Source organism: Rhodanobacter lindaniclasticus, from assembly GCF_004799035.1.
GTDB classification, from domain to species: Bacteria; Pseudomonadota; Gammaproteobacteria; order Xanthomonadales; family Rhodanobacteraceae; genus Rhodanobacter; species Rhodanobacter lindaniclasticus.
Genome location: NZ_MWIO01000017.1, coordinates 1 through 57671 on the forward strand (window position 1 = coordinate 1; position 57671 = coordinate 57671).

General features: G+C 69.1%; 49 protein-coding genes (1 of these 49 running past the window's edge). 35 read left to right on the plus strand and 14 right to left on the minus strand.

The window, feature by feature from the left end; genetic code table 11:
* Positions 1–48: 48 nt before the first annotated feature.
* Together B1991_RS06070 and B1991_RS06075 are read right to left on the minus strand one after the other, a co-directional pair.
* Positions 49–648 carry an OmpA family protein gene (locus tag B1991_RS06070; protein ID WP_136257827.1) on the minus strand — a complete coding sequence of 200 codons (600 nt, stop codon included), beginning with the start codon at positions 646–648 and terminating at the stop codon, positions 49–51.
* Positions 649–867: 219 nt separating this feature from the next.
* Positions 868–1878, minus strand: coding sequence for an Lnb N-terminal periplasmic domain-containing protein (locus tag B1991_RS06075; protein ID WP_136257828.1), 1011 nt, complete (start codon positions 1876–1878; stop codon positions 868–870).
* A gap of 123 nt (positions 1879–2001) precedes the next feature.
* On the opposite strand from B1991_RS06075, the gene B1991_RS06080 reads away from it, so the two are divergent.
* Entirely contained in the window at positions 2002–2247 is a 246-nt protein-coding gene (locus tag B1991_RS06080) for a hypothetical protein (protein WP_136257829.1), read from the plus strand.
* A gap of 152 nt (positions 2248–2399) precedes the next feature.
* On the opposite strand, the gene B1991_RS06085 is transcribed toward B1991_RS06080, so the two are convergent.
* Both B1991_RS06085 and B1991_RS06090 read right to left on the minus strand, forming a co-directional pair.
* Positions 2400–4190 (minus strand): acyl-CoA dehydrogenase C-terminal domain-containing protein, encoded by a 1791-nt coding sequence (locus B1991_RS06085; RefSeq protein WP_136257830.1) that lies wholly within the window; start codon positions 4188–4190, stop codon positions 2400–2402.
* Between the two features lie 22 nt (positions 4191–4212).
* The gene (locus B1991_RS06090; RefSeq protein ID WP_136257831.1) at positions 4213–4704 is read right to left on the minus strand and encodes a hypothetical protein; all 492 of its coding nucleotides are present in this window, start codon (positions 4702–4704) and stop codon (positions 4213–4215) included.
* Positions 4705–4886: 182 nt separating this feature from the next.
* On the opposite strand from B1991_RS06090, the gene B1991_RS06095 reads away from it, so the two are divergent.
* The 9 genes from B1991_RS06095 to B1991_RS06135 all read left to right on the plus strand — a co-directional run bounded on the left by B1991_RS06095 (position 4887) and on the right by B1991_RS06135 (position 12992).
* Positions 4887–5354: an SET domain-containing protein gene (locus tag B1991_RS06095; protein WP_136257832.1), complete on the plus strand. Its 468-nt coding sequence runs from the start codon at positions 4887–4889 to the stop codon at positions 5352–5354.
* 81 nt (positions 5355–5435) lie between these two features.
* The gene (locus tag B1991_RS06100; RefSeq protein ID WP_136257833.1) at positions 5436–5954 is read left to right on the plus strand and encodes an RDD family protein; all 519 of its coding nucleotides are present in this window, start codon (positions 5436–5438) and stop codon (positions 5952–5954) included.
* The gene (locus B1991_RS06105; protein ID WP_136257834.1) at positions 5955–6635 is read left to right on the plus strand and encodes an RDD family protein; all 681 of its coding nucleotides are present in this window, start codon (positions 5955–5957) and stop codon (positions 6633–6635) included.
* The gene (locus tag B1991_RS06110) at positions 6632–7609 is read left to right on the plus strand and encodes a stage II sporulation protein M (protein ID WP_136257835.1); all 978 of its coding nucleotides are present in this window, start codon (positions 6632–6634) and stop codon (positions 7607–7609) included. The genes B1991_RS06105 and B1991_RS06110 overlap by 4 nt, the downstream gene beginning before the upstream one ends.
* On the plus strand, positions 7599–9131 hold the full coding sequence (locus tag B1991_RS06115) for a DUF4129 domain-containing protein (RefSeq protein ID WP_136257836.1): 1533 nt from the start codon (positions 7599–7601) through the stop codon (positions 9129–9131). Before B1991_RS06110 ends, B1991_RS06115 begins: the two co-directional genes overlap by 11 nt.
* Positions 9128–10243: a hypothetical protein gene (locus tag B1991_RS06120; protein WP_136257837.1), complete on the plus strand. Its 1116-nt coding sequence runs from the start codon at positions 9128–9130 to the stop codon at positions 10241–10243. Before B1991_RS06115 ends, B1991_RS06120 begins: the two co-directional genes overlap by 4 nt.
* Positions 10240–11238 carry an AAA family ATPase gene (locus B1991_RS06125; RefSeq protein ID WP_136257838.1) on the plus strand — a complete coding sequence of 333 codons (999 nt, stop codon included), beginning with the start codon at positions 10240–10242 and terminating at the stop codon, positions 11236–11238. The genes B1991_RS06120 and B1991_RS06125 overlap by 4 nt, the downstream gene beginning before the upstream one ends.
* Positions 11238–12545: a DUF58 domain-containing protein gene (locus tag B1991_RS06130; RefSeq protein WP_136257901.1), complete on the plus strand. Its 1308-nt coding sequence runs from the start codon at positions 11238–11240 to the stop codon at positions 12543–12545. Before B1991_RS06125 ends, B1991_RS06130 begins: the two co-directional genes overlap by 1 nt.
* A gap of 69 nt (positions 12546–12614) precedes the next feature.
* A complete protein-coding gene (locus tag B1991_RS06135; RefSeq protein WP_136257839.1) occupies positions 12615–12992 on the plus strand; it encodes a hypothetical protein in 378 nt (125 codons plus the stop codon).
* Positions 12993–13016: 24 nt separating this feature from the next.
* On the opposite strand, the gene fusA is transcribed toward B1991_RS06135, so the two are convergent.
* On the minus strand, positions 13017–15056 hold the full coding sequence (gene fusA, locus B1991_RS06140) for an elongation factor G (RefSeq protein ID WP_136257840.1): 2040 nt from the start codon (positions 15054–15056) through the stop codon (positions 13017–13019).
* A gap of 402 nt (positions 15057–15458) precedes the next feature.
* On the opposite strand from fusA, the gene B1991_RS06145 reads away from it, so the two are divergent.
* Positions 15459–16340, plus strand: a complete 882-nt coding sequence (locus B1991_RS06145; protein WP_136257841.1) for a hypothetical protein — start codon at positions 15459–15461, stop codon at positions 16338–16340.
* A gap of 22 nt (positions 16341–16362) precedes the next feature.
* Positions 16363–18210 carry a hypothetical protein gene (locus tag B1991_RS06150; RefSeq protein WP_246031073.1) on the plus strand — a complete coding sequence of 616 codons (1848 nt, stop codon included), beginning with the start codon at positions 16363–16365 and terminating at the stop codon, positions 18208–18210.
* 130 nt (positions 18211–18340) lie between these two features.
* Here B1991_RS06150 and B1991_RS06155 read toward each other — a convergent pair whose 3' ends face one another.
* Positions 18341–19804, minus strand: coding sequence for an Era-like GTP-binding protein (locus B1991_RS06155; RefSeq protein ID WP_136257842.1), 1464 nt, complete (start codon positions 19802–19804; stop codon positions 18341–18343).
* A 124-nt stretch (positions 19805–19928) separates the two neighbouring features.
* Between B1991_RS06155 and B1991_RS06160 the strand changes: the two genes are divergently transcribed.
* The 4 genes from B1991_RS06160 (at position 19929) to B1991_RS06170 (ending at position 28631) form a co-directional block, all read left to right on the plus strand.
* Positions 19929–20477 carry a YdeI/OmpD-associated family protein gene (locus tag B1991_RS06160; RefSeq protein ID WP_136257843.1) on the plus strand — a complete coding sequence of 183 codons (549 nt, stop codon included), beginning with the start codon at positions 19929–19931 and terminating at the stop codon, positions 20475–20477.
* Between the two features lie 449 nt (positions 20478–20926).
* Entirely contained in the window at positions 20927–21052 is a 126-nt protein-coding gene (locus tag B1991_RS19070; protein WP_281280528.1) for a hypothetical protein, read from the plus strand.
* A 331-nt stretch (positions 21053–21383) separates the two neighbouring features.
* Entirely contained in the window at positions 21384–24947 is a 3564-nt protein-coding gene (locus B1991_RS06165; RefSeq protein WP_136257903.1) for a hybrid sensor histidine kinase/response regulator, read from the plus strand.
* Positions 24948–25082: 135 nt separating this feature from the next.
* Positions 25083–28631, plus strand: a complete 3549-nt coding sequence (locus B1991_RS06170; RefSeq protein WP_136257844.1) for a hybrid sensor histidine kinase/response regulator — start codon at positions 25083–25085, stop codon at positions 28629–28631.
* A gap of 57 nt (positions 28632–28688) precedes the next feature.
* Here B1991_RS06170 and B1991_RS06175 read toward each other — a convergent pair whose 3' ends face one another.
* Positions 28689–29111, minus strand: a complete 423-nt coding sequence (locus B1991_RS06175) for a DNA polymerase III subunit chi (RefSeq protein WP_136257845.1) — start codon at positions 29109–29111, stop codon at positions 28689–28691.
* Between the two features lie 93 nt (positions 29112–29204).
* On the minus strand, positions 29205–30695 hold the full coding sequence (locus tag B1991_RS06180) for a leucyl aminopeptidase (RefSeq protein ID WP_136257846.1): 1491 nt from the start codon (positions 30693–30695) through the stop codon (positions 29205–29207).
* Between the two features lie 104 nt (positions 30696–30799).
* Here B1991_RS06180 and lptF point away from each other — a divergent pair, with 104 nt between their 5' ends.
* From lptF to B1991_RS06215, 7 genes are all read left to right on the plus strand, one after another.
* Entirely contained in the window at positions 30800–31909 is a 1110-nt protein-coding gene (lptF, locus tag B1991_RS06185; RefSeq protein ID WP_136257847.1) for an LPS export ABC transporter permease LptF, read from the plus strand.
* A complete protein-coding gene (lptG, locus tag B1991_RS06190; protein WP_136257848.1) occupies positions 31909–33009 on the plus strand; it encodes an LPS export ABC transporter permease LptG in 1101 nt (366 codons plus the stop codon). Before lptF ends, lptG begins: the two co-directional genes overlap by 1 nt.
* A 66-nt stretch (positions 33010–33075) precedes the next feature.
* A complete protein-coding gene (gene ltaE, locus B1991_RS06195) occupies positions 33076–34098 on the plus strand; it encodes a low-specificity L-threonine aldolase (protein WP_136257849.1) in 1023 nt (340 codons plus the stop codon).
* A gap of 93 nt (positions 34099–34191) precedes the next feature.
* Positions 34192–36006 carry a DNA helicase RecQ gene (gene recQ / locus B1991_RS06200; protein WP_136257850.1) on the plus strand — a complete coding sequence of 605 codons (1815 nt, stop codon included), beginning with the start codon at positions 34192–34194 and terminating at the stop codon, positions 36004–36006.
* A 261-nt stretch (positions 36007–36267) separates the two neighbouring features.
* Complete coding sequence (locus tag B1991_RS06205) at positions 36268–37689, plus strand: sugar porter family MFS transporter (RefSeq protein WP_136257851.1); 1422 nt, start codon at positions 36268–36270, stop codon at positions 37687–37689.
* Positions 37690–37878: 189 nt separating this feature from the next.
* Positions 37879–38901, plus strand: a complete 1023-nt coding sequence (locus B1991_RS06210) for a LacI family DNA-binding transcriptional regulator (RefSeq protein WP_136257852.1) — start codon at positions 37879–37881, stop codon at positions 38899–38901.
* 132 nt (positions 38902–39033) lie between these two features.
* Positions 39034–39468 carry a hypothetical protein gene (locus tag B1991_RS06215; protein WP_136257853.1) on the plus strand — a complete coding sequence of 145 codons (435 nt, stop codon included), beginning with the start codon at positions 39034–39036 and terminating at the stop codon, positions 39466–39468.
* 69 nt (positions 39469–39537) lie between these two features.
* Here the strand turns inward: B1991_RS06215 and B1991_RS06220 are convergent, their stop codons facing one another.
* A complete protein-coding gene (locus B1991_RS06220; RefSeq protein WP_136257854.1) occupies positions 39538–39918 on the minus strand; it encodes a VOC family protein in 381 nt (126 codons plus the stop codon).
* Positions 39919–40051: 133 nt separating this feature from the next.
* Here B1991_RS06220 and B1991_RS06225 point away from each other — a divergent pair, with 133 nt between their 5' ends.
* From B1991_RS06225 to B1991_RS06250, 6 genes are all read left to right on the plus strand, one after another.
* Positions 40052–40570, plus strand: a complete 519-nt coding sequence (locus B1991_RS06225; protein WP_136257855.1) for an adenine phosphoribosyltransferase — start codon at positions 40052–40054, stop codon at positions 40568–40570.
* A gap of 112 nt (positions 40571–40682) precedes the next feature.
* On the plus strand, positions 40683–41453 hold the full coding sequence (locus B1991_RS06230) for a DsbC family protein (RefSeq protein WP_136257856.1): 771 nt from the start codon (positions 40683–40685) through the stop codon (positions 41451–41453).
* Between the two features lie 78 nt (positions 41454–41531).
* On the plus strand, positions 41532–45398 hold the full coding sequence (gene purL, locus B1991_RS06235; protein ID WP_136257857.1) for a phosphoribosylformylglycinamidine synthase: 3867 nt from the start codon (positions 41532–41534) through the stop codon (positions 45396–45398).
* 29 nt (positions 45399–45427) lie between these two features.
* On the plus strand, positions 45428–46192 hold the full coding sequence (locus B1991_RS06240) for a hypothetical protein (protein WP_136257858.1): 765 nt from the start codon (positions 45428–45430) through the stop codon (positions 46190–46192).
* 145 nt (positions 46193–46337) lie between these two features.
* Entirely contained in the window at positions 46338–47222 is an 885-nt protein-coding gene (locus B1991_RS06245; RefSeq protein WP_136257859.1) for a glycosyltransferase family 2 protein, read from the plus strand.
* A 79-nt stretch (positions 47223–47301) separates the two neighbouring features.
* Entirely contained in the window at positions 47302–48195 is an 894-nt protein-coding gene (locus B1991_RS06250; RefSeq protein ID WP_136257860.1) for a DMT family transporter, read from the plus strand.
* On the opposite strand, the gene B1991_RS06255 is transcribed toward B1991_RS06250, so the two are convergent.
* Entirely contained in the window at positions 48183–48671 is a 489-nt protein-coding gene (locus B1991_RS06255; RefSeq protein ID WP_425466652.1) for a DUF2127 domain-containing protein, read from the minus strand. The two genes, B1991_RS06250 and B1991_RS06255, sit on opposite strands and share 13 nt — an antisense overlap.
* 491 nt (positions 48672–49162) lie before the next feature.
* Between B1991_RS06255 and B1991_RS06260 the strand changes: the two genes are divergently transcribed.
* Positions 49163–50431: a hypothetical protein gene (locus B1991_RS06260; RefSeq protein WP_136257861.1), complete on the plus strand. Its 1269-nt coding sequence runs from the start codon at positions 49163–49165 to the stop codon at positions 50429–50431.
* A gap of 126 nt (positions 50432–50557) precedes the next feature.
* Complete coding sequence (locus B1991_RS06265; protein WP_136257862.1) at positions 50558–51355, plus strand: class I SAM-dependent methyltransferase; 798 nt, start codon at positions 50558–50560, stop codon at positions 51353–51355.
* A 27-nt stretch (positions 51356–51382) separates the two neighbouring features.
* Here B1991_RS06265 and B1991_RS06270 read toward each other — a convergent pair whose 3' ends face one another.
* A complete protein-coding gene (locus B1991_RS06270; RefSeq protein WP_136257863.1) occupies positions 51383–51577 on the minus strand; it encodes a YbdD/YjiX family protein in 195 nt (64 codons plus the stop codon).
* Between the two features lies 1 nt (position 51578).
* Complete coding sequence (locus B1991_RS06275; protein WP_136257864.1) at positions 51579–53651, minus strand: carbon starvation CstA family protein; 2073 nt, start codon at positions 53649–53651, stop codon at positions 51579–51581.
* A gap of 171 nt (positions 53652–53822) precedes the next feature.
* On the opposite strand from B1991_RS06275, the gene B1991_RS06280 reads away from it, so the two are divergent.
* The 3 genes from B1991_RS06280 (at position 53823) to B1991_RS06290 (ending at position 55725) form a co-directional block, all read left to right on the plus strand.
* Positions 53823–54605, plus strand: a complete 783-nt coding sequence (locus B1991_RS06280; protein WP_136257865.1) for a DUF4197 domain-containing protein — start codon at positions 53823–53825, stop codon at positions 54603–54605.
* Positions 54606–54685: 80 nt separating this feature from the next.
* Positions 54686–55222 carry a peptide deformylase gene (gene def / locus B1991_RS06285; protein ID WP_136257866.1) on the plus strand — a complete coding sequence of 179 codons (537 nt, stop codon included), beginning with the start codon at positions 54686–54688 and terminating at the stop codon, positions 55220–55222.
* 134 nt (positions 55223–55356) lie between these two features.
* A complete protein-coding gene (locus B1991_RS06290) occupies positions 55357–55725 on the plus strand; it encodes a hypothetical protein (RefSeq protein WP_136257867.1) in 369 nt (122 codons plus the stop codon).
* A gap of 28 nt (positions 55726–55753) precedes the next feature.
* Here the strand turns inward: B1991_RS06290 and ftrA are convergent, their stop codons facing one another.
* Entirely contained in the window at positions 55754–56743 is a 990-nt protein-coding gene (gene ftrA / locus B1991_RS06295; protein ID WP_136257868.1) for a transcriptional regulator FtrA, read from the minus strand.
* A gap of 87 nt (positions 56744–56830) precedes the next feature.
* Here ftrA and B1991_RS06300 point away from each other — a divergent pair, with 87 nt between their 5' ends.
* A complete protein-coding gene (locus B1991_RS06300; protein WP_136257869.1) occupies positions 56831–57238 on the plus strand; it encodes a rhodanese-like domain-containing protein in 408 nt (135 codons plus the stop codon).
* A 34-nt stretch (positions 57239–57272) separates the two neighbouring features.
* Here B1991_RS06300 and B1991_RS06305 read toward each other — a convergent pair whose 3' ends face one another.
* Positions 57273–57671, minus strand: partial view of an MFS transporter gene (locus tag B1991_RS06305; RefSeq protein WP_136257870.1) — the final stretch only. 840 nt of this gene lie beyond the right edge of the window; 399 of the gene's 1239 nt are visible here — the last part of the coding sequence; its start codon lies off the right edge, out of view — the gene reads right to left on this strand; its stop codon occupies positions 57273–57275.

The following is a 57671-nucleotide window of genomic DNA, read 5'->3' on the forward strand; positions in this document are numbered from 1 at the left end:
CCGCCTTCGCGGGAATGGCGAGGCAGCGACGGCCGCCCGGGGTGCCGCTTACGGTGCAGTCGTGGCGACTGCGCCGGCGCCGGTGGCGTCGACGGTGAGCGAGACGCGGCGGTTGTCGCGGCCCTGGTCGCGCGTGGCGCCCTTGGCGACCTGGCGGTTGCTGTCCTCGCCGTAGCTGACCGCACGTACCTGGTCGGCGGACAAGCCGCTGCTGACCAGGAAATCGCGCACTGCCTCGGCACGCTGCATGCCCAGCTTCTTGTTGTAGGCACGCGAGCCGGCCGGGTCGGCGAAGCCTTCCACCGTGATCAGCACGCCGGGGTGGTACTTGCCGATGGTCGCGGCAAAGTCCTGCAGCGCGGGCTTGTCCTGCTCGTCCAGGGTGGCGCTGTTGAACGCGAAGTGCGCCACCGTGTCGATGCTGACGCGGCCCTGCATGGCGGTGATCTGGCTGTCGTACTTGGCGAACTGCGATTGCATCTGCTGCTTGATCGCGTCGATCTGCTGCTGCTGGTCGGTCTGCTTCTGCTGCAGCTGCTGGATGGCCGTGTTGAAATCGGATTGCTTGACGTACTGCGAGCAGCCAGTCAGGCCGATGGTGAGCAATCCCGCCGTCAATGCGGCCGCGCGAGTGATCCTCGTGTTCATCCGGGTCTCCTGGTTTTGCGGGGTGGGGTGCATGCAGGCGCTGATGACAGCGGCGCGCCTGCAGGGCGAACGAAACGGTGCCGCCACTGCTGTCCTCCCGGAACCTAACCCATCGAGGCGGCAAGGGTACGTAAATGCGGCACATTCCGCATCGCGCCGTTCAGGTCGGGTTGCATTGCGCGGCTCGCGCGAGATCGTGATGCGAACGGCTCGCGCGCATCAGTCGTGTGCGGCGACGGCGCGCACCGCGCGCGAGAAATCGGCGCCGGCCGGTGCGGCACGGGCGCGTTCGCTGATGCGTGCGCGCTCGCGCAGTGTTCCGATCGGCACGCGGCGATCGAGGGTGCCGATGCCTTGCAGATACTCCGGCAGATAGCCGGTCAGCAGCAGGCGCATGTCCCACGGCAGGCCCGGATCGATCTGCCGCGCCATGCGATAGACGAGGGTGGTGCAGTTGGAGGTGAAGGTGTTGTAGAACGCCGGCCGTGCGGCCAGCCGGTTGGCCGCGTGCACGTAGGAGAGCAGCAGCACGCGCAGCGTGGCCTGTCCGATCTGCAGCGGATACAGATAGACGTCCTCGTCGCGCACGTTGGTGCGCACACGGATGATGTCGTCCTCCTCGGCGCCGACCAGGATCGTCTCGAACTGCTTGAAGAAGCCGCCCATCGAGGAATACTCCTGGTCGCGGCTCTTGCGCACCTCCACCGAGAACACCAGGTGGCGGCCGTCCTCGAAACCGAACGAGATCATGGCGTGGGCGATCGCCCGGCTGCCCCAGTGCGACAGCACCGCATCGGCGCTGGCCAGTTGCGCCAGGTCGTATTCGTGGCGCTCCCAGCGGATGTCGTAATCGTTGTCGCTGCGCCAGGCGAAGTGGCGCACGTTGTCGAGCACCACGCGATCTCCGTGCACGCTGCCGGTCAGCATGCGGGCAACGTCGTCGCGCCAGTCGCGCGCGCCGGAGGGCTTGATGGCGACCCACCACAGCAGGACGATCGCGTACAGCGCGGCATAGACGCCCAGTGGCAGCCAGCTGCGCCCGCCGATCGCGCAGGCGCACAGCATGCCGGTCGCGATCACCCAGAGCGCGCTGCCCAGCGCGCGCACGAGGTGGCCGCCGGGCAGCCGATACCACAGCGCCAGCGCGGCCCACGCGCCGGAACAGAACACGATCGGCGTCATCGCGGCCACGAAGGTCACGCGGCCGATCATGCCGAGCTTGTCCGTCATCCCGCCGATGCTGCCGCGATCCATCCGCCCAGCGTGCCGATTCCGCGGTCGGAAAACAACGCGCGGCCCGAAACCGGCGCCGGGCGGGCGGCGAGTTGGCAAGCCTGTTGCATCACCTCGGGCATGAACGACATCGCCTATGACATTTCCCATCTGCTCGACGTCGAACGCCAACAGGCCGATGTGCCTGCGCCGCGGGTCGTGCGGGCCGTCCCCACCGTCCCGGCACGGGTCGCCCGCTCCGGCGTGGCCGAGGCGCAAGAGGCGCTGGCCCGTGAACTGATCCAGTGCGCGCCGATCCACGACGCCATGGTCCAGCAATACCTGCGCATGAGCGGCGAAACCTTTCGCGAGGGCCGTGCCGGTTGAGCATCCGCCCGGCCGCCGTTGCCACTTTTGAGCAAAAGCTGACCCGGCGGGACATGTGACGTGCCGCACATGGCCGCACTTCGGTCCATGACTGCCCTGCATACGAAAGAGCCCGGCATCGCCGGGCTCTTTCGTGCGGGGGTACCTGCGGCTCAGTCGATCGCCGGCACGCTGGCCACACCAGCCTCGATTGCCGCCTGGTGGGCCAGTGTGCGGGGCAGCAGGCGGCTGAAGTAGAACGCCGCGGTGTCGCGCTTGGCCTGCTTGAACGCAGCCGACTGCGTGCCGTTCTCTGCCGCCAGCACGCTGCGCGCCCACAGGTAGGCCAGGGTCACATAGCCGGAGTAGTACAGGTAATCGGTGGCCGCCGCGCCCAGTTCCTCGGGATTGCCCTGGATGCGCTGGGCCAGCGCCACGGTGAGATCGCTCCAGTTTCGCGTGGCCACGGCGAGCGGGCCGATGAACGCCTTCAGCGATGCGGTGTCGGCGTGCTGCTGGCAGAACGCGCTGATCTCCTCCAGGAAATGCTTGAAGCCCACACCCTGCAACTGGAGGATCTTGCGGCCTAGCAGGTCGGCGGCCTGGATGCCGGTGGTGCCTTCGTACAAGGTGATGATGCGCGCGTCGCGGACGAACTGTTCCATGCCGTTTTCGGCGATGTAGCCGTGACCACCGTAGATCTGCAGCGCTTCCTTGGTGCACTCCTGCGCCAGCTCGGTGGTCATGCCCTTGGCGATCGGGATCAGGAAGGCGACCAGTTCGCCGGCCTTCTGGCGCGCCGCCTCGTCCGTGGCGCGATGCTCGATGTCGGTCTGCAGCGCGGTGCACAGCACCAGAGCGCGCGAACCTTCGACGAAGGCGCGCTGGGTCAGCAGCATGCGCCGCACGTCCGGCTGCACCAGCAGGTTGTCGGCCGGCTTGTCGGGGAACTTCGGACCGGACAGCGAGCGTGACTGCAACCGCTCGCGCGCGTAGTTGAGGCTGTTCTGCAACGCGCGCTCGGCCAGCGCCAGGCCCTGCACGCCGACCGACAGCCTCGCCGCATTCATCATGGTGAACATCGCGGCCAGGCCCTTGTGCGGCTTGCCGATCAGGTAGCCCTCGGCGCCGTCGAAGTTCATCACGCAGGTGGAGCAGGCGTGGATGCCCATCTTGTGCTCGATCGCTCCGGCGGCGACGCTGTTACGCTCGCCCGGCTTGCCGTCGGCGTCGAGCTTGAACTTCGGCACGATGAACATCGAGATGCCGCGGCTGCCTTCCGGCGCGTCGGGCAGGCGCGCCAGCACCAGGTGCACGATGTTCTCGGTGAGGTCGTGCTCGCCGGCGCTGATGAAGATCTTGGTGCCGCTGATCTTCCAGGTCGGACGGCCGTTGGCGTCGGCCTCGCCCGGTACCGCGCGCGTCTTCAGCAGACCCAGGTCCGAGCCTGCCTGCGGTTCGGTCAGGCACATGGTGCCGGTCCAGCGGCCGGCCACGATCGGCTTCATGTACAGCTCGCGCTGCCATTCCTCGCCATGCTGTTCCATCGCGTGGGTGGCGCCCTCGGATAGCAATGGGTACAGGCTCCAGGCCAGGTTGCCGGACTGGAAGATCTCGGTGGTGGCGGTGCCGAGTACGCCGGGCAGGGCCTGGCCGCCGTACTGCTCGGGGTTGGTCAGCCCGGTCCAGCCGCCTTCGGCGAACTGCCGGAACGCCTCCTTGAACGAGGCCGGCGTGGTGACCTTGCCGGTGGCCTTGTCGAACTGGCAGCCCTCGGCGTCCGCCGGCGCATTGGTCGGCGCCAGCAGCTGCTCGCTCAGGCGGCCGGCTTCTTCGAGCACGGCGTCGAGCAGGTCGCGGCCGTGTGCCTCGCCGCCTTGCAGCGAGGTGAGTACCGGCTCGGCGCCCAGCACATCGAACAGGGCGAAGCGCAGGTCGTCGAGGGGGGCCTTGTAAGCGGTCATGGGAACTCCTGAGGTAGGCGGTTTAGCGGAAGGTATGCGCGATGCCGGGCACGGCCGAGATCCAGTCCTTGCCGCTGAAGTCGAAGGCGCGCGCCTTGCTCTCCTGCTCGGGCTTGGCGGTCGCGCTGCCGCTGATCGAATAGGCCAGCGACGCGGCGCTGCCCTTGTCGGCGATGGCCTGCAGGGCGCGGGTCATGGCGTCGGTGGGCCATACCTTGAGCCGGACCACGTCGCCGGCGAGCTGCGGGATGTCCAGTTCGAACGTGCCGTGCAGCCGCACCGGCGCCAGCGCGGCGATCTGCAACTGGCCGTCCAGTGACCGGAAGTCCATCCCGGCATAGCTGTTGTTCTGGATGCGCAAGGTCAATTCCCACTGTCCGTCGGGCAGCACCTGCAACTGCTGGATGCTCACCGTGGGCGGGAACACGCTCTTCTTCGCCGGGCCGCAGGCGGCCAGGCCCAAGGCCAGCAGGGCGAGCAAAAGCGGGGCAACGACCCAACGCAACGGACGCATCGCGGTTCTCCAAACGATCGTTTGAATCCTGACTCTAACCGCGATCGGGGTGTCGGCGCCAGTCGACCGCGCAGGTTGCGGTCGCGGCCCGCACCGGGGGGATCGCGTGGCGCGCCGAGGTTTCGCGGTGGCGCGCAAACAGGCATTATCGACGGCTTGCCTACCAGTCCGGGTCCTGCCGCATGTCACGACGTTTTGTTGCCCGCCGCTCTCCCATCCACGGCAACGGCGTGTTTGCCACCGCCCCGATCGCCCGCGGCGAGGAGATCATCGAATACAAGGGCAAGCTGCTGACGCCGGACGAGGCCGATGCGCTGTACGGCGATGGCGGCGAAACCGGGCACACCTTTTTGTTCACCCTCAACGAGCAGTACGTGATCGACGCCAACCAGCGCGGCAATACCGCGCGCTGGATCAACCACAGCTGCGCGCCGAACTGCCGCGCCGTGGTCGAGGAAAGCGCCAGCGGCGACCCGCGCCGCGACAAGGTGAAGATCGAGGCGATCCGCAACATCAAGCCCGGCGACGAGCTCACCTACGACTACGGCATCGTGCTCGAGGTGCCGCACACCGCGCGGCTGAAAAAGCTGTGGCAGTGCCTGTGCGGCTCGCCGAACTGCACCGGTACGCTGCTCAAGCCCAAGCGGTAGCCGCACTTCGAATATCGCTTCTATACTCGCTGCAGTTGCCGTCGAGGGGGACGGCAACATGGACAGTGACGGGGGAACGCGATGGAAACCAATCCTTATGCCGCGCCCGAGGCGACGGTCGACGACGTGCGCGCGTGGGACGCGCAGGGCCTGGAGGAACGCAAGGCCAGCCGTGGCAAACGCCTGGGGGCGGCGCTGCTCGACGGGGCGATCAACCTGGTCTGGGCCGTCCCGGTTTTCTGGGGCGCCGTGATGGCAGCCGACGTCGGCAAGGGGATCAAGCCTGCCGCGCCGACGGGCGGCGTGATGCTGCTGGGTTTCGCCCTGCTGGCGGCGATCTTCGTGGTCAACTGCGTCCTGTTGCACCGGAGCGGCCAGACCCTCGGCAAGCGCATGCTCGACATCGCCATCGTGCGCACCGACGGCAGCCGCATGGGCCTGTTGCGCTACATCTTCATCCGCGTGCTGCCGGTGGGCCTGCTCGGCGCCATTCCCTACATCGGCTGGCTGGCGTCGCTGGTCGATCCGCTGCTGATCTTCGGCAATGAACGCCGCTGCCTGCACGACCTGATCGCCGACACCATCGTCGTCGACGTGTAGATGATCGACACCGTCCGCGAGATCGAGACCGCCGAAGGCATCTCGCTGCGCCTGCGCGCCGCCGGGGCACTGCCGCGGGCGCAGGCGTGGGTGCTCGACCTGCTGCTGCGCGGCGTGTTCTTCATCGTGGCGATGATTCCGCTGTCGATCTTCGGCGTGGCCGGCAACGGCCTGGCCATGCTGCTGCTGTTCGCGCTGATGTGGGCGTATGCGGTGATCTGCGAGGTGTGGATGGACGGCCAGACGCCCGGCAAGCGCGCGCTCGGCCTGCGCGTGGTGCATGCTGACGGTACGCCGGTGACCTGGTTGCCGTCGGTGGTGCGCAACCTGCTGCGCGCGGTGGACATCCTGCCCGGCGTCTATGGCGTGGGTCTGGTCAGCACCCTGGTCGATCCGCACGCGCGCCGGCTCGGCGACATCGTGGCCGGCACCATGGTCATCCATGCGCGCGAGCTGCCGGCCGGCCAGCAGGTGCCGGCGATGCCCGCGCTGCCGCTGCCGCTGGTGCTGTCCGCCGACGAACAGGCCGCGCTGGTCGACTATGCCGAGCGCGCCGGCCAGCTCACCGTGCAGCGCCAGGAGGAGCTGGCCAACCTGCTGACCCCGCTGACCGGCCTGCGCGACACCGCGGCGATCCGGCAGCTGGTGGCCTACGTGAACTGGCTGCTGGGGCGCGCATGAAACAGGAACGCTTCGTGGCCCTGCACGGCAAGACCTGGGATCGCCTGCAATCCTGGCTGCATGCGCTGGACCGCCAGCCGCGGCGCACGCTGCGGCAGGAGCAGGCGCTGGATTTCCCCGCCGAATACCGGCGCGTCTGCCACCACCTGGCACTGGCCCGCGGACGTGGCTACAGCCATGAAGTGACCGACCGGTTGCAGCAACTGGTGCAGCACGGCCATCGCGTGCTGTACCGGCCGCCGCCGCCACGCTGGCATCGGGTGGCGACCTTCCTGCTCGCCGGCTTTCCGCGCCTGGTGCGTGCGCAGTGGCGCTGCATGGCGCTGGCGGCGGTGCTGTTCTACGTGCCGGCGCTGGCGATCCTGCTGCTGCTGCAGTTGCGGCCGGAGTTGGCGCACACGTTCTTCAGCAGCGCCCAGCTGGCCCAGTTCGAGAAGATGTACGACCCGGCCAATCCGCACATCGGCCGCAGCAGCGGCACCGACCTGCAGATGTTCGGCTTCTACGTGATGAACAACGTCGGCATCGCGTTCCGCACGTTTGCCTCCGGGCTGGTGTTCGGCGTCGGCGCGGTCTATGTGCTGGGTGCCAACGGCGTGCTGATCGGCGGCATCGCCGGCCACCTCACCGCGATCGGCTACGGCGGTCCGTTCTGGCGTTTCGTCGCGGGGCATTCGCCGTTCGAGCTCACCGCGCTGGTGATCGCCGGTGGCGCCGGCCTGCACCTGGGCCTGACCTTGCTGGCGCCGGGCCGGCGGCGGCGCGGCCCGGCGCTGGTGGCGGCCGGCTGGGTCGGCGCGCAGCTGGCGCTGGGCGCGTTCGCGATGCTGCTGGTGGCGGCGTTCATCGAGGCGTACTGGTCGTCCATCGCCAGCCTGCCCGACCCGCTGCGTTTCGGCGTGGCCGGCGTGCTGTGGCTGCTGGTGCTGGGCTGGCTGTGGCGCGGCGGCAGGGCGGTGCGGCATGGAGCTTGAACGCATCGGCGTGGTGTTGCGCCCGCGGGTGACTCGCGAAGCGCTGGATCTCGGCGCGGCGATGCTGCGCGCGCATGCGCGGCCGGTGTGGTCGGCCTGGTTCGCCTTCACCCTGCCGCTGTTCGTGCTGTGCAACGGCCTCGGTGTCGCGCTCGGCTGGCCGTGGCTGGGCTGGGTGCTGATGTGGTGGTTGAAGCCGCTGTTCGACCGGCTGCCGCTGTACGTGCTGTCGCGCGCGGTGTTCGACCAGGCGCCGGGCTGGCGCCAGACCCTGCGCGGCCAGGCGCGCTGGCCGTGGCGACGGACGCTGGCCGCGCTGACCTGGCTGCGCGTCGACAGCAACCGCGCGCTGCGGTTGCCGCTGGATCTGCTCGAAGGCAGCACGCGGGCGCAGCGTTCGGCGCGCTGGAAAGTGCTGCGTCGGCGGCTGGTGGGTGAAACCAGCCTGCTCACCTATTTCTGCCTGCTGTTCGAATTGGTGTTGTTCCTCAGCGTGTGGCTGTTCGCGCTGCTGTTGATTCCGCACGAGTGGCGGCCGCAATCGCTGATCGAACTGGTGCGCGGCGACACGCAGGTGATCCCGACCGCGTGGGTACTGGCCGGCGCCGGCGTGGCCTATCTGGCGATGAGCGTGATCGAGCCGCTGTACGTGGCCTGCGGTTTCGCGCTGTATCTCAACCGGCGCACGCAGCTGGAGGCGTGGGACATCGACCTGGCCTTCCGGCGCCTGCGCGCGCGGCTGCAAGGTGTCGCGCTGCTGGCAGGCGCGCTGCTTTGCTTCGGCGCATGGACGCCAGCAGCGCAGGCGCAGGCGACGGCCGAGGTGCACACCGCGGCCGTCGCCAAGCCGGCCAGCGTGTCGCTGGACGCGGTGTTCGGTGCCCGCGCGGAGGCGCCCGATCCGCGCCTGGCGCAAGCAGCCGCGCAGGCTTATCGCGACCCGCGCTTCGGCGGCGAACACACGGTGCGGCGCTGGGAATTCAAGTACACGCCGAAGCCGGCCACGGCGACGGTCAATCCGCTGTTTCCCTGGCTGGGACGCCTGCTGGGCGGATTCTTCCAGCTGCTGTTGTGGCTGCTGCTGATCGGCGTGCTCGGCGGCCTGATCTGGCTGGGCTGGCGCTGGCGCGGGCGCTGGCTGGTGCGCGAGGAGGAGGCCGCGCCGGCACTGTCGCCGCCGATATCGTCGATGGTCGACGCGCCCGCCGCGCTGCCCGCCGACCTCGCCGGCGCGGCGCGCGCACTGTGGCAGGCGCAGCACCGGCGTGAGGCACTGGCGCTGCTCTATCGTGGCTGCGTCGAGCAGACCGCGCGCGAGTTGCGGCAACCGCCCGCGGCAGATGCGACCGAGGCGCACTGGCTGCGCCAGGCGCAAGCCATCGACGATCCGCAGCGCAGCCGCCGCGTGATCGAGATCGTGCGCACCTGGCAATTCGCCGCCTACGCCGGACGCTATCCGGACGACGCCACCGTCGAGCAACTGCTGGCCGGCTGGCCGGCGCAGCCCGGGGCCTCGACATGAATCGCAAGTCGCTGCTGATCGCCGCCCTGATCGGGGCCGCGCTGGCGCTGCTGGTCGCCGTTTTCTTTGCCACGTTCGAACGCAAGGACGTCACCGAGGCGATTCCGCCGCATGGCGCGGCGCGCAGCAACCGTTTCCTCGCGCTGGAACTGATGCTGCACGAGCTGCAGTTGCCGGCGCAGTCGCTGACCACGCTGAGTGCGGCGCGATTGCCGCTGCGCCCTGGCGATACCGTGCTGCTGGGCGAAAATGCCGGTCGCGTCGATGCCGCCGCTGCAGCACGGCTGGTGGCGTGGGTGCGTGGCGGCGGTCACCTGCTGCTGTCGCCGGGATCGGCCAGCGTGGCGCGCACGCCGTTGTTCGATGCGCTCGGCCTGCTCGATCCGCGCTCGGCGTCGTTCGAGTGCGTGGCCTTGCACGGCGCAACTGGGAGTAAACGCGATGATGTCGCCCTGTGCGGTTCGCGCTTCCGGTTGCGGCCCGACGCGGCGGCGAAACTTGGCGTCGCAATCGGCACGCCACACGACGGCTATCTGTACGCGCGCCTGCCGCTGGGGCAGGGCACGGTCAGCGTGCTGTCCAGTTTTGCGCCGCTGGCGCGCAGCGCGCTGAAGCAGGCCGCGGCGCAGGAATTTGCCTGGCGCCTGCTGCAACCCAATCGCGGCCGCGGCACGGTCTACCTGGTGTATGCGCTGGACGGTCCGCCGTTCCTGAAGTTCCTCGCGATCCAGGGCTGGCCCGCGCTGCTCGCGCTGGCGCTGCTGCTGGCCGCATGGATGGCGATGCGCAGCGCCCGGCTCGGTCCGTTGCTGCCGGCGCCGCCGGCGCATCGCCGCGCCTTGCTCGAACACGTGCAGGCCGCCGGCGAATTCCTCTATCGCCGCGACAGCGGCCGCAGCCTGCACGCGCTCGCCTGCCAGGCGGTGCTGGCGCGCCTGCGTCGGCGCGATCCGGCCTGCGTGATGCTGCATGGCGAGGCGCTGTACGCGCGCCTGGCCGAGCGCAGCGCGCTGGATGAGACGCGCGTCGCGCAAGCCTTCCAGTCACCGGCGAACGCGCAGGCGTTTCGCACTTCCATCCTCACCCTGGCCCGACTCAGGAACCGTCCATGACCCTCGATACGCTCGCCGCGCCGGCCTTGCCGCCGCCTTCCACCGCCGAACTCGGCGACCACGTGCGCGCGTTGCGCGAGCAGGTCGGCCGCGCCTTCATCGGCCAGGCCGAGGTGTTCGACCAAGTGCTGCTGGCGCTGCTGGCGACCGGCCACGTGCTGATCGAGGGCGTGCCGGGGCTGGGCAAGACCCTGCTGGTGCGTGCGCTGGCCGCGTCGGTCGGCTGCACTTTCGGCCGCGTGCAGTTCACCCCCGACCTGATGCCGGCCGACGTCACCGGCCACGCGATCTACGATCCCAAGACCGAACGCTTCCAGATCCGTCGCGGCCCGGTGTTCGCCAACCTGCTGCTGGCCGACGAGATCAACCGCGCGCCGGCCAAGACCCAGGCCGCGCTGCTCGAATCGATGCAGGAAGGGCAGGTGACCATCGAGGGTCGTCGTTTCGCGCTGCCGGCGCCGTTCATGGTGGTGGCCACGCAGAACCCGATCGAGCAGGAGGGCACCTACCCGCTGCCCGAGGCGCAGCTGGACCGCTTCCTGATCAAGGTGGTGATCGGCTATCCCGGGCTGGAGGACGAGCGGCGCATGGTCGCGCGCGTGATCGACGGCAAGGTCGCCGCCGACCTCGACGTGTCGCAGGTGCAGCCGGTGCTGAGCCAGGCGCAGCTGCTGGCGGTGCAGCAGGCGGTGGCATCGATCCGCATGGATGCCGCGGTCACCGACTACGCCGTGCGCATCGCGCGCACCACGCGCGAATGGCCGGGCGTGATCGGCGGCGCCGGCCCGCGCGGCGGGCTGGCGCTGGCGCGGCTGGCGCGCGCGCAGGCGGCGGTCGACGGCCGCGATTTCGTCACCCCCGACGACGTGCGTGCGGTCGCGCTGCCAGCGCTGCGCCATCGTCTGCTGCTGGCGCCGGAAGCGCTGCTCGAACGCCAGCGTCCCGACGACGTGCTCAAGGCGCTGCTGCACAAGGTGCCGGCGCCGCGCCAATGATGCGGCCGGCGCCCGCGCTGCTGTGGCTGCTGCTCGGCTGGACCGTGCTCGGCGTGCTGGCCAGCCTCGGCTGGCTGCCGCTGGCGGCGTGGCTGGCCGGCGGCGGCGCGATCGCGCTGCTGGCGTTCGTCGACGGCTGGCGTCTGCGCCGGATGCCGTCGCCCGAGCTGTCGCGCGAACTGGCGCCGGTGCTGCCGCTGGGGCCGGAGGCGCGGGTCGGCCTGCGTGTGTGCGGTACCGCGCGCCGCGCGCAGAAGCTGCGCCTGCACGATCTGCATCCGGGCGGCTGGGCAGTGCGAGGCATGCCGCACACGCTGCGGCTGCCCGCGGGCGGCGACGTGCGGATCGAGTACGCGATCACGCCCGACGCGCGCGGCCAGTTCACCTTCGACGGCTGCCACGCGCAACTGCATTCGCCGTGGCGTTGCTGGTCGGCACGCCGCGTGCTCGGCGCGGCATCGACGGTGCGCGTGTATCCGAATTTCGCCGCGCTGGTCGAGCTGGCGGGCTTGAGCGTGGAGTTGGCCTCGCGCAGCGTCGGCGCGCGGTTGCAGCGGCGCCGCGGCGAAGGCACCGAATTCCAGGAACTGCGCGACTACCGCGTCGGCGACAGCCTGCGCAAGATCGACTGGAAGGCCACCGCGCGCAGCAGCCGGCTGATCTCGCGCGAGTACCGTGACGAGCGCAACCAGCAGGTGGTGCTGATGCTCGACTGCGGCCGCCGCCTGCTGGCGCAGGACGATCGCCGCGTGCATTTCGACCACGTACTGAACGCCTCGCTGGGCCTGGCCAGCATCGCGCTGCGCCAGGGCGACGCAGTCGGCCTCTTGGCCTGTACCGGCCAGCAACAGCGCTGGTTGCCGCCGCAGCAGGGCAACGGCGGCATGGACATGCTGCTCGGCGCCGGCTACGACCTGCATGCGATGCCGCTGGCCACCGACTACCTCGCCGCCGCCAGCGCCCTGCAGGCATACCAGCAACGCCGCGCGCTGGTGGTGCTGATCACCAACGTGCGCGACGAGGACGACGCCGAACTGCGCGCCGCGGTGACCATGCTGTCCAGGCGTCACCTGGTGATGCTGGTCAGCCTGCGCGAACTGGCGCTGGACCACGCCGCCGCCGAACCCGGCGACGAACTGGAAGGGAGCATCCGCAGCGCCGCCGCCATGCATTACCTGGCCGACCGCGAGCGCACCCACGAGGCACTGCGCCGCGAAGGCATCAACACGCTGGACGTGAGCTGCGGCGAACTGTCCGGTGCGCTGATCGAGCGCTACCTGGCGATCAAGCGGGGCAATCGGCTGTAGGGGGAAAGGCAGGCGCGCTTCGCGCTTGTCTTCAGGTAAACGCCGTTCAAATCCGATCAGGGGGAAATCATGGAAAATCCGTATCAGAGTCCCGGCGCCGTGCTGGAGGTTCACGAAAAGCGCAGCGCGTCGCTGGACGATGTCGCTTCCGGCCAGAAGCTGGTGATCTACGCCATCCTGCTCTACTTTCTCGCCGCCGCACTGCGTGCAGCGGTAGGCCCGATCGCCTTGCTCGCCCTGCTGGTCTGCCTCGGGATGTCCTGGACCGGCATCTACAAGATCGCCCGCGGTCTGGACTATCCCGTCTGGGGACGCATCGTGCTGCTGGTGCTGATGCTGGTCCCGCTGGTCGGCCTGCTCGTGCTGGTCATGCTGAGCTCCCGGGCCACCTCGCGGCTGCGCCAGGCCGGCTATTCGGTGGGACTGCTGGGAGCCAGGGATTACTAGCGCCCGCTTCGCTTTTCGTCCGCCTCACTCCTCCTCCACCTTTGGCCTCCACGCCTCCCCCAGCTGCTTCTGCACGGTGGCGGGGGCCGCTTCGTAGTGGCTGAGGTCGAGGCTGTAGCGGCCGCGGCCGCCGGTCATGGATTTCAGTTCGGTGGGGTAGTCGATCAGTTCGGCGAGCGGCGCCTGCGCCTTGATCACCAGCTCGCCGCCGCGCTGCGTGTCGGTGCCCAGGATGCGCGCGCGCTTGCCGGCGAGGCTGCCGGTGACGTCGCCGACGTCGCGCTCGGGGATCGCCACCTCGACGTTGACGATCGGCTCCAGCAGCACCGGGCGCGCCTTGGCCACGGCATCGAGGAAGGCCTTCTTGCCGGCGCTGACGAAGGCCACTTCCTTGGAATCGACCGAGTGGTACTTGCCGTCGTAGACGGTCACCCGCAGGTCCTGCAGCGGGTAGCCGGCCACCACGCCGCGCTCCATCGCCTGGCGCACGCCTTTCTCGATCGCCGGCAGGAACTGGCCGGGGATCACGCCGCCCTTGATCGCGTCGACGAACTCGAAGCCCGCGCCGCGATCGAGCGGTTCGATGCGCAGGAACACCTCGCCGAACTGGCCGGCGCCGCCGGTCTGCTTCTTGTGCCGGTGGTGGCCTTCGGCGTGAGCGGCGATGGTCTCGCGATAGGCGATGCGCGGCGGGCGGGTTTCCACTTCCACGCCGTAGCGTTCGCGCATGCGTTCGAGCATCACCTTCAGGTGCAGCTCGGAGAGCCCGCGCACCACGGTCTCGTTCAGTTCCTTGTGGTGCTCGACGCGAAAGCAGGGATCCTCCTCGGCCAGCCGTGCCAGCGCGTTGGACAGCTTCTGTTCCTGGCCCTTGTGGCGCGGCTCCAGGGCCAGGCCGACCATCGGCGTGGGGAAGCGCGGCGGCGCCAGCGCGATGCGGTCGTCGTCGTGCGAATCGTGCAGCACCGCGTCGTAGTGGATCTCCTCGACCTTGGCCACCGCGGCGAGATCGCCGGGAATCGCCGCCTCGATTTCCACGTGGTTCTTGCCCTGCAGGCGGAACAGGTGGCCGACCTTGAACGGCTTGCGGCCGTCGTCGACCAGCAGCTGGCTGTCGCGCCGCACGGTGCCCTGCCACACGCGGAACACGCCCAGCTTGCCCACGAACGGGTCGTTGATGATCTTGAACACGTCGGCGATCACCGGCGCCTGCGCATCGCCGCTCACGCGCAGCGGCATGCCGTCGCCGCGCACGAAGGGCGGCGGGTTGCCCTCGGCCGGATTCGGCAACAGTCGCGCGGCGACGTCGAGCAGTTCCTTCACGCCCGCACCGGTGCGCGCGCTGGCGAAGCAGATCGGCACCAGGTGGCCTTCGCGCAGGCATTGCTCGAAGGCGTCGTGCAGTTGCTGCGCGCCCAGCGCCTGCTCGCCCTCGTCCAGGTAGCGGCCCATCAGCGCCTCGTTGATTTCCACCACCTGGTCGATGATCTGCTGGTGCGCCGCCGCCAGCGAGGAGAAGTCGGTGGCGCCGTCGTCGTGGAAGAAGCAATCCAGCACGCGGTTGCCGCGCTGCGCCGGCAGGTTCACCGGCAGGCACTGGCTGCCGAACTCCTCGCGCAGCGCATCGACCAGGGCGGCGAGGTCGGCGCCGTCGAAGTCGATCTTGTTGACCACCAGCATGCGCGCCAGGCCGCGCTCTTGGGCGTGCATCATCATGCGTCGCGTGCCGTGCTCGATCCCGTTGATCGCGTTGACCACGATCGCCACGCTCTCCACCGCGGCCAGCGCGGACAGCGTGCCGCCGCGGAAATCGGCGTAACCGGCGGTGTCGATCAGGTTGATGCGGCAGTCGCCGTGCTCGACCTGGGCGATGCTGCTGTCGATGGAATGGGCGCGCGATTGTTCCTGCGCGTCGGTGTCCGACACGGTATTGCCGCGCTCGACGGTGCCGATGGACTGGATCGCGCCGCCGGCATGCAGCAAGGCCTCGAACAGCGTGGTCTTGCCGACGCCGGCGTGACCGGCGAGCGCGATGTTGCGGATGCTTTCCGTGGTGTAGGACACGATGCGACCCTCCTCATGCTAAGGGCGCAGCCTCGTGGCATGAACGGCACCGCCCGAGGCCGCGCGGGGCGGCTGGAAAAGCGGGCCGTCATGGTCGTCCTGCGCGATGTGGCAGCGAGGGCGGTCATGGCGGGGGATCGGCGCGGGGCGTCGATCGGCCTAGCCTTGTGCCATGCGCAGGCGGGGTCAAGCTGCACTGCGGGGAACCGCTTGGCGCCGGGTGCTGTCTGCCGTAGGTGGTCGCGCCGCGGCGACGCGATCGTCGCGCCGGTCGAGCGGGATTCAATCGCGCCGCGCCATGCTGCGACCGCCCACCGCTTTCCACGAGGCTCCACCATCGCCCTTGCGCCGCAACCCCAGCCAGCCACGTCCGCGCCGCCCGAGCCTGCGCGGCTCGAACTCGTGCCTGCGGCCGGCGACTGGCGGGCGCGGGCCGCGCGGCAGCGACATCGCTGGCGCGAGCCGCCGGTCGAGCGGGCCACGCATCGCTGGACGTTGGCCGCGGTACTGCTGCTGCATGCGTTGTTCGCGCTGGTGGCCTGGTACGGCACGCGCCCGCCGGCGCCGCGCGCCGAGGCGGCGGTTCCCGAGCAGTTCCTGCAGATCCGGCTGATCGAGGACACGCCGGCAAGTCATGCGCCGCCGCCGCTGACCCTGCCGCCCGCACCGCCTCCGCCGTCCGCGGTGCCGCCACCGGTGCGGGCGCGGCCGGAACCGCCGGCCAAGGGCGCGATGGTGGTGCAGAGCCCGCCGCGCTTGTACGACGAGCATGGCCAGCCGCTGCTGCCACCGGCGCCTGCTTCCAGTGCGCCAGCGCCCGATTACGTGCAGCGCATGCCGCAGGGCGATACGCAGGTCATGCGCCACGACAGCCCGATCAAGTACAAGCCCACCCGCTTCGCGGACGACTGGGAGAAGGGCGGCAGTTCCGTCGACAGCGCGCTGCAGAAGCTGGTGGACAAGACCACGAAGAAAACGACCATCCACCTGCCCGGTGGCATCCGCATCCACTGCGCGGTGTCGCTGGCGATGCTCGCCGGCGGTTGCGGTGGCGACCCACCGCCGCCGCCGTCGGCGAAAAGCGGCGACATGCGCCTCAACATGGCGCCGGCCAGCACGCCCGACGGTCGCACGCACGGCTTCGTTCCGCCCAGCGTGGAGGCCTGCATCGCGATGTATCGCGACGGCAAGCCGCTGGCGCAGGGCTGCCCGGTGGACACGCCGGACCGCGCCGTGGACGAGGAGTTGCGCGAGCGCAAGGCCGCGCGCGGCACCGGCCACTGATGGCGCCCGCTACACTGGCCGCATGCCCGCGCCGTCCCCGGATTCCGTCCCCACCGGTCGTGCCGTCAACCCCGCGCGGGTCCTGCTGGATTCGCCGCTGGCGGCAGCCACACGCGGCCGCGTCTATCATCTGCGTCGGCGCCCGCCACCGCCGTCGCGGGGCCGTCGCGCGCTGGCCTTCCTCGGCACCTTGCTGGTGCATCTGTTGTGCCTGTTCGCCTTCGTGCTTGGCCCGGCCTACGAGCCGACCGTGCTGCCGGACAACGCGCGCGAACCGCTGCTGCAGGTGCGCCTGATCGAACCACCCGAGCCGCCGCCCCCGCCGCCGGTGCATGGCACGCCGCCGAAACAGCGCGGGCCGCGCCAGCAGGGTCGGCAGCATCCCGCGCCGCGTGTCGAACCGAACGCCAACGCCATCCCGCTGACGGCCGCCGTCACTCCCGCAAAGCCGGCGAAGCCCATGCCAGCCGCCGCGCCGCAACCGCCGGTGAGCCTGCCGGCGCCGACGCCGTTGCCGCTGCCCAAACCGGCGGCACCGGCCGTGCCGGCGCCACCGCTGGCGCTGACCCTGCCTGCGCCGGTGGCTCCCGCGCTGCCGGCGCCCCAGCCGGAACCGCAGCGTCCGCCGCAGGCCGAAGGCAACCGCCCGATCCTGCCACCCACCGCGCTGGCCCTGCCGCAGGCGACTGTGCCTGCCGCCGCCGCACCGCCGACGATCACGCTGCAGGTCACGGCACCGACCACGCTGGCGCCGCTCAGCGAAGCGCCGGAACCGGAGCCCGCGCCACCGCAGGTGCCGCACCCGCAGCCGCAAGCCTTGGTACCCGCCGCGCCGATCGCGCCGCCTGGTCCTCGCCTGGTGCCGGATCTCGCCAAACCCGCGCAGGTGGCCGAAGCCATGCCGGCCGAACCTGCCGCGCCACCGGCGCCACCCAATCCGCTGGCGCCGACCCGGGTGGAATTGCAGCAACCCGCGCCGGCACCGGTGCCGCCACCGGCAGCCCTGCGCCCGGCGGCACAGGCCCCGACGACGGTGGCCGCGATTACGCCTGCGCCCGAATCCACTCCCGAACCCACACCGGCGCCCGCCGCCTCGGCGCCAGCGCAGCCGGCGACCGCCGAGGTCAGTCGCGCACCGGAGGCAAGCCCGCAAGGCAGCGACACCGCCACGGTGGGCGAGCCGGCCGGCGCGGCCAGTATCACCCCGCCGCCGACGCCTGCACCCACGCCTGCGGCAAGTCCCGCGGCCGGCACCGCGAAGCGGACCGCATCGTCACTGGCGGCGGGCAAGCTCGGCGGCGATCGGCCCGGGGCAGCGCAAGGCGCCGAGCACGGCGCGGCGGGGGACTACGTGCAGCTGAAGCCGAGCGGCGACACCGAAATCATGCGTCATCGCGCTCCCGACGTCGGCTACCGACCCACCCGCTTCGAGCAGGACTGGGCACCCGAGGACGAAAGCTCGGTCGACGCCGCGCTGCGCCGCGCGGTGGAAAAGACCACGGTCAAGCACACCTTCCACCTGCCGCGCGGCGTGCGGGTGGAGTGCGCGGTGAAACCGCTGCTGCCGATCGCGCTGTTCGGCTGCCGCAACCCCGACCCGCCGCCGGCACCGGTCGCCGCCAGCGCATATGCGCCGCTGCACCTGGCACCCGCCGCGCCGCTGGCGCCGACCGTGGCGACCAGCGCGCCGGCACCGGCGGCCTCCACGCCGATGGTGAAGTACGACAACGCCGCCGAGTGCGCCGCCGCCCGCGTCGCCGGTGGTCCGCTGCCCCCGGGCTGTGCGTCGGACCTGCCGCCTGCCGCACCGATCCACGTTCCCGCTGCTGCCTCCAGTTCGTGGTTGCCGGCAGGCGATCAGTTTCATTGAGGGCGGGAATGGCGGGAAAGTTCGCAGGAGCCCGCTGGCGGGCGATGCTCTTGCTTTTGCGGATCCCGAATCCCCGCCTTTCAAAGCATCGCCCGCCAGCGGGCTCCTGCGCGAGTCACGTGAGCGGCGCTTACTCCCCGCGCGGTTCGCGCAGCGTGTCCATCGTCAACGTCGCCAGCTGCCGCAGGCGCGTGCTGCCGGCGTCGGCGAGCAAGGTCTTCAGGCGCGCGTCGGCGTCGTCCTGGTCCAGTGTTTGCCGCTCGGCCAGCGAGGCGGCCAGGGCGCGGCCCATCGAGTCGAAGATCAGCGCGTAGGCAAACGCGTGCAGCACGCCGCCGCCCAGCGTGCCCAGGCCGGGGAACGCCTTCAGCGCATTGCCGGCGACCGCCAGCACGATCGAGCTGCCGGTGCGCAGGGTCAGCCGGGCCTGACGCACGAAGTCCTCGATCTGCACCTCGCTGAGCTTGACGCCGTACAACTCGGCCAGCGCGCGCGTGAGACCGGTCGCCAGCACGCCCTGGATCACCAGGTCGCTGCCCGGCGCCACCGCCGCCATCGCACCGACGATCGCGCGGCGGGCGTACTGGCGCACGATGCGTTCGGCGGTCTCGGCGCGGGTCTGCGCCTCCAGCGTGCCGGTGCGCTGGTGCAGGCCGGCGAGCACCGCCTGCTCGCGGCGCGGTTCCAGCCCTTCGGCGCCGGCAGCGGTGAGTCGGGCGAGTGCGCGCAGCAGCGGTTCGATCGCCGGCTTGCGCTGGCGCTCGACCGATTCGGTGCTGCCGTCGGCGAGCCGGCGCTGGTAGCGCTCGCCGCCGCCGGCACTGATCGCCACCACCGCGCTGGCGATGCCGCGCGATTGCGCGCGCAGCTTGTCCAGCAGTTGCGCCAGCTCCGCCTCGCCCCACTGGTCGGCCTTGTTCAACACCAGCAGCAGCGGCTTGCCGAAATCGGCGAGCCAGCGCAACTCGTCGACCTGGCCGCGGGTGAGGTCGCCGGCGCACAGATAGATCACCGCGTGGGCGCGCAGGGCTTCCTGGCGCGCCTCGCGTTCGCGCACTTCGCCGCCGCCCTCGCGGCTGCCGGGCACGTCGGCGAGTACCAAGGGGCGGCCGTCGGGCAGGATGCTGTCGTAGTGGCCGACCGTGCGGGTGGTGCCGCCGCGCGCATCGCTGGCCAGCGTCGCGTCCGGCGCGAGCGCACGGATCAGGCTGGACTTGCCGGTGGAGATTTCGCCGAACAGTGCCACGTACAGGCGCGCGCCGAGCCGGCGCTGGTCGAGGTCGCCCAGTTCGGCAGCGAGCGCGCCGGTGTCGGCGCCGTGTTCGCGCAACTTGTCGATGCGCTGCTCCAGGCTGGCACGGTCGGGCACCGGCAACGGCCGGCGCCGGCGGCGCGGACGCAGCAGCCACCACAGCACGGCGAGACCGGCGGCGGCGAAGGTCGCCAGCACCAGGCCCAGCGTCCACTGCAACGGTGCGGGCAGGGCGAGGAAGCGCTGGGCCAGCGCGAGGAAACGTTCCGCCGCGGCAAACAGCAGCCACAGCAGTGCGGCGATGGCCAGGGCGGCGAACAGCAGGCGCAGGCGTCGGGACATCCGGCGATTGTAGGGGTTCGTGCGCCGCGCACGCCCATGGCCGATGGCCCTTCGCCGCACCACGGCATGCGCGGTACGATCCGCGCATGCCGTGCGGCAAGCCCTTTCCCCAGGACGATGCGACATGAGCAAGGCCGACACCACCTCCCGCTTCAAGGCGAAAGTGCTGCGCCCGGCGACACCGGACGATGCGGCGTGGGCCTTCGTGGTGCTGCCGCGGCCGGCGAGCGAGAAACTGCCGCGGCGCGGGCGCACCACGGTCGACGCCAGCATCAACGGCCACCGCTTCCAGGCCACCCTGGAACCGGATGGCCAGTTGAGCCACTGGCTGAAGCTGGACCGCCGCCTGCTCGAGACCGCCCGCGTGCAGGCGGGCGACACCGTCGCGCTGCAGGTTGCACCGGTGAAGCGCGAGCCGGAGCCGGCGTTGCCGGCCGACCTGCGCAAGGCGCTGGACGCCATCCCTGTCGCCCGCGCCGGTTGGGATGCCACCACCACGATCGCCCGTGTCGACTGGATCCACTGGATCGTTTCGGCCAAACAGGCGAAGACCCGTACGCAACGCGTCGTCGCCGCCTGCGACATGCTCGCCGCCGGCAAACGCCGCGTGTGCTGTTTCGATCCGTCGGGGTATTACAGCAAGGCGCTGGCCGCACCCGAAGCGGCGGAATAGGGATCTCGACTGAATGGCACTTACTTAAGCTCCGTTCGCCCTGAGCGCAGGCCGAAGGCCGAAGTCGAAGGCCGAAGTCGAAGGGCATGCCATCGATGAGATGATCCTCGCCTGGCGGCGCTTCGACTCCGCCCGCTGCGCGGGCTACGCTCAGCGAGAACGGGGTAGGACGTCGGCCGGGCGACGTCAAGAAAGTGCCACGGATCTCGACCAGTTGCTCGCAACTACCCATGTCGTCACTCCGGCGAAGGCCGGAATCGCACTTCAACAGTGCAGCGAAGCATCGCGTGGGTCATGGTTGCCGGTTTCGCGATCCACGCGTGACAGGACTCCTCATGGTTCAAGTGCGATTCCGGCCTTCGCCGGAATGACGACCAAGAGCGTCGCGGAGCGTGCGACGCGTCACCATTTGGCCGGTGCAATGCTCGCCGCCTCGTACTCGATTTGGCATGATGGGGCAGATCGGGGGGAATCTGCGCATGCTTGCATCGCTCATGTTGAGTGCGGTTCTGGCGGTGGCTGCGCCAGGATCGGTTGAATCATTGCAGGTGTTCATCGCGCCATTCATTCCCTGATTGATGGCGTTCCGCGGTCTGTTGACAGTGAGCTCGTTCTTGAGTTTTAATGCTTTGAGGAGAGGCGACAAGTCATGGAAGATAATGGGGGCTTTGTAATCAAAGTCAGTATTCAATTTAAGGAGGGATAGACTATGTGGGACGCACTGCTTGGTCTTTTTGGCATTACTCCGAACAAAGTAGTTGACGGTCAGAAGGGATAAAAAAACAGCCGCCATATTGGCGGCTGTTTTTTATTGTCGATTTGTTTCTGCTATTGCATCCTAATTTTTAATTTATATTACCGTTTTGGCGGGTGACGCTTTACCTCGATGCCCGCAAGGAATTCGGCATGTTGCCTGCAGTCTTGCTGGGCGTTGCTTGCGCGCTGTCTGCGATGTTTTCGGCGACGGCCGCGAGTACTGCAGCCATTCCGCCGTCATTGCGGGCCAGCGCGACCAACCCGCTGCCTACGCCGCAGTTTCGGCGTTACGACGTCGGCGACGGTCTGCCCGGTAGCACGGTCTACGCCGTAACCCAGGACAAGCAGGGCATCATGTGGTTTAGCGCCGGCGTCGATCTGGCGCGCTATGACGGCGTCGATTTCCAGATATTCAGGCATCATTCGAATGACCCGGCCTCATTGCCCGAGGGGCAGGTCTACAGCTTGTGCGTGGATCGGGATAATCGCTTGTGGGTGGGCGGATTCGGGTCCGGGCTCAGCCGTCGTGAATCCGGCGTCGAGGGGTTCTTGCATTGGCGTCATGATCCGGCGGATTCAAAAAGCCTGTCCAGCGACAACGTTTGGTCGATTGCGCAGACGCCGGACGGTGATTTGTGGGTAGCCACGGATGCCGGACTCGATCGCCTCTTGCCTGACGGCCGGCATTTCGAGCACGTGAGCAATCCGCTCGGCTCCAACCCGGCCGCGGGTTTTGGCGCCGTGCGCGCATTGCTGGCCGAACCAGGCGGGAGATTGTGGATCGGTTCCAGCCAGGGTGTATTCGTACGCGAAGCGGACGGCAGTGTGCACGCGGTGACCATCGATCCGCGCGTACATGCCCTGAAAGTATGGCGAATCCAGGGTGGCGGCGACGATGTTCGAATCGCCGTGCGCGGCGGCCTGTTGCGGGTGGGCGCTGATCGCGTGGCGCGGCTGTATGCACCCGCGCAGATTCCCTCCATCGATGTGTACAGCAGTACCGTGGACCAGGCCGGTCATTTGTGGATCGCCACCCGCAACGGCCTGTATCTGGACGATGGCGGTCCCCATATCCACGTGATTGCAGGTCAGCCGCTCCTGCTGGGCAGCCTGCCGGGTCAGCAGGTTTGGCAATCGTTTTGTGACAGCGAGGGCGGGTTGTGGTTCGTCATGGGCGATGGCGGCATCGCCTATCTCGCACCCGGCTGGAACCAGTTCACCCGCTTCACGCATGTTCCCGACGATCCCCACAGCTTGCGCGGCAATGCCACGACCTCCGTGTTGGCTGCTTCCGATGGTTGGTTGTGGGTCGGCGAGCATGGTCTCGTCGACAAACTTGACCCCACCACCGGGGAAGTACGGCATCTGATCTCGGGCTTGCACGGGGACGTGCTGGACATGGCGGAGGACGGGCGGCAGCGTTTGTGGATTGCCAGCGAGGCAGGTGTCTATCGGTACGCCGACGGGAAATTGGCCGAAGTGGACCTGGCCGCGATCGGGGCTGCTCATCCTCGCCGGGTGAGTTTGGGACCGGATGGGCGGATGTATCTGGTGTCGATCCACGACGGCCTGTTTCGCATCGACCCCGACACGCTCACGGTGGACCCCAAGCCGCTGGCGTCGGCTGACGACACGGGTTTCGTAGGCAATCGTCTGACGCCTTACAACAGCCTGGACTGGTACGCCGATCAGGAGCGACTGATGCGGTGGAATGCCGTGCAAGGGAAGCCCGAAGCGATAGATGGCCTGTCGGACGAAGGCTACATCTACGCACTCGAATTCACGGCGGACGGATTCTGGGCAGCGCGCGGCAAGATGTTCGAGCACTATCGGACGGAAAGTGGCAAGGTGATACGCGATCAGTTGGTGAAGATCCCGCCGAACTGGCCGTCGATGGTGCTGATCGCATTTCATGTCGATCGGCTGGGGAGGTTCTGGTTGTTCTGCAAGAACGGCCTGTGGATGTTCGATCCCCACCAGGGCGAGCTGAAATCCTTCGGCTTGCGCAATGGTCTGGTCAATGGAGAGGTTCGAGGTGATTCCCCGACCATCACGGCCGATGGCACGATTTACGTCGCCAGCCTGGGCGGTGTGTTTGGTTTCCAACCCGATCGCATGGCGATCAAACCTCGGCCAACTCAGGTGGTCATTACCGGCGCAACCGTGCGCCATCATGGTGTCATCCAGGAGCTGACGATTGGGACGGAACCGATCCGGTTGGCGTGGAATGATCGCGAATTGCGGGTCGAGGCTCGTTTGAGTTCCTATGTGGATCCGACCGCCAATCGTTACCGTTTCCGCCTGCTCGGATTCGACACCGACTGGGTAAATACTGGAAATCATGGTGAACGTGAGTTTGCCGGACTGGGCGCTGGCACCTACCGGCTGGAGGTGATGGCTGCGGGTGCGGATGGTGACTGGAGCACGCTGGTGACGCCATTGCAGCTTCATGTCGACGCCCCGCCGTGGGCGCGCTGGTGGGCGTGGCTCGGCTACGTGCTGCTGGTGGCGGCGGTGGTCGGGCTGGCGTTGCGCAGCTGGCGGCGGCGACTGGCGCAGCGCCACCAGATCCAGCTGGCCGAGCAGCAGCGGCAGATGGCCGAGGCCGCCAGCGCGGCCAAGACCCAGTTCCTGGCCACGCTGAGCCACGAGATCCGCACGCCGATGACCGGCGTGATGGGCATGGCCGAGCTGCTGCTGAGCACGCCGCTCGACCCGCTGCAGCACGACTACACCCGCGCCATGCAACGCTCCGGCACGATGCTGCTGAAGCTGCTCAACGATGCGCTCGACTTGGCCCGCATCGAGGCCGGCAAGCTGGAGCTGGAGCCGGCGCCGTTCAGCCCGCGCCAGTTGCTGGAGGACGTGGCGCAGCTGGAGCAGGGCCTGGCGCACGCGCGCGGCATCCGCTTCGTGCTGGAGGTGGCCGACGACCTCCCCGCGCAGGTCGTCGGCGACGCCGTGCGCATCAAGCAGGTGCTGCTGAACCTGGCCAACAACGCGCTCAAGTTCACCGAGCGCGGCCACGTGACCTTGCGCGGCGAACGCATCGCCGACGGCCTGCTGTTCGGCGTCAGCGACACCGGGCCGGGCATACCCGAGGCGAGCCAGGCGCGCTTGTTCCAGCGCTTCGAGCAGGCCGACGGTCCGCAGCGCCAGGCCGGCAGCGGCCTGGGCCTGGCGATCTGCCGCGAACTGGTGGACATGATGGGCGGCAGCATCGAGCTGGAATCGCGCGTGGGCCACGGCAGCACCTTCCGCGTGCGCCTGCCGCTGGTCGAACCGGCCAAGCCGGCGCCGCTGCCGGCGCCGGCCGCCGACGGCCGCCGCTACCACCTGCTGCTGGTGGAGGACGACACCATCGTGGCCGCGGTCATCCGCGGCCTGCTCGAACGCGAAGGCCACCAGGTGGTGCACGTAATCAACGGATTGGCCGCGCTGGCCGAGCTGGCGCATGCCAGCTTCGACGCGGTGCTGCTGGACCTGGACCTGCCCGGCGTGGACGGCTTCCAGATCGCGCGGCTGATCCGCCAGCGCGAACCCGATGGCCGCCACCTGCCGATCATCGCGGTCACCGCCCGCTCCGGCGGCCGCGACGAGGCGCGCGCGCGCGAGGCCGGCATGGACGGCTTCCTGCGCAAGCCGGTCAGCGGCGAGCAACTGGCCGGTGCGCTGGCCCGGGTCCTCACCTCGGCGAGCGATGCCACGGCCTGAGTCGCGGGCGGCGCCTGTGCTCGCGCTGGCAAGGAGGCTTTGGCATCATGGCCGGGACGGGGCAGGCCGCCGTGGCGCATCGCTCGCATGCAGCGCGGTGCAGGCCGGCAAGGAAACCCGAAGGGGACAACCTGAATGTTTTCGGCAGCCTTGCTGACCCTGGCCCTCGGGCTGGTTACGCCCGCATCCGGCGTGCCGGCAACTCCGGTTGCCGTGACGCAAGCCGATCCGCTGCCGACGCCGCAGTTCCGGCGCTACGACACCTCGGACGGCTTGCCCAGCACCAATGTCTACGCCGTGGCGCAGGATCGCAAAGGCGCGATCTGGTTCGGCACCAAGGGCGGCCTGGCGCGCTTCGACGGCGTCGGTTTCACGGTGTTCCGGCATGCCGAGAACGATCCGGGCTCGCTGTACGCCAACGGCATTGCCACGCTGATGGTCGATCGCCGGGGACGCCTGTGGGCCGCCGGCCTGAATGCAGGCCTGAACCGCTACGACGAGGCCAGCGGCAGCTTCCGGCACTGGGGGCACCACCCGACTGACCCAGCCAGTCTGTCCAGCGACCGGGTCTGGGCGGTCGCGCAAACCGCCGACGGCAGCCTGTGGGTGGGTAGTGCCGGCGGACTCGACCGCATGCACCCGGACGAGCGCGGCTTCGAGCACGTGGCCGACCCGCAGCTCGGCGCCACGCCCGCCGCGGTCGGCACCGTTGCCGCGCTGTATGTGGACGGACGCGGACGGCTGTGGATCGGCAGCAGCCACGGCGTGTTCGTGCGCGAGACGGACGGCGCGATCCGCCGCGTGCCGTCGACCGAGCCGCAGCGAACCATCGACGCGTGGCGGATCGACGGCAGCGGCGACGAAGTGCGCATCGCCGCCACCGACGGCCTGTGGATCGTCGACGCGGATGGCGTGGCGCGCCGCTTCGGCACTGGCGTGATTCCCCGCACCAACGTGATGGGCAGCGTGCGCGACAGCGCCGGTCGCCTGTGGGTCGGCACGCAGAAGGGACTGTTCCTGCAGGCACGCACCGATGGGCCGGTGACGGCGGTGACCAACCAGCCGGTGCTCTACGGCAATCTGCCGGGCGCCTGGGTGTGGCAGCTGATGGTGGATCGCGAAGGCGGCCTGTGGGCCGCGTTGTTCGATGGCGGCGTGGCCTATCTGGCGCCGGGCTGGAACCACTTCAGCCGCTTCACTCATTTGCCGGACGATCCGTCCAGCCTGCGCGACGCGATCGCCACCACGATGGCGCGCGGCAAGGACGGTCGCCACGTGTGGGTGGGCCAGCGCGGCGGCCGGGTCGACCGGCTCGATCCGGTGACCGGCACGGTCGAACACGTGCTGTCGGGTCTGCGCGGCGACGTGGTGGGCCTGACCGAGGACGCGAAGCAGCGCCTGTGGGTGGTCGTGCAGGGCGCGCTGTACCGCGACACCGACGGGCGGCTCGACCGGGTCGACCCGGCGGGCGCGCTGCTGCAGCGGCCGCTGGAGGTCGAGTCCGGGCCGGACGGCCAGATGTATGCGCGCACCTTCGGCCAGGGCCTGTTCCGCATCGACCCGGAGACGCTGGCGGTCCAGCCGGTGCCGATGGACGGCTCCAGCGACAAGGTGCGCTGGGGCAGCCAGATGACGCTGCACGACGGCGCCTTCTGGTACGCCAGCGACGGCGGCATGATGTGGCTGGACACCACGCGGGGCCGTTTCGTGATGGTGCCGGGCGGGCCGACCGGGCAGTCCGTCGATGCCTTCGATTTCACCGCCGACGGCCTGTGGATGGCCAATGCCGACGGACTGGTCCACTACCGCCGCGGCGGCGACGGCATCGTGGCCGATCGCCGGGTCGACGCCGCGCATGGCTGGCCCTCGGTCAACGTCACCGACCTGCGCGTCGATGCCGCCGGCCGGGTCTGGGTATTCGGCCACGATGGTCTGTGGCGGTTCGAACCGGACACCGGCGCATTCCGTTCGTTCGGTCTGCAGGACGGCCTGACCAACGGCGAGTTCTTCCGCGGCTACGCGCGGATGCCCAGCGGCTACATCTACGCCGCCACCCTGGGCGGCGTGGTGGCGTTCAACCCGGACCGCAGCAACCGGCAGACCAGCGTGCCGCAGATGGCGCTCACCCAGGCCCGGGTGCGTCATCGCGGCGCCACCCAGGTACTGCCGATCGGCACGCCGCCCCTGCACATGGACTGGCACGACAGCCAGCTCGCGATCGAGGCGCGGGTGTTTTCCTACATTGCGCCGTCCGCCAACCGCTACCGCTTCCGGCTGCACGGCTTCGACAGCGACTGGGTGGACACCGGCAACCGCGGCGAGCGTGATTTCAGCGGGCTGGGTGCCGGCGACTACACGCTCGACGTGAAGGCCGCCGGCGCCGACGGCCTGTGGGTGCAACTGGCCACGCCACTGCGCATCCACGTCGAGGCACCACCGTGGCTGCGCTGGTGGGCGTGGGCCGTCTACGTGCTGCTGGGTACGGCGCTGGCGGCTCTGATCCTGCATGCCTGGCGCCGACGCCTGGCGCAGCGCCACCAGATCCAGCTGGCCGAACAACAGCGGCAGATGGCGGAAGCGGCCAGCGCGGCGAAGACGCAGTTCCTGGCCACCTTGAGCCACGAGATCCGCACCCCGATGACCGGCGTGATGGGCATGGCCGAGCTGCTGTTGAGCACGCCGCTGAACCCGCAGCAGCACGACTACACGCAGGCGATGCAGCGCTCCGGCGGCATGCTGCTGAAACTGCTCAACGATGCGCTGGACCTGGCGCGGATCGAGGCTGGCCGGCTGGAGCTGGAGCCGGCGCCGTTCAGTCCGCGCCAGCTGCTGGAGGACGTGGCGCAGCTGGAGCAGGGTCTGGCCCACGCCAGGGGCATCCGCTTCGAGCTGGCGCTGGGCGACGACCTGCCGGCACAACTGCTCGGCGACGCGGTGCGGATCAAGCAGATCCTGCTGAACCTGGCCAACAATGCCCTGAAATTCACCGAGCACGGCAGCGTCAAGCTGAGCGCGCAGCGCACCGCCGACGGTTTGCGGTTCGTCGTCAGCGACACCGGGCCGGGCATCCCCGAGGCCAGCCAGGCGCGCTTGTTCCAACGCTTCGAGCAGGCCGATGGCCCGCAGCGTTCGGCCGGCAGCGGCCTGGGCCTGGCGATCTGCCGCGAGCTGGTGGACATGATGGGCGGCAGCATCGAGCTGGAATCGCGCGTAGGCCACGGCAGCACCTTCCGCGTGCACCTGCCGCTGGCCGAACCGCCGGCCGACGCGCCGCCGCCGACCGGCGCCGCCCGCAGCTACCGCTTGCTGCTGGTGGAGGACGACACCATCGTGGCGGTGGTGATCCGGGGCCTGCTGGAGCGCGAAGGCCACGCGGTGGTGCACGTGATCAACGGGTTGGCCGCGCTGGCCGAGCTGGCGCACGTAAGTTTCGACGCCGTGCTGCTGGACCTGGACCTGCCCGGTGTCGACGGCTTCCAGATCGCACGGCTGATCCGCCAGCGCGAACCCGACGGCAGCCGCCTGCCGATCATCGCGGTCACCGCCCGTTCCGGCGGTCGCGACGAGACACTGGCCCGCGAGGCCGGCATGGACGGCTTCCTGCGCAAACCGGTCAGCGGTGAGCAATTGGTGGCGGCCCTGGCGCGCGTCCTGGCGACGCCGGAGGCGGTGCTGCCGGAATGACATGGCGCGCATCGGGATGCCGTTGCCGCGGGGAGCCCGGACAACCGCGAGCCGCGGTTACATGTCGAACTTGTTCACCTCGAAGCCGCGGCGCTGATATTCGCGCCAGCGTTCGCGCGAGCCGTCGCGGGCGTCGGGGTCGGCACTCACCACTTCGAGCACGCGCTCGCAGAGTTGGTCCGGGCAGCGGTCGCGCAGGTTGATCAGCAGCGGGCGGTCGGGTGTGTCGACGTCCGGCGGCACGATCAGCACGGCGGTGTATTCGTCGTCGTCGTCGCCGGCCAGCTGGTGCGGGATCATCGCGTCGTCGTCGAACGCCCACAGCAATTCGTCGATCGCGTGTGCCTGTTCGTGGTCGCGCGCCAGGATCAGCGTCGGCTGCTGCGCCGCATACGCGCGCTTTGCCAACTCGCAGACGAGCAGCAGCGGCTGCTCGATGAAGCGCGGCTTGTTGGCGATCAGGTAGAAGTCGGCGCGCATTAGGCAGGAGTGAGTGAAGAGGAGTAAGAAACGAGAGAAAGACAAGGGCATGATGCCTCAAACCGCCACCTCTCACTCCTCACTTCTCTTCACTCACTTCTCGCTCTGGCTCAACAGCCACTGCGCCAGCAGCGCCACCGGGCGGCCGGTGGCCATGCCCTTGCGGCCGTCTTCCCAGGCGGTGCCGGCGATGTCGAGGTGGGCCCAGCGCTGGCCGTCGGTGAAGCGCGACAGGAAGCAGCCGGCGGTGATCGCGCCGGCGGTCTTGCCGCCGATGTTGGCGACGTCGGCGAAGCCCGATTCCAGTTGCGCCTGGTAGTCGTCCCACAGCGGCAGGCGCCAGGCGCGGTCGAGGGTTTCCTCGCCGGCGGCGAGCAGTTCGGCGGCGAGGTCGTCGTGCTTGCTCATCAGGCCGCTGGCATGCTTGCCCAGGGCCACCACGCAGGCGCCGGTGAGGGTGGCCGCGTCGACGATGGTGTGCGGCTGGTAGGTCTTCGCCGTCCAGGTCAGCGCGTCGCACAGGATCAGGCGGCCTTCGGCATCGGTGTTGAGCACCTCGATGGTGAGGCCGGAGAGGCTGGTGAGCACGTCGCTGGGGCGGTAGCTGTCGCCGCCGGGCATGTTCTCCACGCTCGGTACCACGCACACCAGGTTGCGCTTCAGGCCCATCTTCACCGCGGCCACGAACGCGCCCATCACGCCGGCCGCGCCGCCCATGTCGAACTTCATGTCCTCCATGCCGGGGCCGGGCTTGAGGCTGATGCCGCCGGAGTCGAAAGTGACGCCCTTGCCGACGAAGGCATACGGCTTGTCGCCGGGCTCGCCGCCCTTGTATTCCAGCGCGATCAGCCGCGGCTTGTTGGCCGAGCCGCGCGCCACCGCGAGCAGCGAGCCGAAGCCCAGCTCGGCCATCTGCGTTTCATCGAGCACCTGGCAGCTGACCTTGTCGTGCAGGTCGGCAAAGGCCTGGGCCTGGGCGGCGATGTAGGCGGGGTTGCAGATGTTCGGCGGCAGGTTGGCCAGCTCGCGCGCGAAGCGCACGCCTTCGGCGATGGCGGTGGCCTGTTCCAGCGCGGCCTGCGCCTCGTCGCCCGCGGCGAAGGCGAGCGTCGCCAGTTCCGCCGGCTTGGGCTTGTCGCGCGGCTTGAAGGTGGCGGTGTAGCGATAGGCGGCGAAATCGCTGGCCAGTGCCGCCACGCGCACGCGCCAGGCGGCGTCGCGGCCGGGTACGTCCACGTCGGTGAGATAGGACACCGCCGCGCTCAACGGCAACCGGCCGAGCGCGCGCGCGGCTTCGATGTTGATCTTCTGGAAGCGCGCGCCATCGAACGATTTCTGCGCGCCCAGGCCGACCACCAGCACGCGCCTGGCGGCGATGCCGGGCGGGGCGAACAGCACGCTGGTGCTGCCCGCCTTGCCGCTGATGTCGCCGCTTTCCAGTTGCTGGCGGATCAACCCGCCGGTGGCGCGATCCACCGCTTCGGCAGCGCTGCCCAGCACCGCCTGCTCGTACACGCCGACCACGATGCACGGGCTGTCGACGTCGGTGGCGGCGGTGTTGGTCAGGCTGAACTGGAGAGTCATCGGATGCGTTCCCGTGTGGGCCCGGTCGTGACCGGACAGGCTAGACTTGCGGTTCGCCGCCCACGCTCCTGGGGCGTCACCGCACAAGCCATCAAGTTTATCGCATGCTGAGCATCCTCGACCGCTATTTCCTGCGTGAGCTGGCGCAGACCGTCGCCGCCACCGTGGTGGTCCTGCTGGTGGTCGTGGCCGGCAGCGCGTTTGCCAAGGTGCTGCAGCAGGTGGCCAGCGGCAGCTTCCCGGCCAGCGTGATGTTCCAGGTGCTGGGGCTGCGCACGCTCGACGGCCTGACCAACCTGATGCCGCTGGCGAGCTTCATCGGCGTGTTGATGGGGCTGGGCCGCATGTACCGCGAGAGCGAGATACACGTGCTCTCGTCCTCCGGCATGGGGCCGGCCGGCTTGCTGCGTCCGGTCGCGGTGCTGGGTGCGGTGCTGGTGGCGATCACGCTGCTGGTGGCGTTGTGGCTGGGCCCGTGGGCGGTACGCACCAGCGATGCGCTGGTGGCCGCGGCCAACCGTTCGGTGATCGCCGCCGGCCTCGACGCGGGACGCTTCACCAGCCTGCCGGGCCAGGGCGGCATCATCTTCGTCGACAGCCTCAGCCGCGACGGCACGCAACTGGGCCGCACCTTCGTCGCCACCCAGCGCAACAGCAAGGAGGGCGGCGCCCACCTCAAAGTGGTCAGCGCGGCCAGCGGCCAGCTGTACCAGGAAAGCGACGGCGAGGGCCGCTTCATCGCGTTCAAGGACGGCTGGCAATATGACATCCCGTTGGGCGCCGACAACTGGCGCCAGATGCAGTACCGGCAGAACGACACCTCGCTGTCCAGCGTGCAGGCCGACGAGGACGAAGACCCTGCGCATTCCAAGACCAGCTGGGCGCTGTTCCAGTCCGACAACCCGGAGGATCGCGCCGAGTTTGCCTGGCGCAGCAACGCGGCGCCGCTGACCCTGGTGCTGGTGCTGCTGGCGTTGCCGCTGGCGCGGCAGAGTCCGCGCGAGCCGAAGTACGGCCGATTGCTGCTGGCAGTGCTGGCGTTTTACCTCTACTACCTGCTGCTGGCACTGGGGCGTGCGCAGATCGGCAAGGATCACTGGCACAGCCAGGCGCCGCTGTGGGGTCTGCACCTGCTCGCGCTGGGGCTGGCCGGCTGGTTGCTGTGGAAACAGTATTCCCCGCGGCGCGCGCACACGGCGACGAGTGCCGCGTGATGGGCGTGTTCAACATCAAGCGGGTGGACCGGCTGGTCGCGCTCAGCGTGCTGGGCTCGCTGCTGACGGTATGGCTGGTGCTCACCGGCTTCGACGCGGTGACCCAGTTCCTGCGCCAGCTGGGCAACGTGGGCAAGCACGGCTACACGGTGACCGATGCGACGGTCTACGTGCTGGTGACATTCCCGCGCCGCGCCTACGAGATGTTCGGCAACGCCGCACTGATCGGCGGCCTGCTCGGCCTGGGCGGGCTGGCCGGCAGTGGCGAACTCACCGCGCTGCGCGCGGCGGGCCTGTCGCGCCTGCGCATCGCCGGCTCGGCTGCAGGTGTGGTGGCGGTGTTGATCGCGGGGGTGGTGATCCTGGGCGAAACCGTCGCGCCGTGGGGCGACCAGCAGGCGCAGGCGATGCAGTTGCGCGTGCGCTCGGGCAACCTGGGCCTGGGTGACGGCAGCGGGTTGTGGGCGCGCGACGGCAACGACATCATCAATGCGCGCGGCACCTCGCTCAAGGAGCACGACGGGGTGAGCGAGGTGCAACTGAGCGACGTGCGCGTGTTCACCTTCACGCCCGACGGTCGGCTCAAGCGCTTCCGCCTGGCGCAGGGCGCCACGCACGACGGCCGCCAATGGATCCTGCACGGCGTGCGCAGCACCACGCTGGATGCGCAGGGCACGCATTCCACCACCGCCGCCAACGAGTCGTGGCCGTCGAGCCTCAACCCGCAGGTGCTGGCGCAATCCGTGGTGCAGCCGCAATACCTGTCGATGCGCGACCTGCGCCGCAACATGAGTTATCTGGAGAGCAACGGCGAGAGCCCGGGCAGCTACGCGGTGGCGTTCTGGGGTCGTGCGCTGTATCCGCTCAACGTGCTGGTGCTGGTGCTGTGCGCGATGCCGTTCGCGTTCGGCACCCTGCGCTCGGGCGGGATGGGCAAGCGCCTGTTCATCGGCATGCTGCTGGCGATCGGCTGGTATTTCATGCAGCAGGCGATGGTGAATTTCGGCACGGTGTACGGGTTGCCGCCCTTGCTGGCCAACCTGCTGCCGGCCGTGCTGCTCGCGTGCCTGGCGTGGACGTATTTCCGGCGGCGGGTGTGAGCGTCGGGCAACCGGCAACGGCAGGGTGATGGCCGCGACAACGAGAGCGAGGGCGGGGTGATGGCGATGGATGTGGTGGATCTGCGCAGCGATACGGTGACGCGGCCGACGGCGGCGATGCGCGAGGCGATGCTGTCGGCGGCGGTGGGTGACGACGTCTATGGCGAGGACCCCACGGTCAACGCGCTGCAGCAGCGGCTGGCCGATGATCTGGGTTTCGACGCGGGACTGTTCGTGCCCAGCGGCACGCAGTCCAATCTGCTTGCGCTGTTGAGTCATTGCGAGCGCGGCGACGAGTACCTGGTCGGCATGGATGCGCACACCTACAAGTTCGAGGGCGGCGGCGCGGCGGTGCTGGGTTCGATCCAGCCGCAGCCGATCGTGCAGGACGAGGACGGCAGCCTGCCGCTGGCGCGGATCGAGGCGGCGATCAAGCCGGTCGACCCGCACTTTGCGCGTACCCGGCTGCTCGCGCTGGAGAACACCTGGCATGGCCGGCCGCTGCCGCTGGATTACCTGCGCGCGGCGCACGACACGGCGCGTGCGCACTCGCTGGGCCTGCACCTGGACGGCGCGCGGTTGTTCAATGCCGCGGTGGCCTGCGCGGTGCCGGCGCGCGACATCGCGCGGCACTTCGACACCGTCTCGATCTGCCTGTCCAAGGGCCTGGGCGCGCCGGTGGGCTCGGTGCTGCTCGGCTCGCATGCGCTGATCGACAAGGCGCGCCGCTGGCGCAAGGTCTGCGGCGGCGGCTGGCGCCAGGCTGGCATGCTGGCGGCGGCGGGCATGCACGCGCTCGATCATCACGTGGCGCGGCTGGCCGATGACCATCGGCGCGCGGCCTACCTCGCCGGTCGCCTGCGCGAAATCGCCGGCGTGCAACTGCTCGGCCAGTACACCAACATGGTCTTCGTCGACGTGCCGGCTGAACGCCTGCGCGAACTGGACGTCCATCTGCGCGAGGCCGGCATCCGCATCAGCATCGGCTACCTGTCGACCTTGCGGCTGGTGACGCATCTGGACGTCGACGACGACGGCATCGAGCGCACGGCGGCGGCGTTCCATGCGTTTTTCGCGCGGCGCGGCTGACGGCGTCGCCCGGCGTGGAGTGGTGGTGTTGGTCGACGCGTGGCACGGTCGTCGCCGACAGCCGCGCCGGGGCGGTTTGCTAGCATGTCGGCGATGAAAGCCACCGCCCTCGACCTGCTGCAAAGCGTTTTCGGTTACGCCACCTTCCGCGGCCAGCAACAGGCCATCGTCGAACACCTGGCCGAGGGCGGCGACGCGCTGGTGCTGATGCCTACCGGCGGCGGCAAGTCGCTGTGCTACCAGATTCCGGCCTTGTTGCGGCAGGGCACGGCGATCGTGGTGTCGCCGCTGATCGCGCTGATGCAGGACCAGGTCGACGCGCTGCGCGAGGCGGGCGTGGCAGCGGCCTACCTCAACTCCAGCCTGGCCGCCGACGCGCAGCGCGAGGTCGAGCGGCAACTGCTGGCCGGCGAACTGAATCTGCTCTACGTAGCGCCGGAGCGGCTGCTGACGGCGCGCTTCCTCGATCTGCTCGAACGCACCGAGGTGGCGCTGTTCGCCATCGACGAGGCGCACTGCGTGTCGCAGTGGGGCCACGATTTCCGCCCCGAATATCGTGAGCTGGCGATCCTGCCGCAGCGCTTTCCCGCCGTGCCGCGCATCGCGCTCACCGCCACCGCCGACCCGCGCACGCGCGAGGAGATCGTCGAGCGGCTGGCGCTGCAGGATGCGCGGCAGTTCATCTCCAGCTTCGATCGCCCCAACATCGGCTACCGCGTCGGCCTGCGCCACAACGCGAAGCGCCAGCTGGGCGAGTTCCTGCTCGGCCACGAGGGCGAGTCCGGCATCGTCTATTGCCTGAGCCGCCGCAAGGTGGACGACACCGCGCAGTGGCTGGCCGAATCGGGCATCGAGGCGTTGCCGTATCACGCCGGTCTCGACGCGGCCACGCGCTCGAAGAACCAGCAGCGCTTCCTGCGCGAGGACGGCGTGGTGATGGTGGCCACGGTGGCCTTCGGCATGGGCATCGACAAACCCGACGTGCGCTTCGTGGCGCACCTGGATCTGCCGCGCAGCATCGAGGGTTACTACCAGGAGACCGGCCGCGCCGGCCGCGACGGCTTGCCGGCCGAGGCGTGGATGATCTACGGGCTGTCCGACGTGGTGACCATGAGCCAGATGATCGCGCAGTCCGAATCGGCCGACGAGCGCAAGCGCGTCGAGCGGCAGAAGCTGGAATCGCTGCTGGCCTACGCCGAGGCCACCGACTGCCGCCGCCAGCTGCTGCTGGGCGCGTTCGGCGAAACCTATCCCGGCCCCTGCGGCCACTGCGACAACTGCGTGTCGCCGCCGAAGACCTGGGACGCCACCGTGCCGGCGCAGAAGGCGTTGTCGGCGGTGTACCGCACCGGCCAGCGCTTCGGCTCCGGCCACGTCATCGACGTGCTGCGCGGCGAGGAGACCGAGCGCGTGCTCAGCCTCGACCACCATCGCCTGAGCACCTTCGGCGTCGGTGCCGAGATGGACGAGAAGCAGTGGCGCTCGGTGTTCCGCCAGCTGCTCGCCGCCGGCCTGCTGGAGGCCGACGCCGAAGGCTACGGCACCTTGCGGCTGACCACCGCCAGCCGTGCCGTGCTCGGCGGCGAGCGGCAGGTGAAACTGCGCGAGGACGCCCGCCCCGAACGCGCCAGCCGGCGCAAGCGCGAAGCCAGGCGGGTGGCCAGCGGCAGCCTGGGCATCGAGGCTTACGAGCAATCTACCTGGGACGCGCTGCGCGCCCTGCGCACGCAGCTGGCGAAGCAGCAGGGCGTGCCGCCCTACGTGGTGTTCCACGACGCCACCTTGCTGGCGATGCTGCGCGCGATGCCCGCCAACGAGGACGAACTGGCCACCATCAGCGGCGTGGGCGAATCCAAGCTCAAGCGCTACGGCCGCGATTTCCTCGCGGTGATCAACGCTTCCCAGTGATCCGGCCCTGTTGCGGGCGGTGGTCCGGTACACGCGACGAAGGTCATCCCGGGTGGTTCCACGGGTGAAACGGCCAGGTTATGCTGAGCTTGTTTGACAGCGCTGTCATATCGTAATCATGAATCGGCTGTAATCGTTTACCGGCCCGCGGGGCAAGGCGATGGCGGGCTGGCGGCGCTGCATACGTATTCAACCGGACAGCACGCTGCGTGCACCGCAGAATCGGGCGCACGGCGACCTGTCATGACCTGGGGGAAGGCAATGAGTTCGACGAGCGCGACAGATGGGCTGGGCCAGCACGCCACGCTGCGGGTGATCCTGATCTCCGCCGCCGCCGCCCTGGGCGGCTTCCTGTTCGGTTTCGACACGGCGGTGATCAACGGCGCGGTCGATGCGATCCGCGCCCATTTCGGGCTGAACGCGGGCGAGATCGGCATCACCGTGTCCTGTGCGCTGCTCGGTTCGGCGGTGGGCGCGTGGTACGCCGGCATGCTGGCCAACCGCTTCGGCCGCGTGCGCACGATGCAGGTGGCCGCGGTGCTGCTGGTGGCCGCCGCCGCCGGTTCGGGCTTGGCGATGGCGGTGTGGGATCTGGTCCTGTGGCGGCTGGTCGGCGGCATCGGCGTGGGCGTGGCTTCGGTGATCGCGCCGACCTACATCGCGGAAGTGGCGCCGGCACGGATCCGCGGCCGGCTCGGCTCGATGCAGCAACTGGCGATCGTGCTGGGCATCTTCGCGGCATTGCTCAGCGACGCCTGGCTGGCCGGCGCGGCCGGCGGCGCGGCCGAGGTGCTGTGGCTGGGCCTGCCGGCGTGGCGCTGGATGTTCCTCGCTGCGGTCACCCCCGCGCTGATCTACGGCCTGCTGGTGCTGGGCGTGCCCGAATCGCCGCGCCACCTGGTGGCCAAGGGCCGCATGGCCGACGCGCGGGTGGTGCTGCAGAAGGTGCTGTCGATGCACAGCGCCGCGGCGCTGGACAAGAAGCTCGGCGACATCGAGGCCAGCCTGCGCTCGGAACACAAGCCGCGCCTGCGCGACCTGTGCAGCAAGGGCACGGGATTGTTGCCGGTGGTGTGGATCGGCATCGCGTTGTCGGTGTTCCAGCAGTTCGTGGGCATCAACGTGATCTTTTACTACTCGGCCACGTTGTGGCACTCGGTGGGCTTCAGCGAGGCCGATTCGTTCACCATCACCGTGGTCACCTCGATCGTCAACGTGCTGGTCACCCTGGTGGCGATCGCCCTGGTCGACAAGATCGGGCGCAAGCCGCTGCTGGTGATCGGCTCGGCCGGCATGGCGATCACCCTGGGCGTGATGGCGTGGTGCTTCTCGCAGGCCGTCGGCAGCGGCGCCGAGCTGAGCCTGCCCGGCGCGGTCGGCATGGTGGCGTTGGTCGCGGCGAACGCCTACGTGGTGTTCTTCGGCGTGAGCTGGGGCCCGGTGGTGTGGGTATTGCTCGGCGAAATGTTCCCCAACCGCATCCGCGCCACCGCGCTGGCGGTGGCCGCCTCCGCGCAGTGGCTGGCCAACTTCGCCATCACCAGCACCTTCCCGGCACTGGCCGAAATGGGCCTGACCTTCGCCTACGGCCTGTACGCGGCATTCGCCGTGCTGTCGCTGGTGTTCGTGCTGCGCGCGGTACGCGAAACCAAGGGAGTCGAACTGGAGGACATGCACGCATGAGAATCCTGGAGCACGGCTTCACCACCGGTGCGCCCGAGCGGCTGCCGGCCAGCGTCTGTCCCGGCATCGAGGCGCGCCGGGGGGTCTACGACGCGCGGCGCGCAAAGCGGTTACGATGCGGCAACGGCGATGGCCCGGTCACGGTTCACCGCGCGCGATTGAACGAGATGCTGACGGACCGGGTCGCGGATGAAGGGCAAGGCCACATCGATCGACATTGCACACCTGGCCGGAGTGTCCCAGGCCACGGTATCGCGCGCCCTGTGCGGCAGCCCGCTGGTCAATGAGGAAACCCGGCGGCGCGTGCAGGCCGCCGCCGAGCAACTCAACTACAAGCTCGACAAGAACGCCTCCAACCTGCGCCGGATGCATACCGGCACGCTGGCGCTGCTGTTCTTCGAGGACCCGACCGCCGACGAGTCGCACATCAACCCGTTCTTCCTGTCGATGCTCGGCTCGATCACCCGCGCCTGCGCGTTGCAGGGCCACGACCTGCTGATCTCGTTCCAGCAGCTGTCCGACGACTGGCACGCCGACTTCGCCGACAGCAAGAAGGCCGATGGCCTGATCCTGCTCGGCTACGGCGACTACCTCGCCTACCGCGACAAGCTGGAAAAGCTCGTCGCGCAGGGCACCCGCTTCGTGCGTTGGGGTGCGGTGCTGCCGGACCAGCCCGGCGTGTCGTTCGGCAGCGACAACGTCTGCGGCGGCCGGGAAGTGGCCGAACACCTGCTCGAACGCGGCTGCCGGCGCATCGCCTTCCTCGGCGACGCCTCCAGCCATTACCCGGAGTTCTTCGGGCGCTACAACGGCTATGTCGAGGCGCTCAATGCCGCCGGCGTCGAGGTCGACCCCGCGCTGCAGGAAAACGCCGAGAGCACCGAACACTCCGGCTACGAAGCCATGCGCCGGCTGATCATGCGGGAGGTCGGTTTCGACGCGGTGTTCGCCGCCAGCGACCTGATCGCGATCGGCGCCATGCGCGCGCTCAGCGACCACGGCCTGCGCGTGCCGCAGGACGTCGCCCTGGCCGGCTTCGACGACATCGCCACCGCCAGCTTCGTCAACCCGCCGCTGACCACCGTGCTGCAGGACACCGGCCAGGCCGGCGCCGTGCTGGTCGACAGCCTGCTCGGCCTGATCCGCGGCGAATCGGTGGAGAGCGAGGTGCTGCCGGTGAAGCTGATGGTGAGGAAGTCGAGTTTGCGGTGAAGGGCGACGTAGCTACGCGTGGCCAGTGCCGAAACTCGCCATGGGGTCATGAGTAGAACAAGACCTCGCATTTGTATCGCTCTGAGTCATCGCCTCGCACAAAATGATTGTTAATCGAAAAAGGGGAATATCGTGACGGCGTTTCGTACGCTATGCACCGTTGTTGTCCTGATGGCTCTCGCGAATATCACGATGGCACAGCAGCGTGCCAAGTTGCCAGAGATGGATATGGCCTACACGTTAAAATCTTTCACAGCCCGCTGCTCGCTTGCACGCATACCAGTACGCATTGAGGGGCGAACTTCAGCACAGATATCGCGTGACCTCATTCTTTCCGGTGATGCCATGCAGGCTTGCATCGACAAGGCCAAGGTGGATGGTCGCGAGGTGTACCGGAAGACTGTCCTTGTCGCGCCGGCGTCGCGAGCCATGTTGCAGCATGTATATGCACTTTGGCTCGGGTATGCCAACTCAATGATTGCCCACATGGAGCCTCAAGAGTCCGTTGCTCAAGATCGTTTAGAGGCTGCGATCAACGACATGCAAGCGCGTTTGGATACACCGTAGCCGTAAACGGGCGGCTTTCCTTTCGCTGGTCGTATCAGCAGCGTATGAGGACCCCAACAAGTCGGGCTGTTACTCCCACTCGTTCGCATGCGCTCCGATCTCCCCGCGTTGCGGCCGCACCACGCAGAAGCGGTGGCCGGTGGGGGCTTCCATCACCACCCAGGTGCGGATCGCTTCGATCCTCTTGGCACCCAAGGCTTCCAGGCGGCGTACCTCGGCCTCGATGTCGTCGCTTTCGATGTCCAGGTGCACGCGGCTGGGGTGGGGCACTTGCTGCAGTTCGATCACCGGCTCGTCGTCGTGAGTGACCAGGCCGACGTATTTCTCCTGCGCGGGGTCGGCGCCCTCCTTGATGGGGCGCCCCAGCGCCTGCGACCAGAAGCGGGCGGCTTCGCCGAGGTCATCGGCGTGACAGTCGATCATGAGGCTGCACAGGCGGCTGCGGTGCATGGGGAACTCCTTGGGGAGTCGGGAGTGGGGAACAGGGAATCGCAAAAGCAGGAACGAATGCAACAGCATGGCACGCATCGCATGCGATGCTGTGGTGAATCCCGAATCCCCTGATCACACCCCGAGACCGCGCATGCATGCCCTTGCCGAACTGATCCGCGACGTGCCCGACTTTCCCCGCTCGGGAGTGATGTTTCGCGACGTCAGCCCGCTGCTGGCCAGCGCCGAAGGGTTCGCGCGTTGCATCGAGGCGCTGGCCGCGCCGTGGCGGGACAGCGGCGTGCAGGTGGTCGGCGGGGTGGAGGCGCGCGGTTTCATCTTCGGTGCGGCGCTGGCGTTGCACTTGGGCGCGGGCTTCGTGCCGCTGCGCAAGCCCGGCAAGTTGCCGCCGCCGGTGCAGGCGGTGGATTACCAGCTCGAATACGGCAAGGACCGGCTCGAACTGCGTCGTGACGTCCTCGCGCCGGCGCGGCGCGTGCTGCTGGTGGACGACGTGCTGGCCACCGGCGGCACGCTGTGCGCGGCGGCGGAACTGGTTGCGGGGGCGGGCGCCACGCTGCTCGGGGCTGCGGTGGTGATCGAGCTGGATGCCCTCGGCGGGCGTTCGCGCTGGGCGGAACGTGGCCCGCTGCACAGTTTGCTGCGTTACTGAACCGCTGCGCGCCGTTTCGTCGCAGATGGCGCAGCGGTACCGGCGCCCCATGCGAGAATGGCGCGCTGCCGCGCGCGTCCCGCCTGCGGCGCGCAATGCATTGAGGCTGGCGATGTTGAAGAAGCTGCTGTTGCTGGGAGGGCTGGCATGGGCTGGTCAGGCGCTGGCCGCCGCGCCGGCGAACGCGCCGGTGGTCGGCCCCACGATCACGCCTGCGGCGGTGCAGATGGTGCAGCAGGCCATCGCCAAGCTGTCGTCCAAGGTGGTGGTCGACTCGATCCAGCCGGCGCCGCTGCCCGGCTTCTACCAGGTGATCGCGTCGGGTCAGATGGTCTACATCAGCACCGACGGCAAGTACCTGATGCACGGCGACGTGGTTGACCTCAGCCGGCGCGAGAACCTCAGCGACGACGCCTGGGCGAAGTTCCGCGTGGCCGCGCTGGCCAAGGTGCCGGCGTCGCAGCGCGTGGTGTTCGCGCCGGCGCAGCCGAAGTACACGGTGACCGTGTTCACCGACGTCAACTGCGGTTTCTGCCGCGCGCTGCACGGGCACATCGAGGCGTTCAACAAGGCCGGCATCGCGGTGGAGTACCTGGCCTGGCCGCGCGAGGGCGTGACCACCACCGCCGGCAACCTCACCCCGACCTACAAGGAAATGGTCTCGGTGTGGTGCGCGAAAGACCCCAAGGCTGCACTCACCGCGGCCACCAAGGGCCATGCGCCGGCGGCGACGACCTGCACCAACCCGGTGAAGCAGCAGTTCGACCTGGGCGTGAAGCTGGGCGTGAACGGCACGCCCACGATCATCGGGCCGGACGGCAGCGTGCTGGGCGGCTACGTGACGCCGGAGCAGCTGCTGCAGGCGCTGCAAGCGGGCGGCTGACCCCGCGCCGGCGGCTTATGCCGTATTGCAGCATTGGGGTAGAATGGGCGTTTCCTCCGCACAGCGCCCCCTTCCCGCATGATCGCATTTGACGGGCAAAGCGCCCTCTCGCCGTTCCGCCTCGAACGACTCAACGCACGCCTCGACGCCGTGCACCGGGGCGTGCGCGTGCAATCCGCCTGGCATGTATTCGTGCTCGACATGGACGCGGCGCCCGAAGGCGCGCTGCGCGAGCGCCTGCTGGCCGTGCTGGAGGCCAAGGACGCCGCTCCGCAGCCGGCCACGATCTGGGTGGTGCCGCGGCTGGGCACGATCTCGCCGTGGTCGAGCAAGGCCACCGACATCCTGCATGGCGCCGGTTTCGACGTGCGCCGCGTCGAGCGCGGGCTGGCCTGGCAGATCAGCGGCCTGCCCGAAGCCGGCGCGCCGGACCACGCGGCGATCATGGGCGTGCTGCACGACGCGATGACGCAATCGGTGCTGAGTCGGCTGGAGGACGCCCAGGGCCTGTTCCTGGCCGGCACGCCCGGCGACCTGGTGCACGTGGCGCTGGGCGCCGATCCGCAGGCGGCGCTCGCCGCGGCGAACCAGCGCCTGGGCCTGGCGCTGGCCGAGGACGAGATCGAATACCTGGTCGAACGCTATGCCGAGCTGGGCCGCGACCCCACCGACGCCGAACTTTTCATGTTCGCCCAGGCCAACTCCGAGCATTGCCGGCACAAGGTGTTCAACGCCAGCTGGACGGTGGACGGCGAGGAACAGGACAAGACCCTGTTCGGCATGATCAAGCACACCCACCAGCAGTCGCCCGCGCATACCCTGTCGGCGTACAGCGACAACGCCGCAGTGATCGAGGGCAGCACGGGCAAGCGCTTCTTCGCCGACCCCGCGGATCGCGTGTGGCGCGGGCACGGGGAGCGCATCGACTACGCGATCAAGGTGGAAACGCACAACCATCCCACCGCGATCGCGCCCTGGCCCGGCGCGGCCACCGGCGCCGGCGGCGAGATCCGCGACGAGGGTGCCACCGGCCGCGGCGGCAAGCCCAAGGCCGGGCTCACCGGTTTCTCGGTGTCCGACCTGCGCATCCCGGGCGCGCCGCAGCCGTGGGAAGTGGCACGCCCGCTGCCGCCGCGGATGGCCAGCGCGTTCGAGATCATGCGCGACGGCCCGCTGGGCGCGGCGGCGTTCAACAACGAATTCGGCCGGCCTTGCCTGGGCGGCTATTTTCGCGCCTGGGAAAGCGAAGTGCCGGGCCAGGCCGGGGTCCGCCGCGGCTACGACAAGCCGATCATGCTCGCCGGCGGCCTCGCCAACTTGCGTCCCGACCACGTGTTGAAGCGCGCGGTGCAGCCAGGCCACGCGGTGATCGTGCTGGGCGGCCCGGCGATGCTGATCGGACTGGGCGGCGGCGCGGCCTCGTCGGTCGCCGGCGGTGCTTCCAGTGCCGAACTGGACTTCGCCTCGGTGCAGCGCGACAACGCCGAGATGGAGCGGCGCTGCCAGGAAGTGATCGACGCCTGCTGGGCGCGCGGCGAGCACAACCCGATCGTCAGCGTGCACGACGTCGGCGCCGGCGGCCTCTCCAACGCGATCCCCGAACTGCTCAACGACGCCGGCGTCGGCGGCGTGATCGACCTGTCGAAAATCCCCTGCGACGACCCCTCGCTGTCGCCGATGCAGGTGTGGAGCAACGAATCGCAGGAGCGCTACGTGCTGGCCGTCGCGCAGGAGAACCTCGCCGAATTCGAGGCCATGTGCATCCGCGAACGCTGCCCGTACGCCGTGGTGGGCGAGGCCACGCTCGAACGCCGCCTGCTGCTGGCCGATCCACGCCGCGAGCTGACCGTCATCGACCTGCCGATGGACGTGCTGTTCGGCAAGCCGCCGCGCATGCATCGCGACGCCACGCGAGTCCAGCCGCGGATGGACCTGCTGCCCGACCTCACCGCCATCGACCTGGACGAGGCGTTGCTGCGTGTGCTGCGCCTGCCCACGGTGGGCAGCAAGAGCTTCCTGATCACCATCGGCGACCGCACCGTGGGCGGCCTCAACCATCGCGACCCGATGGTCGGCCCGTGGCAGGTGCCGGTGGCCGATTGCGCGGTGACGCTGGCCGATTTCGATGGCTACTCCGGCGAGGCGATGGCGATGGCCGAGCGCGCGCCGGTGGCCGTGCTCGACAGCGCCGACGCGGCGCGTCTGGCGGTGGGCGAGGCGATCACCAACCTGGCCGCGGCCCCGATCGCATCGCTGGGCGAGGTGCGCCTGTCGGCCAACTGGATGGCCGCGGTGAATCACCCGGGCGAGGATGCCGCCTTGTTCGACGCGGTGAAGGCGGTGGGCATGGAGCTGTGCCCGCAATTGCAGATCTCGATCCCCGTCGGCAAGGATTCGCTGTCGATGCAGGCGGTGTGGACCGACGAGGGGCAGGAGCAGCGCACGGTGTCGCCGGTGTCGCTGGTGATCACCGGCTTCGCCCGCGTCGGTGACGTGCGCCGCACGCTGACGCCGCAACTCAAGCTCGACCGTGGCGCCACCGACCTGTGGCTGATCGACCTGGGCGCCGGGCGCGATCGCCTCGGCTGCTCGGCGCTGACCCAGGTGTTCAACCGCTCCGGCGGCATCCCGCCCAACCTGGACGACGCCAAGCGGCTCAAGGCGCTGTTCGAGCTGATCCAGCAGGCCAACGCGAACGGCCTGCTGCTGGCCTACCACGACCGCTCCGACGGCGGCGTCATCACTACCTTGCTGGAGATGGCCTTCGCCGGCCACTGCGGCCTGGAGCTGCATCTCGACGGTTGGGCCGAAGCCACCTTGCGCGCGCTGTTCAACGAGGAACTGGGCGCGGTGGTACAGGTGGCCGAGGCCAATCGCGAGGCGTTCGAATCGCTGCTGGTGAAGTTCGGCCTGGCCGGCATCAGCCACCGCATCGGCCGGCCGAAGGAGAAGCTCGGCATCAAGCTGTTCCTCGGCGACGAAATTTTCGTCAAGTGGAACTGGAGCAAGCTGTACAAGGCGTGGAACGAAACCAGTCACGCCATGCAGCGCCTGCGCGACAACCCGCAGAGCGCCGATGCCGAGCTGGAGTGGCGGCTGGATGACGCCGATCCCGGCATCACGCCCAAGCTGGGCTTCGATCCGGCGGAGGACATCGCCGCGCCGTTCATCGCCAGGGGCCCGCGGCCGCGCGTGGCGATCCTGCGCGAGCAGGGCGTCAACGGCCAGGTGGAGATGGCCGCGGCGTTCACGCGTGCCGGTTTCGAGGCGGTGGACGTGCACATGTCCGACCTCGCCGGCGGCCGGGTGCAGTTGGCGGACTTCCGCGGCTTCGCTGCCTGCGGTGGCTTCTCCTATGGCGACGTGCTCGGCGCGGGCCGCGGCTGGGCCACCTCGATCCTCTACAACGAGATGCTGCGCGCGCAGTTCGAGGCGTTCTTCGCCGACCCGACGAAGTTCGCGCTGGGTGTGTGCAACGGCTGCCAGATGCTGTCGCAGCTGAAGGAAATCATCCCCGGCGCGCAGCACTGGCCGAAGTTCCTGCGCAACGCCTCGGAGCAGTACGAGTCGCGCGTGGCCACGCTGGAGGTGCTCGATTCGCCCAGCATCTTCTTCCAGGGCATGGCCGGCTCGCGCATCCCGGTGGCGGTGGCGCATGGCGAGGGGCGGGTGAGTTTTCCGCAGGTGTGCAGCCCGTCGAAATCGCACGGCGCGGTGCGCTTCGTCGACAACCGCGGCAGGCCGACCGAGAACTTCCCGCTCAACACCAACGGTTCGCCCGGCGGCCTGGCCGGCTTCACCGCCGCCGACGGCCGCGTGACGATCATGATGCCGCACCCGGAGCGGGTGTTCCGCAGCGTGCAGATGAGCTGGCATCCGGAATCGTGGGGTGAGGATTCGCCGTGGATGCGGATGTTCCGCAACGCACGCGTGTGGTGCGGCTGATCGACGGCGCGTGGCGGCGGTGCTGAGCGATGGCCCGGCGTCGCCCCGCGTGGATGTTCGTCGGCTACGCCGCGTTGTGGGTGTTGCTGCTGGCGCTGCTGCCGTGGTGGCTGGGCCTGCCGGTCCTGCTGGCGCTCGCCGCCGCGGTCCTGCTCTTGCAGCAACGGCTTTCCGCGCCGCATGCCGGGCTGATCCGCCACGCGCTGCGCTGGGGCCTGCCGGGTTGGCTGTTTGCCCTGCAGCGCGCGCTCGGTAGCGACGCCTTCGCCTGGGGCGCGGCCCTGCTGGGAGCGCTGGTCGGCTACACCTTGCTGGCCGGGCTGGAAGCCTGGCTCGACCGCGACCTGCGCCGTGCGCCCCCCGGTCCACCCGCCGCGGAATGGCCCGAACTCGCCCATGCACCGATCGGCCCGCCGGCCGAAATCATCGAACTGCTGCCGCCGCAGTGGCATGAAGCGCGTGGCGAACTGCCCGATCCGCTGGGCGGCGCCGTGCACTGTGAGCCGGGCGGCTGCCGTTTCGACGACGGCACGCGCGTCGATGCGCGGGACGGCGTCATCCGCATCGCCTTCAGCCCCGGGGGACGCTGGTTTGCCGCATGCAGCGGCAAGCGCGGCGTGCTGCTGTGGGATCGCCAGCGCGACCGGCGGCACCGGCTGCGCAACTGGCAACTGTGCGGCTGGTACCGCGAGCAACCCTGGCTCACCCGCCGCGAAGGCACCGTGCCGCTGGCGCTGGCCGCCGTGCTGGGCCAGGACGCCGACGAGCCTCCGCGAACGCGCCCCCGCACGTAGGAGCCCGCTCTCGGGCGATGCTTTTGCCTTCCCGATTCCCGCTTCCCGATTACGACTCAAAGGCATCGCCCGCGAGCGGGCTCCTGCAAGTGCGGCGGAGTGGTTCACGTGTCGCGCGTCTCCGCGCATACTTCGCGCGGTGAACATGCCTGCCTTCCCTTCGTCTCCATCCGGGCCGACGCTCAGCGTGATCGTGGTGGCGGCCGACAGCGGCCCGGATCTGCGCGATTGCGTGCGCCAGGTGCTTGCCTGCCGGCTGCCGCTGGAATTGATCCTGGTCGACAACGCTTCGCGCGATGGCGTGCCGCCCGCGATCGCGCGTGCGTACGAGCACGATGAGCGGCTCAAGCTGATCTACAGCCATCGCAACATCGGCTTCGGCCCGGCGGTGAACCTGGGCGCGAGGCAGGCCGGCGGCCGTGCGCTGCTGATCCTCAACCCCGATTGCCTGATCGGCGAGGACGACCTCAAGCGGTTGCTGGCGGTGCAGGCCGCGCATCCGAAGGCCGGCCTGATCGGCGCGGTAGTGTGCGACGCCGAGGGCCGGCCCGACCCTGCCTCACGACGGCGCGATCCGCTGTTGCGTCGGTCGCTCAACACGCTGCTCGGCCGGCCGGGCGAAACGGTGGAAGTCGGCGGCGAGATTCCCGCCGAACTGATCGAGTGCGAGGCGGTTTCCGGTGCGCTGATGCTGCTGACCCGCGAGATGTTCGAGCGCCTCGGCGGCTTCGACGAGAAATACTTCCTGCATTGCGAGGATCTGGACCTGTGCCGCCGCGTGCGCGACATCGGCTACCAGGTGTTGCTCGCCGGCGACGTGCGCGTGGCCCACGGCAAGGGCAGCTCCAGCCGCCATCGCCCGGTGTTCGTCAGCCGGCACAAGCACCGCGGCATGTGGCGCTGGTTTCGCCAGCACGATCCCGCCGCGCGCAACCCGTTCGTGTCGGCAGCGGTGTGGCTGGGCATCTGGACGCACTTCGTGCTGCAGATCCCCGGCCAGTGGTGGCGGCTGAAAACGAGAAGCAAGTGAGGGAGGCCAGAGGCAATATCGTCTCTGCGCGCCGTTGCCGTCTTCTCACTCCAAACTCCTCTCCACTCACTCCTCGCCCATGACTTCCCGCACTCTTGCCACCCTGGCCACCCTCGGCCTGATCGCGATGACGGCGGTGTGGGGCTCGACCTTCGTGCTGATCAAGAACGTGCTCGGCCGCATGCCGGTGGCGGATTTCCTGGCCGTGCGTTTCGTCGTGGCGGCGCTGGCGATGCTGGTCCTGTTCGGGGGGCATGTGTGGCGACTCGGTGCGGTGCAGATCCGGCGCGGCCTGCTGCTCGGCCTGATCTACGGCATCGGCCAGCTGGTGCAGACCTGGGGGCTGGCGCTGATCTCGCCCAGCGTCAGCGGATTCGCCACCGGCATGTACGTGGTGTTCACTCCGATCCTGGCGCTGCTGGTGTTGCGCCAGCGCGTCGCAGCCAGCGTGTGGCTGGCCATCGCCGTGGCTACTGCAGGCCTGGCCTTGCTCACCCTCGACGGTGTCGAGATCAACCTGGGCGTGTGGCTGACCCTGGCGTCGGCGGCGTGCTACGCGCTGCACATCGTGCTGCTGGGCCAGTGGTCGCACCACGGCGAGGCGTTCGGTCTGTCGGCCGTGCAGATGGTGGCGATCGCCGTGGTCTGCTCGCTGGCCACCTTGCCGCACGGTCCGATGTTGCCGCCCGATCCCGGCGCGTGGTTCGTCGTGCTGTACATGGCGCTGATCGCCGGCGCCGGCGCGATGGTGATGCAGACCTGGGCGCAATCGCACCTGCCTGCCGCGCGCGCGGCCATCGTGATGACGACCGAGCCGGTGTTCGCCGCTGCCTTCGCGGTGCTGCTCGGCGTCGATGCGCTGACCTGGCGCATGCTCGCCGGCGGCGGCCTCGTGCTGGCGGCGATGTACCTGGTCGAACTGATCCCGCGGCGCGGCGAGTTGCCGGCTGAGGCGGTGCATCACGAGGTGTGATGACGCTCCCTGGCGGGCGGAACGACGCGCGGCTGCAGCGCGATACGCACCAGGTAGACGATGATGGCCACGTTGCCGATAGCGGTGGCCAGCTTGATCCAGCCGAAGTGGTACAGCGTCTCGTAGAGTTCCAGCGGGATCAGCGAGCCGGTGGCGATCACGGTGAACCATTCCGCCCAGTGCTTGCCCAGCCACAGGCCGACGCCCTCGATGCCGAACAGCACCGCATAGCCGAGGGCCACCAGTCCCACCGCCTCGAACTTGCCGGGGCCGAGCTGGTGCAGCAGCTCCACCAGCTTCCAGCGCAGGCCGTTGCTGTCGGCCAGCGACAGATGCTCCAGCCAGTGCACCAGTTGCTCGAAATTCTGCTGCCGGTAGAAGTGGAACGCCGCCAGCGCCACCAGCAACAGGCAGCTGGTCTTGATGATCTCGTAGATCGCGATGACGCGCAGGCCGGGATGGTGCTGGCCAGGCATGGTCGCCGCGGGAGGGGCTGCGTCGGCGGATTCGGAGTTGGGCATGGGCGGAGAGGACATGGGAAGCGGCCATTTTCGCCGATCAGGCGTGGTGCCGCCTGTGCGTGATGGCACGAGTTCGCGGAAATGGAGCTTTGTGCGATCTTGACAGCTGACCAGGATCATCCAAACCTGTAGCGGTTGCCCACCCCGAATGGGGGTCGGTCACTTGCCGAGGTCATGCGGCGTCGCGGGTCGGCCTGTCGTTTTTTCTGGTCGGGCTTGGCATGTGCTGCAGTGAGAGGGCGCAAGTCGGTGTGGGTCGTGAATGGTGGGCGGCGGTCGTGGATGGCTGCCGCATCGGGGAAACATGGCGGCCCCGACTCCGCACGACGCGAACGGGCAAATGGCCAGGTGCTCCGGGGGCCACGCCGCTCTGACCCGAGCAGTCCATGCGAATTCCGGAGCTGGCTTGCCGGCGCCGATCAGAACGACAAAAGGGAGACAAACGGATGTTCGATCATCTTGCTATCGACGTGGACTACCTGGCCGACTGGAGCACCGGGCGCCGGCAACAGCACAGCCTGTACATTCCCGGTTCGACGCTGCTGGAGTGGGTGGATGCGGCCGCGCGTGCCGTGCAGGCCGGTGCCAGCGCGCCTCCGGGGAGCGGCTCCCAAGCTGATCCTTACGTCCTTGGTGGGTACGGCAGTTACGCCGGTGCTTGGCAAGCTGCGGCGAGCCGACGTTCGCAGGACCTGTATTTTTCCATCGCCGGTCGCCTGATCCGCAAGATCAAGGACGGAAGCCATGGCGGTTTCGCCGACGGGTGTTACATGTGCGACGTCGGCTATTCGGGTACCGACGCTCGCGCCGGCACCATCTGGAATCGGGCTGACGGCGCGAGCTATCGCGAGTTCGGCAAGTTCATACACGAAGGCAACACGGTTTCCGGCATGGAAGGCGTGGTCTGGTCGCAGCGGGTCGCAGCGTCCCTGCGGGGTGTGCTCAAGGGCACCGCTCCCAGAACCGGCGGTGGACTCCAGGCGAAGGGCACGCGCTGGACCGTCGACATGAACCCCGACGAGTCGAAACGCAAGGCTCCGCAGAAGGCCTCGGCCCCGCAGACGGCTGGTGCAGCTGACACCATCTCGGCCTTGCCGCTGCTTTCTGCAGTCATGTTCATCGCCGAGCCGATGCGCAATGCCCGTGCCTGGATGATGGGACTGATGATGCTCGACCTGATGGGTACGGAGTACCAGGCCCCGACGCCAACGGCACATGGCAAGCACTTCACTTTCCAGCGTGCGTTCGTCCATCCGTCCCGTCTGGACGACCCGGCCTGGAGAGGGGAGACGAACACCGCCAACGACACGGCGCCCGGCGCCTGGGTCAACCGGCAAGCCAGGGGCGACCGCCGAACTGCGACGAGCATGGCGCGCCCGGGGAGCGCCGCGGTCGAGGGGCTGTATCCGCCGTCGCCGAAATGGTCCGGGCGATCATCGGCGCGCATTGACGTCGCCAATGACTATATCCAGGCCAAGGAAACGGCGATCGTGTGCCGCTGGCTCGAGCAGGAGTTCAACGCGTATGTCGGAAGCGTCGTTGTGGCGAAAGCGCTGGCCGGTGGGCCAGGCACCCGTAGAAACGCCATGACCGCCTCCTTCGGCGGCGAAAGTGCCATGCGCGGGTTCGCGGACGACCTGGAACGGGTTATCAAGATGGAGTTGATCCAGCGCAGGGCGGCATCGTTCGATACGCCCGGAGTCCTGTTCCGCTGACGCGAGTCGTAACAGGGGCCGGGACTGCGGTGCCAAACCTGCGCGGGTCGGCTGGCGCACCGGGATCTTTCGTGGAGGTCGGTGTGCGCGCCTCACTCTTCGTTTTACCCACTACCGAGGCCAGCCATGTCCCTTCCCGTCGAGCATTCCGCTGCCGCGGACGAACCCGCACCGCATGGCCCGTCGGCTGTCGGCCTGCGCGACGCGAAACTCGGCGGCTGGTATCGAGAGGACAGCGGTGAGCTGTTTCGCGGCGTGCCGATCGGTCCCGGCGACGTGGTGGTGGATGTCGGCTGCGGCGCCGGCGTCAACAGCGTGTTCTGCGCGCGTCACGGCGCCCGTGTCTACGCCATCGACCGCGAGCCGCAGGTGATCCGCGAGGTGCGCGCCCGACTGAGCGTCGAGGGCCGCGGCACGCACACCACCCTGGTCAGCGATGCGAACCCGCTGCCGCTGGACGACGGCATCGCCACGCGGGTGATCTGCACCGAGGTGTTGCAGCACGTCGACGATCCGCGCCAGGTGCTGGCCGAGCTGTTCCGTGTCGGCGCGCCCGGCGCCATCTACCTGCTCAGCGTGCCCGGCGCGTTGCAGGAGACGTTGCAGGAAAAGGTGTTGCCGCCGGAGTACCGCGAGCTGCCCGGCGGCGCACTGCGGGTGATCGGACGCGACGAGTTCGCGCAATGGATCGGCGAGGCCGGCCTGGTGGTGGTGGAGCACACCCAGCACGGCTTTTTCTGGTCGATGTGGTGGGCGCTGTTCTGGGGTTGCCGGGTGGAGCTGCACGACCCCGCGCACCCGGTACTCGATCACTGGACCGCGGCCTGGCAGGCGCTGCTGGACATGCCGCAGGGTGGGCAGCTCAAGCAGCAACTGGACGAGTTCATGCCGATCAGCCAGATCGTCGTGGCGCGCAAACCCTGAAGCTGGCACGCGGTGCGGCGTGGACGCTCAGCAGCAGCGCCCGCCGCCGCCCTTGTAGCGCGCTTCCTGGCGCTCGCGGAAGAACTCGCCGTAGCTCGGCACCTTGCGTTCGGGATGGTGTTCGCGCAGGTGCTTCACGTAACCGTCGTAGTCGGGAATGCCGCAGCACAGGCGGGCGGTCTGCACCGCCCACTTGCGCATGGACTGGAACGTCGCGTTCATCTCAGCCGGCCACGCTGCTCAGCGCCACGTACGGCTCTTCGTGGGCGGTGGGATGGTTGGTACGCCAGGCCTTGACCAGCGAGCGCAGGCAGAACAGCACCATCACCACGACCAGCGCCATGAACAGGCCGGTGAGGGCCATGTCGACGTAGTTGTTGGTGACGATCTGCTGCATGGCGGTGGTGGTCTTGGCCGGCGCCAGCAACCGGCCCTGCTGCATGGCGTCGGCGTACTTGTTGGCCGCGGCGGTGAAGCTGATCGGGCCGACCAGCTTCTGGTAGCCGGCGGTGAGCGTGCAGATGATCAGCCACAGCGCCGGGATGCCGGGCACCCAAACGTAGCGCTCGCGCTTGAGTTTCACCACCACCACGGTAGCCAGCATCAGCGCGATCGCGGCCAGCATCTGGTTGGCGATGCCGAACAGCGGCCACAAGGTGTTGATGCCGCCCAGCGGGTCGACCGCACCCTGGTACAGGAAGTAGCCCCAGATGAACACGCAGATCGCGGTCGCCAGCAGGTTGCCGGCCCACGAGTCGGTTTCCTGCAGCGGCTTGTGGATCAGGCCGGCGATCTCCTGGATCATGAAGCGGCCCACGCGCGTGCCGGCGTCCACCGTGGTGAGGATGAACAGCGCCTCGAACAGGATCGCGTAGTGGTACCAGAACGCCGTCAGGCCGCCGGAGGGCATGATGTTGTGCAGCAGTTGTGCCATGCCCACGGCCAGCGTGGGGGCGCCGCCGGCACGGCTGAGAATGCTGTTCTCGCCAATGTCTTTCGCGGTCTGCAGCAATTGATCCGGCGTCACCACGAAGCCCCACTGGCTGATCGTGGTGGCCGCGTCCTGCACGGTACTGCCGATGATTGCGCTCGGCGAGTTCATCGCGAAGTACACGCCCGGGTGCAGGTAGGCGGCGGCGATCAGCGCCATGATCGCCACGAACGCCTCCATCAGCATGCCGCCGTAGCCGACCATGCGCGCCTGGCCCTCGTTGGCCAGCAGCTTGGGCGTGGTGCCCGAGGCGATGATCGAGTGCCAGCCCGACACCGCGCCGCAGGCGATGGTGATGAACAGGAACGGGAACAGGTCGCCGGCGAACACCGGGCCGGTACCGTCGATGAAACGCGTCACCGCCGGCATCTGCAGGTCGGGCGCGGTGATCAGGATGGCCAGCGCCAGCAGCGCGATGGTGCCGATCTTGAGGAAGGTGGAAAGGTAATCGCGCGGCGCCAGCAGCAGCCACACCGGCAGTACCGAGGCGACGAAGCCGTAGCCGATCAGCCACCAGGCCAGCGTCTTGGCATCCATGTCGAACAGCGGCGCCAGCGTGGCCGAGTCGGCCACGAACTTGCCGGCCCAGATCGAGAGCAGCAGCAGGATCAGGCCGATGATCGACACTTCGAGAATGCGTCCCGGCCGGAACCAGCGCATGTAGCCGCCCATCAGGAACGCGATCGGGATGGTGCAGGCCACGGTGAACGTGCCCCACGGGCTGTGCGTCAGCGCCTTGACCACCACCAGCGCCAGCACCGCCAGCACGATCATCATCAGCACCAGCACGCCGATCATCGCCACCAGGCCGGGCATCGGGCCGAGCTCCTCGCGCAGCATGTGGCCGAGCGAGCGGGCGTCGCGGCGCAGCGACAGGCCGAGGATCATGAAATCCTGCACCGCGCCGGCAAACACCACGCCGAACAGGATCCACAGCGTGCCGGGCAGGTAGCCCATCTGCGCGGCCAGTACCGGGCCGACCAGCGGGCCGGCGCCGGCAATCGCGGCGAAGTGGTGGCCGAATACCACCCACTTGTCGGTGGGTACGTAGTCGAGCCCGTCGTTGCGCAGCACCGAGGGCGGTGCGCGGGTGGGATCCAGCCGCAATACCGAGTGCTCGACGAACTTGCCGTAGAAGCGGAAGCCGATCGAGAACACCGCGATGGCCGCGGCCACCAGCCAGATCGCGTTGACCGGTTCGCCCCGTCTGAGCGCCACCACGCCGAGGCAGACTGCACCGATGATGGCGACGGCGATCCAGACCAGTTTGCTGGCGACACCGGGCTTGCGCATGGCCATTTGCATGACGGTTCTCCTCGGCAATAACGCAAGAATCGTCCCGCCGGCGGCGGGGGTCAATCCCGCATGGGGCCCGCAGGCACTAGCCTTTGGTCGAATGGCGCTGGCCGTCCGGACCGGCCAGGGGGTGCGTCGCGGCGCTACACTGGCTGCCCTGTCCACTGCACGGAGTTCGTCATGCGCACCTGGGCCCATTGCGGTTTGCTGGCTGTCCTCGCGCTGGCCGTGAGCGTGCCGGCCAGTGCCACCGGCCAGTTCAAGGACCTGCTGAACAAGCTCAAGCAGTCCAGCCACGCCACCTCCTCCGACGCCAGCCAGCTGCCGAGCAGCGACATCGCCGCGGGACTCAAGGAGGCGCTGGCCAAGGGCACCACCAGCGCGATCAACAGCCTGGGCCGCGACGGCGGCTTCTGGAACAACCCCAAGGTGCGCATCCCGCTGCCGGGCAAGCTCGAACAGGCCGGCAAGCTGGCGCGCCAGCTGGGCCAGGGGGCGAAGGTGGATGCGTTCGAGCAGAGCATGAACCGCGCCGCGGAGAAGGCGGTGCCGCAGGTGGCGGAGATCTTCGGCGACGCGATCCGCAAGATGACGCTGAGCGACGCGCGCGGCATCCTCACCGGCGGCGACCACGCGGCCACCGACTACTTTCGCCGCGTGGCCGGCGACGCGCTGACCGCGCGCATCCACCCGATCGTGGCCAACGCCACCGACAGCGTGGGCGTCACCCAGAAGTACAAGGCGTTCACCTCCGGCAGCAGCGGTGGCGCGCTGGGCGGCCTGCTGGGCGCGCTGGGCGAGGGCAAGTCGGCGCAAGGTGGCAGCGCGCTGGACCTGGACGACTACGTCACCGCCCGGACCCTCGATGGCCTGTTCACCGAGATCGCCGCGCAGGAGCAGTCGATCCGCACCAACCCCGCCGCGCGCACCACCGATCTGCTGAAGAAGGTGTTCGGGCACTGACGGGAGAGGACTCCCGCTGGCACATGCCGCGTTCACGCGGACGCAGGCAGGATGGCCGGCATGGCGAGGACGAGGCAGGCATGATCCACGAGATTCTCAAGATGGGCGACCCCCGGCTGCTGCGCATCGCGCCGCCGGTACCGGCGGCGATGTTCGGCAGCGAGGAGCTGGACACCCTGGTCGCCGACATGTTCGAAACGATGCACGCCGCCGATGGCGTGGGCCTGGCGGCACCGCAGATCGGCGTGAACCTGCAGCTGGTCATCTTCGGTTTCGATCATTCCGATCGCTATCCCGACGCCCCCGAGGTGCCGCGCACGGTCCTCCTCAACCCGGTGATCACGCCGCTGTCGCAGGACATGGAGGTCGGCTGGGAGGGTTGTTTGTCGGTGCCGGGCCTGAGCGGCGCGGTGAGCCGCTTCTCGCTGATCCGCTACGAGGGCGTCGACCCGAGTGGCGCCCGCATCGCGCGCACCGCCCAGGGCTTCCACGCGCGGGTGGTGCAGCACGAGTGCGACCACCTGATCGGCCGGCTGTACCCCTCGCGGATCACCGACTTCAGCAAGTTCGGCTACACCGAGGTGCTGTTTCCCGACCGCCCGCCCGCGGAAGCCTGAACACGACGCTCAAGTGGCGGCCCGGCCTGCCGTTAAGAGGCCATGAGCCCACGCTTGCGCAACCCGTCTGGCGGCACCGATCGGCCGGGGAGCCTCGTCTCCCCGGCCGCCCCCGCGCATGGGGGGTGCCGTCCATGAACCACCATCCCAAGCGTCCCTCGGGACACACGGTCGACTGGAACGACCCGCAGCTGCAATCGCTGCTGGACAAGACCGACGGCTGGAGTCTCGACAACCGCGGCGTGTTCTCCCCGGTACCGTGCGAACTGCACATCGGCTGGGGTGCCGGCGCGGTGCGCGGCGCCACCCTGGTGTTCGAGCGCGAGGGCGTGATGGTGATCGAGGCGAACTTCTCGATCCAGGTCGGCGAAAAGCTGCGCATCGACCGCATCGTGCTGGGCTCGCTGCGTTCCAATTGGGGCACGGTGGTGGAAGGCCGCGCAGGCCACCGCGCGGAGGATCGCGCCAACGGCACCCGGGTGTACTGGGTGCACGTGCGCTGAAGCCGCGCGGGGCGGTGCCCGCGACCGCTCAGCCGCGGCGTGTCTGCGCGAAGCGCGATCGATAAGCCGCCGGGCTGATCGCCAGCTTGCGCCGGAAATGATGGCGCAGCGTGATCGCGCTGCCGAAGCCGCACTGCCCGGCAATCGCGTCGATGGAGAGCGTCGAGCTTTCCAGCAATTCGCGCGCACGATCCACCCGCGCGCCGATCAGCCAATGCACCGGACTGGTGCCGGTGGCCTGCCTGAAGTGGCGCATGAAGCTGCGTTCGCTCATCGCCGCCAGCGCGGCCAGCTCGGCGATCGGCTGGGGGCGCGCCAGTCGTCGCAGCATGGTGTCCATCACCCTCGACAGGGGGTCGGCTTCGCGCTTCGCTACCGGCCGTTCGACGAATTGCGCCTGGCCGCCGTCGCGATGTGGCGGGATCACCAGCCGCCGCGCGACCTGGTTGGCGATGTCCGGGCCGTGGTCGCGGCGCACCAGATGCAGGCACAGGTCCAGCCCGGCCGCGCTGCCGGCAGAGGTGAGCAACTGACCCTCGTCGACGTACAGCACCGCCGGGTCGACCGCGATGCGCGGATACTTGCGTTGCAGCGTCTCGGCGTAGCGCCAGTGGGTGGCGGCGCGCCGGCCATCGAGCAGGCCGGTGGCCGCCAGCACGAACGCACCGGAACAGATCGACAGCAGCCGCGCGCCGCGCGCATGCGCTTCGCGCAGCGCGTCCAGCACCCGCGCGGGTACCGGTGCGTCGATGCCCTTCCAGCCGGGGATGATGATGGTGCCGGCCTCGACCAAACGCTCCAGTCCGGCGTCAGCCACCATCCGCATGCCGTGCGCGCCGCGCAAGGGGCCGCGTTCGGCGGCGCAGGTTTCGAAGCGATACCAGGGTGACCTCAGCTCTGGTCGCGGCAGCCCGAACACCTCGGCGGCACAGGCGAATTCGAAGCCGCACAGGCCGTCGTAGACCAGCGCGGCGACCAGCGGGTTGGGTGCTTTGCGGGTGGTGCGCCGTGTTGGCATGATTTGATCGAATCGTGTCGTTTCCGCCAATTGTGCGCGGCTCGCCGCGCTTCGACAATGTGGCTCCCGTCCACCCCGGAAGCCGCCATGTCGAACGCCGTCACCCAGATTCCCGCCGCGCCGTCCGCGCTGGCGCTGCAGCATTTCGAGGCCACGTTCGCTTTCGAGACCGACTGCTGGGACACGCACGATGCCCTGCAGCAGGAGAGTCCCGGTTTCGTGCTGATCGATGCGCGCAGCCCTGCGTTGTACGAGCGCGGACACGTTCCCGGCGCGGTGAACATCCCGCACGGAAAGCTCATCGAATCGCGCCTGGCGAAGTACCCGGCGTCGACCCTGTTCGTGGTGTATTGTGCCGGCCCGCATTGCAACGGCGCGGCACGCGCCGCGGTGCGTCTGGCGCGGCTGGGCCGGCCGGTGAAGCTGATGGCCGGTGGCATCACCGGCTGGATCGATGAAGGTTTCGAACTGGCCAGCGGGGCCGACAAGGGTTGAGTCGCGGCATCGGTTCGGCCGGCATGGCACGCGATCAATCACAGGCCCGCACGGGCTGGGGCGTGGCGGCGCGGGTTGCGTCACCACGCCGGTCGAGTGCGAGCGCCATCGATCCGCCGCAGATACCCACGGCGCACACGCCCGTCCAGCCGGCGTGCGCCCACGCCACGCCGGCCACGGCCGAGCCGAGCGCGCCGCCGAGAAAAAATACGCCGGTGTACAAGCCGTTGATGCGACCGCGGGCCTCTCCCTGCAACAGGTTGACCGCGCGACGACCCAGCGCCTGGTCGGCGATGGTGCCGGCGTCGAGCAGGATCGCGGCGAGTCCCATCACGGCGATCAGCACGCCGCGCGGCAGCGCCGCGGTGGCCCACGCATTGTCGGCGACGCCGGCCAGCAGCATCGACGCGATCAGGGTGAGATGGGCGAGGCG

Coding starts and splice junctions, on each gene's coding strand:
- B1991_RS06070 (WP_136257827.1), bottom strand. CDS start 648: ATGAACACGAGGATCACTCGCGCGGCCGCATTGACGGCGGGATTGCTC.
- B1991_RS06075 (WP_136257828.1), bottom strand. CDS start 1,878: ATGACGGACAAGCTCGGCATGATCGGCCGCGTGACCTTCGTGGCCGCG.
- B1991_RS06080 (WP_136257829.1), top strand. CDS start 2,002: ATGAACGACATCGCCTATGACATTTCCCATCTGCTCGACGTCGAACGC.
- B1991_RS06085 (WP_136257830.1), bottom strand. CDS start 4,190: ATGACCGCTTACAAGGCCCCCCTCGACGACCTGCGCTTCGCCCTGTTC.
- B1991_RS06090 (WP_136257831.1), bottom strand. CDS start 4,704: ATGCGTCCGTTGCGTTGGGTCGTTGCCCCGCTTTTGCTCGCCCTGCTG.
- B1991_RS06095 (WP_136257832.1), top strand. CDS start 4,887: ATGTCACGACGTTTTGTTGCCCGCCGCTCTCCCATCCACGGCAACGGC.
- B1991_RS06100 (WP_136257833.1), top strand. CDS start 5,436: ATGGAAACCAATCCTTATGCCGCGCCCGAGGCGACGGTCGACGACGTG.
- B1991_RS06105 (WP_136257834.1), top strand. CDS start 5,955: ATGATCGACACCGTCCGCGAGATCGAGACCGCCGAAGGCATCTCGCTG.
- B1991_RS06110 (WP_136257835.1), top strand. CDS start 6,632: ATGAAACAGGAACGCTTCGTGGCCCTGCACGGCAAGACCTGGGATCGC.
- B1991_RS06115 (WP_136257836.1), top strand. CDS start 7,599: ATGGAGCTTGAACGCATCGGCGTGGTGTTGCGCCCGCGGGTGACTCGC.
- B1991_RS06120 (WP_136257837.1), top strand. CDS start 9,128: ATGAATCGCAAGTCGCTGCTGATCGCCGCCCTGATCGGGGCCGCGCTG.
- B1991_RS06125 (WP_136257838.1), top strand. CDS start 10,240: ATGACCCTCGATACGCTCGCCGCGCCGGCCTTGCCGCCGCCTTCCACC.
- B1991_RS06130 (WP_136257901.1), top strand. CDS start 11,238: ATGCGGCCGGCGCCCGCGCTGCTGTGGCTGCTGCTCGGCTGGACCGTG.
- B1991_RS06135 (WP_136257839.1), top strand. CDS start 12,615: ATGGAAAATCCGTATCAGAGTCCCGGCGCCGTGCTGGAGGTTCACGAA.
- B1991_RS06150 (WP_246031073.1), top strand. CDS start 16,363: ATGCCCGCGCCGTCCCCGGATTCCGTCCCCACCGGTCGTGCCGTCAAC.
- B1991_RS06155 (WP_136257842.1), bottom strand. CDS start 19,804: ATGTCCCGACGCCTGCGCCTGCTGTTCGCCGCCCTGGCCATCGCCGCA.
- B1991_RS06160 (WP_136257843.1), top strand. CDS start 19,929: ATGAGCAAGGCCGACACCACCTCCCGCTTCAAGGCGAAAGTGCTGCGC.
- B1991_RS19070 (WP_281280528.1), top strand. CDS start 20,927: ATGATGGGGCAGATCGGGGGGAATCTGCGCATGCTTGCATCGCTCATG.
- B1991_RS06165 (WP_136257903.1), top strand. CDS start 21,384: ATGTTGCCTGCAGTCTTGCTGGGCGTTGCTTGCGCGCTGTCTGCGATG.
- B1991_RS06170 (WP_136257844.1), top strand. CDS start 25,083: ATGTTTTCGGCAGCCTTGCTGACCCTGGCCCTCGGGCTGGTTACGCCC.
- B1991_RS06175 (WP_136257845.1), bottom strand. CDS start 29,111: ATGCGCGCCGACTTCTACCTGATCGCCAACAAGCCGCGCTTCATCGAG.
- B1991_RS06180 (WP_136257846.1), bottom strand. CDS start 30,695: ATGACTCTCCAGTTCAGCCTGACCAACACCGCCGCCACCGACGTCGAC.
- lptF (WP_136257847.1), top strand. CDS start 30,800: ATGCTGAGCATCCTCGACCGCTATTTCCTGCGTGAGCTGGCGCAGACC.
- lptG (WP_136257848.1), top strand. CDS start 31,909: ATGGGCGTGTTCAACATCAAGCGGGTGGACCGGCTGGTCGCGCTCAGC.
- ltaE (WP_136257849.1), top strand. CDS start 33,076: ATGGATGTGGTGGATCTGCGCAGCGATACGGTGACGCGGCCGACGGCG.
- recQ (WP_136257850.1), top strand. CDS start 34,192: ATGAAAGCCACCGCCCTCGACCTGCTGCAAAGCGTTTTCGGTTACGCC.
- B1991_RS06205 (WP_136257851.1), top strand. CDS start 36,268: ATGAGTTCGACGAGCGCGACAGATGGGCTGGGCCAGCACGCCACGCTG.
- B1991_RS06210 (WP_136257852.1), top strand. CDS start 37,879: ATGAAGGGCAAGGCCACATCGATCGACATTGCACACCTGGCCGGAGTG.
- B1991_RS06220 (WP_136257854.1), bottom strand. CDS start 39,918: ATGCACCGCAGCCGCCTGTGCAGCCTCATGATCGACTGTCACGCCGAT.
- B1991_RS06225 (WP_136257855.1), top strand. CDS start 40,052: ATGCATGCCCTTGCCGAACTGATCCGCGACGTGCCCGACTTTCCCCGC.
- B1991_RS06230 (WP_136257856.1), top strand. CDS start 40,683: ATGTTGAAGAAGCTGCTGTTGCTGGGAGGGCTGGCATGGGCTGGTCAG.
- purL (WP_136257857.1), top strand. CDS start 41,532: ATGATCGCATTTGACGGGCAAAGCGCCCTCTCGCCGTTCCGCCTCGAA.
- B1991_RS06240 (WP_136257858.1), top strand. CDS start 45,428: ATGGCCCGGCGTCGCCCCGCGTGGATGTTCGTCGGCTACGCCGCGTTG.
- B1991_RS06245 (WP_136257859.1), top strand. CDS start 46,338: ATGCCTGCCTTCCCTTCGTCTCCATCCGGGCCGACGCTCAGCGTGATC.
- B1991_RS06250 (WP_136257860.1), top strand. CDS start 47,302: ATGACTTCCCGCACTCTTGCCACCCTGGCCACCCTCGGCCTGATCGCG.
- B1991_RS06255 (WP_425466652.1), bottom strand. CDS start 48,671: ATGCCTGGCCAGCACCATCCCGGCCTGCGCGTCATCGCGATCTACGAG.
- B1991_RS06260 (WP_136257861.1), top strand. CDS start 49,163: ATGTTCGATCATCTTGCTATCGACGTGGACTACCTGGCCGACTGGAGC.
- B1991_RS06265 (WP_136257862.1), top strand. CDS start 50,558: ATGTCCCTTCCCGTCGAGCATTCCGCTGCCGCGGACGAACCCGCACCG.
- B1991_RS06270 (WP_136257863.1), bottom strand. CDS start 51,577: ATGAACGCGACGTTCCAGTCCATGCGCAAGTGGGCGGTGCAGACCGCC.
- B1991_RS06275 (WP_136257864.1), bottom strand. CDS start 53,651: ATGCAAATGGCCATGCGCAAGCCCGGTGTCGCCAGCAAACTGGTCTGG.
- B1991_RS06280 (WP_136257865.1), top strand. CDS start 53,823: ATGCGCACCTGGGCCCATTGCGGTTTGCTGGCTGTCCTCGCGCTGGCC.
- def (WP_136257866.1), top strand. CDS start 54,686: ATGATCCACGAGATTCTCAAGATGGGCGACCCCCGGCTGCTGCGCATC.
- B1991_RS06290 (WP_136257867.1), top strand. CDS start 55,357: ATGAACCACCATCCCAAGCGTCCCTCGGGACACACGGTCGACTGGAAC.
- ftrA (WP_136257868.1), bottom strand. CDS start 56,743: ATGCCAACACGGCGCACCACCCGCAAAGCACCCAACCCGCTGGTCGCC.
- B1991_RS06300 (WP_136257869.1), top strand. CDS start 56,831: ATGTCGAACGCCGTCACCCAGATTCCCGCCGCGCCGTCCGCGCTGGCG.